46 protein-coding genes (1 of these 46 running past the window's edge) are annotated in these 57,671 nt (G+C 62.7%); 18 read left to right on the top strand and 28 right to left on the bottom strand.

What is annotated here, in order from left to right; translation table 11 throughout:
- Both QM649_RS08790 and QM649_RS08785 read right to left on the bottom strand, forming a co-directional pair.
- Nucleotides 1-223 carry the 5' portion of a 4a-hydroxytetrahydrobiopterin dehydratase gene (locus QM649_RS08790; RefSeq protein WP_415198654.1) on the bottom strand. The gene continues 53 nt to the left of window position 1, outside the view, so only the first 223 of its 276 coding nucleotides appear in the window; the start codon lies at nucleotides 221-223; the stop codon falls past the left edge of the window.
- A gap of 20 nt (nucleotides 224-243) precedes the next feature.
- Nucleotides 244-1,368 (bottom strand): HD domain-containing phosphohydrolase, encoded by a 1,125-nt coding sequence (locus QM649_RS08785; RefSeq protein ID WP_415198653.1) that lies wholly within the window; start codon nucleotides 1,366-1,368, stop codon nucleotides 244-246.
- A 335-nt stretch (nucleotides 1,369-1,703) separates the two neighbouring features.
- On the opposite strand from QM649_RS08785, the gene QM649_RS08780 reads away from it, so the two are divergent.
- Complete coding sequence (locus QM649_RS08780; RefSeq protein ID WP_415198652.1) at nucleotides 1,704-2,258, top strand: sigma-70 family RNA polymerase sigma factor; 555 nt, start codon at nucleotides 1,704-1,706, stop codon at nucleotides 2,256-2,258.
- 123 nt (nucleotides 2,259-2,381) lie between these two features.
- On the opposite strand, the gene glmU is transcribed toward QM649_RS08780, so the two are convergent.
- The 6 genes from glmU to QM649_RS08750 form a co-directional block, all read right to left on the bottom strand.
- Nucleotides 2,382-3,767: a bifunctional UDP-N-acetylglucosamine diphosphorylase/glucosamine-1-phosphate N-acetyltransferase GlmU gene (glmU, locus tag QM649_RS08775; RefSeq protein WP_415198651.1), complete on the bottom strand. Its 1,386-nt coding sequence runs from the start codon at nucleotides 3,765-3,767 to the stop codon at nucleotides 2,382-2,384.
- A 99-nt stretch (nucleotides 3,768-3,866) separates the two neighbouring features.
- Nucleotides 3,867-5,450 carry a hypothetical protein gene (locus QM649_RS08770; protein WP_415198650.1) on the bottom strand — a complete coding sequence of 528 codons (1,584 nt, stop codon included), beginning with the start codon at nucleotides 5,448-5,450 and terminating at the stop codon, nucleotides 3,867-3,869.
- 149 nt (nucleotides 5,451-5,599) lie between these two features.
- The gene (locus QM649_RS08765) at nucleotides 5,600-7,114 is read right to left on the bottom strand and encodes a M16 family metallopeptidase (RefSeq protein ID WP_415198649.1); all 1,515 of its coding nucleotides are present in this window, start codon (nucleotides 7,112-7,114) and stop codon (nucleotides 5,600-5,602) included.
- 14 nt (nucleotides 7,115-7,128) lie between these two features.
- The gene (locus QM649_RS08760; RefSeq protein WP_415198648.1) at nucleotides 7,129-8,736 is read right to left on the bottom strand and encodes a M16 family metallopeptidase; all 1,608 of its coding nucleotides are present in this window, start codon (nucleotides 8,734-8,736) and stop codon (nucleotides 7,129-7,131) included.
- A 56-nt stretch (nucleotides 8,737-8,792) separates the two neighbouring features.
- Nucleotides 8,793-9,320: a hypothetical protein gene (locus QM649_RS08755; RefSeq protein ID WP_415198647.1), complete on the bottom strand. Its 528-nt coding sequence runs from the start codon at nucleotides 9,318-9,320 to the stop codon at nucleotides 8,793-8,795.
- Nucleotides 9,321-9,430: 110 nt separating this feature from the next.
- Nucleotides 9,431-10,417 carry a hypothetical protein gene (locus tag QM649_RS08750; RefSeq protein WP_415198646.1) on the bottom strand — a complete coding sequence of 329 codons (987 nt, stop codon included), beginning with the start codon at nucleotides 10,415-10,417 and terminating at the stop codon, nucleotides 9,431-9,433.
- A gap of 202 nt (nucleotides 10,418-10,619) precedes the next feature.
- Here QM649_RS08750 and QM649_RS08745 point away from each other — a divergent pair, with 202 nt between their 5' ends.
- The 9 genes from QM649_RS08745 to QM649_RS08705 all read left to right on the top strand — a co-directional run bounded on the left by QM649_RS08745 (nucleotide 10,620) and on the right by QM649_RS08705 (nucleotide 25,995).
- Nucleotides 10,620-13,121: a 3-hydroxyacyl-CoA dehydrogenase NAD-binding domain-containing protein gene (locus QM649_RS08745; protein WP_415198645.1), complete on the top strand. Its 2,502-nt coding sequence runs from the start codon at nucleotides 10,620-10,622 to the stop codon at nucleotides 13,119-13,121.
- A gap of 24 nt (nucleotides 13,122-13,145) precedes the next feature.
- The gene (locus QM649_RS08740; RefSeq protein WP_415198644.1) at nucleotides 13,146-13,844 is read left to right on the top strand and encodes a hypothetical protein; all 699 of its coding nucleotides are present in this window, start codon (nucleotides 13,146-13,148) and stop codon (nucleotides 13,842-13,844) included.
- A gap of 6 nt (nucleotides 13,845-13,850) precedes the next feature.
- The gene (locus tag QM649_RS08735) at nucleotides 13,851-14,447 is read left to right on the top strand and encodes a hypothetical protein (RefSeq protein ID WP_415198643.1); all 597 of its coding nucleotides are present in this window, start codon (nucleotides 13,851-13,853) and stop codon (nucleotides 14,445-14,447) included.
- A gap of 54 nt (nucleotides 14,448-14,501) precedes the next feature.
- A complete protein-coding gene (locus tag QM649_RS08730; protein WP_415198642.1) occupies nucleotides 14,502-15,701 on the top strand; it encodes an acetyl-CoA C-acyltransferase in 1,200 nt (399 codons plus the stop codon).
- Between the two features lie 52 nt (nucleotides 15,702-15,753).
- Nucleotides 15,754-15,984, top strand: coding sequence for a hypothetical protein (locus QM649_RS08725; protein ID WP_415198641.1), 231 nt, complete (start codon nucleotides 15,754-15,756; stop codon nucleotides 15,982-15,984).
- Entirely contained in the window at nucleotides 15,981-16,406 is a 426-nt protein-coding gene (locus QM649_RS08720) for a type II toxin-antitoxin system VapC family toxin (protein ID WP_415198640.1), read from the top strand. Before QM649_RS08725 ends, QM649_RS08720 begins: the two co-directional genes overlap by 4 nt.
- A gap of 81 nt (nucleotides 16,407-16,487) precedes the next feature.
- The gene (locus QM649_RS08715) at nucleotides 16,488-18,299 is read left to right on the top strand and encodes an acyl-CoA dehydrogenase family protein (protein WP_415198639.1); all 1,812 of its coding nucleotides are present in this window, start codon (nucleotides 16,488-16,490) and stop codon (nucleotides 18,297-18,299) included.
- Nucleotides 18,300-18,663: 364 nt separating this feature from the next.
- Complete coding sequence (locus QM649_RS08710) at nucleotides 18,664-21,387, top strand: protease pro-enzyme activation domain-containing protein (protein WP_415198638.1); 2,724 nt, start codon at nucleotides 18,664-18,666, stop codon at nucleotides 21,385-21,387.
- A gap of 519 nt (nucleotides 21,388-21,906) precedes the next feature.
- A complete protein-coding gene (locus QM649_RS08705; RefSeq protein ID WP_415198637.1) occupies nucleotides 21,907-25,995 on the top strand; it encodes an Ig-like domain repeat protein in 4,089 nt (1,362 codons plus the stop codon).
- An 86-nt stretch (nucleotides 25,996-26,081) separates the two neighbouring features.
- Here the strand turns inward: QM649_RS08705 and QM649_RS08700 are convergent, their stop codons facing one another.
- Nucleotides 26,082-27,257 carry a BON domain-containing protein gene (locus tag QM649_RS08700; RefSeq protein WP_415198636.1) on the bottom strand — a complete coding sequence of 392 codons (1,176 nt, stop codon included), beginning with the start codon at nucleotides 27,255-27,257 and terminating at the stop codon, nucleotides 26,082-26,084.
- 337 nt (nucleotides 27,258-27,594) lie between these two features.
- Between QM649_RS08700 and QM649_RS08695 the strand changes: the two genes are divergently transcribed.
- Nucleotides 27,595-27,999, top strand: a complete 405-nt coding sequence (locus QM649_RS08695) for a YtxH domain-containing protein (RefSeq protein ID WP_415198635.1) — start codon at nucleotides 27,595-27,597, stop codon at nucleotides 27,997-27,999.
- 106 nt (nucleotides 28,000-28,105) lie between these two features.
- Complete coding sequence (locus QM649_RS08690) at nucleotides 28,106-28,693, top strand: hypothetical protein (RefSeq protein WP_415198634.1); 588 nt, start codon at nucleotides 28,106-28,108, stop codon at nucleotides 28,691-28,693.
- A 206-nt stretch (nucleotides 28,694-28,899) separates the two neighbouring features.
- Here QM649_RS08690 and mnmA read toward each other — a convergent pair whose 3' ends face one another.
- From mnmA to QM649_RS08655, 7 genes are all read right to left on the bottom strand, one after another.
- Nucleotides 28,900-30,021: a tRNA 2-thiouridine(34) synthase MnmA gene (gene mnmA, locus QM649_RS08685; protein ID WP_415198633.1), complete on the bottom strand. Its 1,122-nt coding sequence runs from the start codon at nucleotides 30,019-30,021 to the stop codon at nucleotides 28,900-28,902.
- Between the two features lie 51 nt (nucleotides 30,022-30,072).
- On the bottom strand, nucleotides 30,073-30,345 hold the full coding sequence (locus QM649_RS08680; RefSeq protein ID WP_415198632.1) for a DUF4260 family protein: 273 nt from the start codon (nucleotides 30,343-30,345) through the stop codon (nucleotides 30,073-30,075).
- Nucleotides 30,260-32,815 (bottom strand): ABC transporter permease, encoded by a 2,556-nt coding sequence (locus QM649_RS08675; protein WP_415198631.1) that lies wholly within the window; start codon nucleotides 32,813-32,815, stop codon nucleotides 30,260-30,262. Before QM649_RS08675 ends, QM649_RS08680 begins: the two co-directional genes overlap by 86 nt.
- A gap of 58 nt (nucleotides 32,816-32,873) precedes the next feature.
- The gene (locus tag QM649_RS08670) at nucleotides 32,874-34,979 is read right to left on the bottom strand and encodes a tetratricopeptide repeat protein (protein ID WP_415198630.1); all 2,106 of its coding nucleotides are present in this window, start codon (nucleotides 34,977-34,979) and stop codon (nucleotides 32,874-32,876) included.
- A gap of 128 nt (nucleotides 34,980-35,107) precedes the next feature.
- Nucleotides 35,108-36,265 carry a cysteine desulfurase family protein gene (locus QM649_RS08665; protein WP_415198629.1) on the bottom strand — a complete coding sequence of 386 codons (1,158 nt, stop codon included), beginning with the start codon at nucleotides 36,263-36,265 and terminating at the stop codon, nucleotides 35,108-35,110.
- A gap of 40 nt (nucleotides 36,266-36,305) precedes the next feature.
- On the bottom strand, nucleotides 36,306-37,808 hold the full coding sequence (locus QM649_RS08660) for a hypothetical protein (RefSeq protein WP_415198628.1): 1,503 nt from the start codon (nucleotides 37,806-37,808) through the stop codon (nucleotides 36,306-36,308).
- Nucleotides 37,808-38,119 carry a PadR family transcriptional regulator gene (locus tag QM649_RS08655; RefSeq protein ID WP_415198627.1) on the bottom strand — a complete coding sequence of 104 codons (312 nt, stop codon included), beginning with the start codon at nucleotides 38,117-38,119 and terminating at the stop codon, nucleotides 37,808-37,810. Before QM649_RS08655 ends, QM649_RS08660 begins: the two co-directional genes overlap by 1 nt.
- 67 nt (nucleotides 38,120-38,186) lie before the next feature.
- Between QM649_RS08655 and QM649_RS08650 the strand changes: the two genes are divergently transcribed.
- Both QM649_RS08650 and QM649_RS08645 read left to right on the top strand, forming a co-directional pair.
- Nucleotides 38,187-38,966, top strand: a complete 780-nt coding sequence (locus QM649_RS08650; protein ID WP_415198626.1) for an ABC transporter ATP-binding protein — start codon at nucleotides 38,187-38,189, stop codon at nucleotides 38,964-38,966.
- Nucleotides 38,967-38,977: 11 nt separating this feature from the next.
- Entirely contained in the window at nucleotides 38,978-40,690 is a 1,713-nt protein-coding gene (locus tag QM649_RS08645) for a hypothetical protein (RefSeq protein ID WP_415198625.1), read from the top strand.
- Nucleotides 40,691-40,698: 8 nt separating this feature from the next.
- Here QM649_RS08645 and QM649_RS08640 read toward each other — a convergent pair whose 3' ends face one another.
- From QM649_RS08640 to QM649_RS08620, 5 genes are read right to left on the bottom strand one after another with little or no spacing between them, the layout of a single operon-like run.
- Entirely contained in the window at nucleotides 40,699-42,150 is a 1,452-nt protein-coding gene (locus QM649_RS08640; protein WP_415198624.1) for a DUF58 domain-containing protein, read from the bottom strand.
- A gap of 22 nt (nucleotides 42,151-42,172) precedes the next feature.
- Nucleotides 42,173-43,156: an AAA family ATPase gene (locus tag QM649_RS08635; RefSeq protein WP_415198623.1), complete on the bottom strand. Its 984-nt coding sequence runs from the start codon at nucleotides 43,154-43,156 to the stop codon at nucleotides 42,173-42,175.
- Nucleotides 43,157-43,166: 10 nt separating this feature from the next.
- Nucleotides 43,167-44,387, bottom strand: a complete 1,221-nt coding sequence (locus QM649_RS08630; RefSeq protein ID WP_415198622.1) for a DUF4350 domain-containing protein — start codon at nucleotides 44,385-44,387, stop codon at nucleotides 43,167-43,169.
- Complete coding sequence (locus QM649_RS08625; RefSeq protein ID WP_415198672.1) at nucleotides 44,384-45,340, bottom strand: DUF4129 domain-containing protein; 957 nt, start codon at nucleotides 45,338-45,340, stop codon at nucleotides 44,384-44,386. The genes QM649_RS08630 and QM649_RS08625 overlap by 4 nt, the downstream gene beginning before the upstream one ends.
- Before the next feature lie 14 nt (nucleotides 45,341-45,354).
- Nucleotides 45,355-46,374 (bottom strand): hypothetical protein, encoded by a 1,020-nt coding sequence (locus tag QM649_RS08620; protein ID WP_415198621.1) that lies wholly within the window; start codon nucleotides 46,372-46,374, stop codon nucleotides 45,355-45,357.
- A gap of 298 nt (nucleotides 46,375-46,672) precedes the next feature.
- Between QM649_RS08620 and QM649_RS08615 the strand changes: the two genes are divergently transcribed.
- A complete protein-coding gene (locus tag QM649_RS08615) occupies nucleotides 46,673-47,644 on the top strand; it encodes a hypothetical protein (RefSeq protein WP_415198620.1) in 972 nt (323 codons plus the stop codon).
- Nucleotides 47,645-47,882: 238 nt separating this feature from the next.
- Nucleotides 47,883-48,317 carry a DUF6526 family protein gene (locus QM649_RS08610; RefSeq protein ID WP_415198619.1) on the top strand — a complete coding sequence of 145 codons (435 nt, stop codon included), beginning with the start codon at nucleotides 47,883-47,885 and terminating at the stop codon, nucleotides 48,315-48,317.
- Between the two features lie 78 nt (nucleotides 48,318-48,395).
- On the opposite strand, the gene QM649_RS08605 is transcribed toward QM649_RS08610, so the two are convergent.
- From QM649_RS08605 to QM649_RS08575, 7 genes are all read right to left on the bottom strand, one after another.
- On the bottom strand, nucleotides 48,396-50,204 hold the full coding sequence (locus tag QM649_RS08605) for an ABC-F family ATP-binding cassette domain-containing protein (protein ID WP_415198618.1): 1,809 nt from the start codon (nucleotides 50,202-50,204) through the stop codon (nucleotides 48,396-48,398).
- 12 nt (nucleotides 50,205-50,216) lie between these two features.
- A complete protein-coding gene (locus tag QM649_RS08600; protein ID WP_415198671.1) occupies nucleotides 50,217-50,414 on the bottom strand; it encodes a DUF3565 domain-containing protein in 198 nt (65 codons plus the stop codon).
- Nucleotides 50,415-50,488: 74 nt separating this feature from the next.
- On the bottom strand, nucleotides 50,489-51,655 hold the full coding sequence (locus QM649_RS08595; protein WP_415198617.1) for a diguanylate cyclase domain-containing protein: 1,167 nt from the start codon (nucleotides 51,653-51,655) through the stop codon (nucleotides 50,489-50,491).
- Nucleotides 51,656-51,778: 123 nt separating this feature from the next.
- On the bottom strand, nucleotides 51,779-53,386 hold the full coding sequence (locus tag QM649_RS08590) for an ABC-F family ATP-binding cassette domain-containing protein (RefSeq protein WP_415198616.1): 1,608 nt from the start codon (nucleotides 53,384-53,386) through the stop codon (nucleotides 51,779-51,781).
- Nucleotides 53,387-53,557: 171 nt separating this feature from the next.
- Nucleotides 53,558-53,746, bottom strand: coding sequence for a hypothetical protein (locus QM649_RS08585; RefSeq protein WP_415198615.1), 189 nt, complete (start codon nucleotides 53,744-53,746; stop codon nucleotides 53,558-53,560).
- Nucleotides 53,747-53,769: 23 nt separating this feature from the next.
- On the bottom strand, nucleotides 53,770-55,662 hold the full coding sequence (feoB, locus tag QM649_RS08580; RefSeq protein ID WP_415198614.1) for a ferrous iron transport protein B: 1,893 nt from the start codon (nucleotides 55,660-55,662) through the stop codon (nucleotides 53,770-53,772).
- Between the two features lie 39 nt (nucleotides 55,663-55,701).
- On the bottom strand, nucleotides 55,702-55,935 hold the full coding sequence (locus QM649_RS08575) for a FeoA family protein (protein WP_415198613.1): 234 nt from the start codon (nucleotides 55,933-55,935) through the stop codon (nucleotides 55,702-55,704).
- Between the two features lie 154 nt (nucleotides 55,936-56,089).
- Here QM649_RS08575 and QM649_RS08570 point away from each other — a divergent pair, with 154 nt between their 5' ends.
- Both QM649_RS08570 and QM649_RS08565 read left to right on the top strand, forming a co-directional pair.
- Entirely contained in the window at nucleotides 56,090-56,392 is a 303-nt protein-coding gene (locus QM649_RS08570; protein ID WP_415198612.1) for a hypothetical protein, read from the top strand.
- 254 nt (nucleotides 56,393-56,646) lie between these two features.
- A partial coding sequence (locus QM649_RS08565) for an ABC transporter permease (RefSeq protein WP_415198611.1) occupies nucleotides 56,647-57,671 on the top strand: 1,025 nt, incomplete at its 3' end.

Raw genomic sequence — 57,671 nt, 5'->3', positions numbered from 1 at the left:
CTGCATCGTGAGAGGTCAGCGCCAGGCGCACGCGGTTGTAACGGATGTCGATATCCGGATGATGCCCCGCCTGCTCCGCCTGCTCGGCGACCGCGTTCACAAAGCTGATTGCCAGGGCGAAGTCTCCGAACTCGAATTCGCGGACAATCACGCCATCTTCCAGCTTCCATTCCGGAAGAGACTTCAGGCGAGCTTGGATCTGTTCGGATGAAAAGAGGGGCATGGCAAACCTCGGCGCTTCGTTTAGGAATCGGTTCCGGTTGGAACCTGTTTATTTTGGGATGCGCTTCCGAATGAGATGGGGCTGAGGCGGTCCTGGCGGTTGATTTCAGCGCGGAGATCGATCCAGATTTTGTCCGGCAGCGAGAGATAGGCTTTGACCACGGCCGGGTCGAACTGGGTGCCGGCGCAGCGCTTGATCTCCTTACGGGCAGCCTCGAAGGAGTTGGCTCGCCGGTAAGGGCGGTCCGAGGTGATGGCGTCGAGTGTGTCGGCTACAGCGAAGATACGCGCTCCCAGTGGAATCTGGTCGCCGCGCAGGCCGCGCGGATAGCCGGAACCGTCGTAATGCTCCTGGTGGCTGTAGACGATCTCAGCGGCGCCCTGCAGGAAGGGGATTTTGCGCACGATCTGGTAACCGCGCATGCAATGCTCCCGCATCATGGCCTGTTCATGCAGATCCAGTTTGCCGGGCTTCAGCAGGATCGAGTCCGGAATCGCCATCTTGCCGATGTCGTGAAGATAAGCGCCGCGGGCAATGATGCGAATGCTGGCTGAATCCACGTTCATGGCCCGGGCCAGGGCAATGGTGTACGCGGTCACGCGCTTCGAATGGCCTTCGGTCTCGGCGTCCTTGAGATCCAGCGCATCGCCGAGTGCCTCGAGCGTGATGTCATAAGAGCGCTCGAGATCAGCCATGGCGTGATGCAGCATCTCGGTGCGCGCTTCCACCAGTTGCTCGAGATTCTGCTGGTACATGGCATTCTGCCGCACCAGGCGGCGATATTCGAGCGCCCGCTTCACCGTGGCCAGGAGCTGTTCCTTCTCGAACGGCTTCAGCAGGTAATCGTATGCGCCCTTGCGCATGGCGGAGATCGCCACGCCGATATCGTGAATGGCGGTGACCATGACCATCGGTACATCGGGCTCGAGCGTGCGCACGCGCTCGAGCAACCCGATGCCGTCCAGGCCGCTCATCATGATATCGGAGAGGATCAGATCGTACGGAGCGTCGTTTTCGATCCGCTCAATGGCCTCAAGGCCATTGGAAACCAGGACAGGTTCGTAATTACAGATTTCGAGCATGGCGCACATGACTGCGCGTACGTAGGGCTCGTCATCGACGATCAGAATGCGTTCAGCCGCCATCTGTCTCCGTTGTAACTCTACGATGATACCGTTCCGGTGTGCACTGGTGACAACAGTTGCTACGAGAGAATGAGGAAAACGACATCACAATGTCAAACGTTGTCTCATGGCAACCCATTTCCTTCAGTTTCATCTAATCAATTCAAGTAACAAGTGATTTCCTGCTTCCTGTGGCCGCGCTTCAAAGCAAGCTGGCGATTTTCATCTCATCAGGACAATAAACGTTTTCCAGTGCGAAATGGCATTAGACGCTGTCCCGCGGCGGTTTTCCCGGTACCATGGGCGAGACAGGACTGTTCCGGACGATGGCTGTCGAAAATAAGGCGGAGTAAGACTTGTTCGAGTTTGAGAAGCTGATCGAAGGGGCGGGTACGGCACGGGTTACGCTGACGCAGAGACAGGCGCAGCGGGCAGAGGATCGCAGGCGCGATATTTTCGACAGCCACCGGCACCGTATTTTTGCGCTCTCCTACTACATGACGGGCAATGAAATCGCAGCCGAGAATCTTCTCGGTGAGACCTTCATCGCCGCCTTCCGGAAAAAAGCGGAACCCGAGGCTCAGGATGTCGACGCTGCGCTGGTCGGACACCTGCAGACCATGTTTCCTCTGCGTGAAATCACCGCGCTCGCGCCGGACTCCGCAGACATCGCTCCAGGGCAGATGGGGCGCAACGTCAAGCGCACGGAGTTGGAAGAGGCGATCGCTACGTTGCCGCCGTCAGAGCGTCTGCTCTACCTTTTGCGTGATGTGGAAGGCTACACCCCGGCAGCCATCGCGAAGCTGCTCGAAATGACAGAGCCGCAGGTCAATCGCGGGCTCTTCACCGCGCGCCTGCGCCTGCGCAAGGCCCTCAGCGAGGGCCGGAACGACGCCTCGGCCGCTGCCTGATTCCACTGGAGCGGAATCTCCGCGCCGTTCCTAATCTGAACCATCGGCATAAAGTTTGAAGGCGCGCCTCTGACGGTGCGCGCCTTCCTTTGTCCTGCAATCTGCCGCAAAGGCAGTCCTCTTTTAGTGATTCAGGGACAGCTTCTTCTTCGCAACCGCGCTCTTGGTCGTAGCCCATCCAGGCTTGGTGGTCTGCCGGGAACGGGCAAGAGCCAGTGCGCCCTCCGGCACATCCTCGGTAATCGACGACCCGGCGGCGATGTACGCGCCATTGCCCACGGAGATCGGCGCAACCAGCGTTGTGTCGCTGCCTACGAAAACACCGTCGCCGATAGACGTGGTGTGCTTGTTCACGCCGTCATAATTGCAGGTGATGACGCCGGCACCGATGTTCGTTCCGTCTCCGATGATCGCGTCGCCAAGATATGTGAGGTGATTGGCCTTCGAGCCTTTGCCCAACACCACCTTCTTGGTTTCGACGAAGTTGCCTACGTGCGCATCCTCACCGACTTCGCTCTCCGGGCGGATGTGTGCATAAGGCCCGAGCAGCGCGCCTGTGCCGATCCTTGCGCCGCTGATGACGCAGCCCTGGCGCACGGTTACGCGATCGGCAATCGTGGTGTTCTCGACTACGGAGTAGGAGCGGATGCGGCAATCCTCGCCCACCTTGGTATCGCCCAGCAGCTGCACGAAGGGCTCGATCACCGTATCCGGACTGACTTCGACGCTGGCGTCGATCACGGTCGTCTCCGGCCGCAGGATCGTGACGCCCTCGCTCATCAGGCGGCGTGCGGTTTCGAGGCGTATCTCGCGGTCGAGCTCCATCATTTCGGCGATGGTGTTCGCGCCCAGAACCTCGACGGGGTTACCTGCCTGGATGGCAAGTACGCGCTCCCCGGCATGGACCAGAAGGCCCGCCATATCGGTGAGATAAAGCTCCCCGTGAGCATTTTCGTTTTTCAGCTCGCCGAGATGAGCGAAGAGTGGTTCGGTACGGAAGGCATAGATGCCCGAGTTGATCTCGCCGACCTTCGCCTGCTCCGATGTCAGAGCCTTCTGCTCGACGATCGCCGAGACATCGTTCGAGCCCGGCTCTTTGCGGATCACGCGGCCGTAACCGATGGCGTTTTCTGGCACAGCAGTAAGGATGGTCATCGCCGCGCGTTCGAAGATATGGAAATCCCGTACCTGGGCGATGGTGTTGCTCTTGAGCAGGGGCACGTCGCCGGAGAGTACGAGGATGTTCTCGTAACGGCTCACGGCGGACTGAGCCGTCTGGATCGCATGCCCGGTGCCGTGCTGCTCGTGCTGATGGATAAAGTGCACGCCGGTGTCGCGGACCGCATCTTCCACGCGTGCAGCCTGGTGGCCGACAACGACGTAGATGTCGCTGGGCGGCACAATGTGGCTGGCGGCGCGGATGACATGACGCAGCAGCGCCTGGCCGCCGATCTCGTGGAGAACCTTGGGACGCTTGGACTTGAGGCGGGTGCCTTTGCCCGCCGCCATAATGACAATTGCCAGTTGCATATAAGAAATAGGGTATAGGGGTTAGGGTTTCAGGTGTAGTCGTTGACTGTTGCTATGCAAAATTGGATGCGTCCCCGTCTATCGGGGGAATGACTCCAGAAAAACCAGCGCCGCGCTGGCAGCGGAAAGGTGAATACGAGCTGAGCTACCGCGAACCTGCACCTTCTCAATATGACGCGGCGCCCATTTCTGCTGGAGATCGAGGGATGCGCCCGCGAGCGTGATGCCGGTGGTCGCATCCAGGGCCGGACCTTCGAGCCGCCAGGCTGTGGCGCGCGGTGCCGCATCGGCAGGCAAGGCGATCGCCAGGTCCGCCGCGGTGGATTCATCCTTGTTGAAAACGGCTACCAGGTAGCCCTTCGCCGTGCGTGCGGCATAGGCCGTGATGTTGGCCTCTGTCTGCAGGCTCGTCTCGAGCATGGTCGCTCCCGCGAACTGCTGTGCGATGAGCATGCCATACGCGATCGGCATCAGCCGGACAGGCTGGTTCAGCTCCGAGTCGATCGGTGTGTAGAAGCCGCCGCTGCGTGTCTCGTGCCCCTTCGCCACATCGCGGCCCGGCGTGTGGTCTCCAAGGCTGGCCGTGAGGAAGCGGCTATCCCCGCCATGCAGATTCACGCCCGCGCAGCCAAGCGATGCCAGCTCGAGAAGATAATCACCGGCCCACAAAGAGGAGGCGAAGGCATTGCTCATGCCCGGCTTACCGCCGCGATAGCAGGAGTTGCCCTCGGTCATGCGATAGACCAGATGATGCGCCTCTGCCGCAGCCACCACGGCTTCGGTATCTTTCCTCACGGCGGGATTGCCCGCAAGCAGGCGCGTCGATGTCACGCGCGGATCGTCCGGCGGCCCCTCAGCGTAATAATGCCCGGTCACGGCGACGAGGCTGTCTCCCAGCTGCGGCGCGACCTCAGCGGCAAAGCGCGTAATCCAGTCAGAAGAAGCGCCGACATCCGGGCCGCCGAAGCGTGCGCCGGGCACGGCCGCAGCGATGGCGCGTGCGAAGGCCAGCCACTCGCGTGCATAGTCGGGGAAGTCCCATCCTGCAGGACGGGTACCGTTGTTGGAGTCACGATAGAAGTCCGGCTCGTTGCCAATCTGGAAGAAGATCAGGTGGCTGCCGAGGCGCTTCGCCGCGTATGCGGCCTCCACGGCCGCGCGCTCCGGCGAGCTGTTGCCGAAGTTTACGCCGTAGATCACCTGCCAGCCCGTCGCATCGAGAAAGCCGGCAAGGTTGTCGACAGCCTGCGGCGAGATGGCGAAGAGCCGGTGCGGCATCCAGTTGGCGGAGATGTTGCCCGTCGGCACGTGCAACTTTGGCGCGGGCGTCGATGGGGAATCCTGAAACCAGCAGAACTCGCTGCTGTTGCCGCCAAGGCGCAGCACGCCCTGCGGACTCAGTTGGTGAAAGGCCGCAATCAGGCCGTGATTCTCCTTCGAGAAGAAAGCCGGTTCGGTGAGCTGAGCCAGCTCATAGCTGAGCCCAATAAAGGAGCGCGGAACCGGTTTCGTTGCGGCGTTGCCGTTGAGTGTGATCGTAAGCGGCTGCGTAGCGCCTGGTTGTATGGCTCCTGGTTGCATGGCTCTGGCGGGCAGCGCGTGGGCCAGCGGAGCGGCAAGCGCGGATGCGGCAGCGCTGCGGAGGAAATATCGGCGGTTCATGCGTGCTCCCTGAAAACATTGAAAAAGGGACAGAGACGGAACGAGTCCATCCTACGTGATGGCGCGCCCTCGTGATGACGCGCGGGATGAGGCCTACGCGACGAAGCCTGCGGCATCCGCAGGCTTCGAAGTGGTTCGGAACTTCAGGATCAGTTGCCCGGTCCCTGTTGTTCCATCTGCTGCCGCATCGCCGCAGGCATGGGGATGGTGATGTCCACGGGATGCGGTTGTCCCATGTTCAGGTCGGAGAGCGGTGTGCCGAACTCCGTCTGGTTGCCGACGACCAGGATGGCAAGCTTCGAGGGGTCGATGTACTTCTTCGCCACCCGGGCGAGGTCGGCGGTGGTCACCGATTCGATCGCGGCGCGGTACTTCTCGAGGAAGTCCGGCGGATAGCCGTAAAACTCGAGTGTCGAGGCTTCGGTCAGCACCTTGTCCTTGCTGTCGACGCGGAAGATGAACGAGTTCAGCAACTGGTCCTTTGCGCTTACCAGCTCCGCATCGGTGAAGGGCTCGGTCTTGAGCTTGTTGATCTGGTCGAGCATCGCCTTGGTCGCGGCCACGGTGCTCTCGCTCTTGGTCAGCGCGGCGGTGTAGAACATGCCGGGATGATCGTAAGACGCGCCGTATCCGCCGCTCACCGAGTAGGCAAGGCCGAGTCGGGTGCGGACATCCTGGAAGAGGCGCGAACCGAAGCCGCCGGAGAAGATCTCGTTCATCACTGCAAGCGCGTAGTAATCCGGATTGTTGCGCTCTGTGCCGAGACCGACGATCCACACGTTGCTCTGGTTCACGTCCGGCTTGTTGATGACGTAGAGGCCAGGCTTCGGTCCGGGAAACTCGTTCGCCGGCTTGGGCCATGCTGCGCCGCGTGGCAGGCCTTCAAACGCTGCGCGAAGCTTGTGCTCCATATCCTCCGCGTTGAAGTCGCCTTCCACCGAAATGATGATGTCGTTCGGAACCACAGTCTTCTCGTGCCACGCCTTCAGATCCTCAAGCGTGATCGACATGACCGAGGCAATCTCCGGCTGGCGGGCGTATGGGCTGTCCGCGCCGAAGACGAGCTTTGTGGCCTCGCGCTGCGCAACCTCCTGCACCTCGTCATTGCGGCGAACGATGCCCGAGACGGCCTGCTGCTTGGCCAGCATGAGTTTGTCCGCCTTGAAGGCCGGGTGCTCCAGCACGTCGAGCGCGATGCCGAAGACCTCGTCTTCATCCTTGGTCAGGCACGACCAAGAGACAGAAGTCGAGTCGATGTCGCCACCGGTTTCCACCTTGGCGGCCATGGCCTCGAGCTTGTCATCGAGCTTGTCGCCATCCTGTGTTGGCGTGCCACTGGTGCGCCACGTATCTCCATAAAGACCGATGAGGCCGGTTTTTGCCGCTGGCACATCGCGCGAGCCGCCGCGGATGTCGATGTTGCCGCTGATGAAAGGTAGCTCATGGTCTTCCTGCAGAAGGATTACGAGGCCGTTCTTCAGCTCGATGCGTTTCGGCTGCTGCGGATGGAAGTCCGCAAGCTGCGGGATGGGAATCTTCGTCCACGGTTCGGGCTGGCGCGCCGCCTTAGCATCCGGCGGAACGGTGGTGGTCTTCTGCTCCTGCGCGAAGGCAGAGCCGGTAACGAGAGTGGCCGCGAGAAGCGCCGAGGCAAACCGATACATGCGATAGGAACCGATCACTGCGCACCCCCGTTCGCCGCCTGCTGCGGCGCAGCGGTTTCAACCACGGCATAGGTGCGGTTGGTGGAGACGAATACCTTGTTGGCGACGCGCCGGATATCGGCCTTCGACACGGCGTCGATCTTCTGCAGCTGGTTGAAGAGCTCGCGCCAGTCTCCGTACCTCAATTGATAGATTGCCAGCTGTTCGGCAAGTCCTTCGTTGTCGCCGAGACCCTGCAGCAGACCGGCGCGAGCGCGGGTCTTGAACATGGCAAGTTCCGCATCGGAGACGTCGGTCGTCTTCAGCTTCTCGATCTCCTTGTGGATAGAGGTGCGCAGTTCATCCGGCGTGTGGCCCTGGTTCGGCACAGCAAAGAAAGCGAAGAGTCCGGGATACTTGTCGCCGGGGAAGCCGCTGAAGCCCTCAGCCTCGGCAGCGATCTGCTGGTCGCGCACCAGCGAGCGATAGAGCCGCGAGGTGCGGCCGTTCGAGAAGATGTCCTGGATTGCGTCGTACACCGCGTCATCGGGATCGCGGTAATCCGGCCGGTGATAGCCCTCAAGATAAAGCGGCTGCGATGGGTCCTTGATAATGACCGAGCGCTCGGCGGTCTGCGGCGGTTCGACAGTCGTCATCTCCTCGGGCTTCGGCCCTGCGGGGATCGCGCCAAAATATTTCTCGAGCATCGGCATGTCGCTCGGCTTCACATCGCCGACCACGGCCACGGTGATGTTCGACGGCACGTAGTACTTCTTGTGGAAGGCCTCGGCCTCGGTCGCGGTGATCTGGTTGAGCTCGCTGGCCCAGCCCACATTCGGCCGATGATACGGATGCGCGACATACGCCGCCGCCAGGAATTGCTCCACCATGCGGCCGATGGGGTTCGAGTCGACACGCATGCGGCGCTCTTCCATTACCACGTCGCGCTCTTTGTAGAACTCGCGCGGCACGGGGTTGGCGATGCGGTCGCTCTCCATGTAAGCCCAGAGCTCGAGCCGGTTCTGAGGCATGCTCCAGAAATACTGCGTGGCATCCAGGCTGGTCTCGGCGTTCAGGCCGCTCGCGCCGTTGGCCTCGGCAATCTCCGTGAACTCGTTCGGGATCACGTACTGCTGAGCGTCCTTCTGCGCGGCGACGAAGGCTTCGTGCAACTGCTTCAACTTCGCCGGATCCTGGCCGACGCGTTTCCGATACTCGGCGTCATACGCGGCGTAAGCAGCTTCCACCTTGTCGAGCGCAACCTTCTCGGCGGCATAATCTGTGGTGCCGATGTCCTTGGTCCCCTTGAAGGCCAGGTGCTCGAACATATGCGCGAGACCGGACTGGCCGCCCGGATCGTTCGCATCACCCGCATCCACAATCGTGAAGTAGGAGAAGACCGGAGCCTCGGGCCGTTCGCAGATCATCAGCGTGAGGCCGTTCGGCAGCACTTTCACGGTCACGCGCTTCTCAAAGTCCGAGAGGAAGCGTGCAGGTGAGGTCGAAGCGTCGGCGCTGGCGGCGGTCTGCGTCTTCGTCTGGGCAAAAGCGGTGACGGGCGTCAGGCCTTCCAGCGCGATCAGCAGGCAGGAGCCGAGAGTGAGGGCGCGCGCAGCGTGGCGTGCGGCAGGGAGATATCGCATGAAACCTCGATCCCGAATGTATGGAACCGGCGCGAGGCCGGTTCTCTGGTTTGACGCTAACCGGCGGAATTCAGGGTGTCAAACGCGGCGGGTGCGGCAAAGGCAAGGCGGACAGTCCGCAGGTTGAAGTAGACCAGCCACCAGAGGCCGATCAGCGCGAAGACGCCATAGACGAACGCGAGGAACAGCAGCGTCAGCCCGATATGCACCGGCATCGCCGGGTTGGGATGGGCATCCATGCCTGCCACCAGTGGGTTCACGCGCGCCAGCAGCATCAGTCCGGAGAAGACTGCAAAGACAATCAGGTCGATGGCTCCGATCGCAATCATCGAGATTCTCGCGCCGGGGCGAAGCTGGAAGAGGCCCACGATCGTCCACGCGCACCAGAGAAGAAAGAGCAGCAGCACAAGATCGAAGCCGGCGATGGCGGTCCGCACCGCGCCGACGCGCGGCACGATGGGATTGTGAGTGAGGAAGAGCGCGAAAATGGCGCCAAGCAGGCAGACGACCCCGAAAAGGGTCATGAGGCTGAGAATGATGGCGGCGAGCGTAATGCCGCCGGGACGCTGCTGGGTGGAGGACATCCCTGGGCTCCTTGCAAGAGTGAACTGCGGAACGACGAGCGGCTCCGGCAACAGCATGCAGAGCTTGCGGGGTCAGTATGTCATGGAAGGGCGAGGAAACGTGTTCCTTATTACTTCCCGGGCTCGACGGGCTTCTGTGTCGCGGCGACATGCAGCGAACCGAAGTCCGGCATGTAGACCAGCAGCCCGAGGTTCGAGGTCAGCTGGCAATATCCGGCCTGGATCTGCTCCACATAATGATCGAGCGAAAAGTCGAAGCTGTTCGACGGCGTCTTATCGACCAGCTCGAGCTCGGCGTCGTTCATGAGGAACTTGCCGAACTTCATGCGCCCGCCCCGGAAATAAAGATAATTCGCAGCCGGAGTCGGCGGCGGGGGAAAAGTGGCCTTCGGATCGCCAAAGGTCTGCACCAGTGCATCGCCTTCGATGCGCACGCCGGTGATCCGGCCGGTCACGCGTGGCGGCGGAAAGAGCGCGTTAATGGGCAGGATGATGTCATTGCCGTCGATATAGAAGCGCGACGACTTGCGCGGCTGGGCGACTGAGGCCAGCTTGATCCCGAGTGCGTCAAGCACACCCTTCTTGATGATGCCCGCGACCTTGAGTTCGTCGAAGTGGACACGCAGATCGTCGTCATCGGCCACGGCGATCGTACCGCTCCCGGAGAAGGGGATCGGGATCACCTTTTGCAGCTCGCCCTTTACGACGATGCGGCCATTCTCGAACGTCACGTCGATGTGCTTGATCGGTGCTTTGGCGTGGGGCAGCAGATAGCTGTTCAGCAGCTCGGAGAGGTCTTTTGCCTTCAGATGCGTCTCGCCGGAGGTGATCTGCAGGATGAAAGATTTCTTGTCGTCGAGCGAGATGATCTGGTTGCCACGTGGAACCATCCAGCCATCCATGCGGGGAACGGTGACGACTACACCATCCATCACGTGAAAGAGCCCGTTGCGAACCCACAGGTGAACGCTGCCCCGGCTCTCCGGATGCGCAAGCGGCCGCAGTTCATTCGGGGGAACACGATCCTGCGCATGCGCAGCAGCGGGAATGAGAGCGGTGGCGAGGGCGAACAGACTCAGGAGACGGTGGAGGCGCAAACGGGTTTCCTTTCCGGACGAAAACGGCGGAGGAGTGGCGGAATTGTAGAAGGAGCGGATAGAAATAACTCGAAGAATCCGCCGGTTGCAGGTGAGATGCAGGAAAACCGTCATCGGCTTGACCGGTGCAAAACGGCATACGTATCCTTCCCGCGTGCCGCGGGCCTGCTCTTAAGACGCCCGCCACAGGACCAGAGTCGCTATGGCAACAGCCGAAGTGCAGCAGGACCATCGGGAGATCGACCCGACGCAGGGCACCACGCCGTTTCTCCTCGGTCGCGCGGCCGTGTTGGGCGCGGGTTCCATGGGATCGCGCATCGCCGCTCACCTGGCCAACGCTGGCGTGTCGGTAGTGTTGCTCGATGTGCCGGGGAAGGAGGGCGCACGCAGCTCCGCAGCCTCCGGCGCGGTTACAGGGCTGCTGAAGTCGAAGCCGGCCGCTTTCTATGAAGCAGCGAGCGCAGGCCGCATCACCACCGGAAACTTCGACGACGATCTGCATCGATTAAAGGATTGCGACTGGGTCATCGAGGCCGTCACCGAGAATCTCGCCATCAAGCAGGCGCTTCTCGAAAAGATCGTGCCTTATCTCAGGCCTGATGCCGTCGTCACGACCAACACCAGCGGCCTTCCCATCGCGTCCATCGCGGCAAAGATGAACGCCGGTTTCCGCCGCCGCTGGTTCGGCGTGCATTTCTTCAATCCGCCCCGCTACATGCGGCTGGTCGAGGTCATCTCCACAGCCGAAAGCGATCCGCAGCTTGTCGCATCGCTCGCGCAGATCATCGCCCGCCGCCTGGGCAAGACCGTCGTCACGGCCCGCGATACGCCCAGCTTCATTGCCAATCGTATCGGCACCTTCGCCATGTTGACCGCCGTGCGCCTGATGCAGGAGCAAGGGCTGACCATCGAAGAGGTAGACGCGCTGACCGGCTCGGTCATTGGATGGCCGCGCACCGGCACCTTCCGCCTCGCGGACCTCGTCGGTCTCGATGTGCTCGCACATGTTGCCGGCAACTTTGCCGAGGCCAAGGCCGCTGCAGGCGAGCAGGATGCCGGCGTCGTGGACCTTCCTCCCTTCGTCGTGACCATGCTCGAGCGCGGATGGCTGGGGGATAAGGCAGGTCAGGGCTTCTATAAGAAAGACCCGTCTATCGCAGATCCGAAGAAGAACAGGCTCGCGCTTGACTGGCATACGCTCGAGTACCGCGCGGTGGATAGGCCGAAGTTCGCGGCGGTCGACATGGCAAAGAATGCCGAAACGGCCGCCGAACGCCTGCGGCTGATCGTGCAGGGTGATGCAGGCCAGGGCAATCCGGAAACGGACCGTGCGGGCGTCTTCCTTTTCGCGCTGCTCACCGCCATCTGGAACTACGCTGCCGATGTGCTGCCAGAGATTGCCGATTCCGCTGCGGAGATCGATCGGGCCATGCGTGCGGGCTTCAACTGGGAGCTGGGGCCGTTCGAGATGTGGGACGCCGCAGGCCTTCCGCAGGTCATCGAAAAGATGCGCACTAAAGGTCTGCCGGTCAGTCCGCAGGCCGAAGCGCTGCTGGCCTCGGGAAATGCAAGTTGGTATCAGGACGAAGGCGCAACCCGCCTCGTCTTCAACCCTTCGAAGAAGTCCTACACTCCTATTGTTGTGCCCGATGGCGTAGCCTCGGCGGCGACCTTTCGCCGCGCGGGCAGGCTCATCCGCAGGAATCCCGGCTGCTCGCTGCTCGACATCGGCGAGGGCATTGCGCTGCTTGAGCTGCACTCGAAGAAGAACGCCATCGGAGGAGACATCCTCTCGCTTGTGGCGCAGACCCTGACCCCGGACAGCGATGCCGTGCGCAATTTCCGCGGCTTCGTCATCAGCGGCGACGCCTCGGACTTCTCCGTCGGCGCGAACCTGATGCAGCTCCTGCTCTCCTGCCAGGAGGGTGAATGGGATGAGGTCGAGGCGATGATCCGCGCCTTCCAGCGGATGACCTCCGCGATCAAGTTCTGCCCTCGGCCCGTGGTCGTCGCGCCCTTCGGGCTGACGCTCGGCGGCGGCGCGGAGATCGCCTTGCACGCGTCCCGGCGTCATCCTCATGCCGAACTCTACATGGGGCTCGTGGAAGCGGGTGTCGGCCTCGTCCCCGCAGGCGGCGGCACCAAGGAGATGGCCCTGCATGCAGCCGATGCTGCCCGCGCCGCTTCAGGGCTCGATCCGGCAGCGGCACCATTGAAGTTTGCCATCTCCGGCGAACTGCAGGCGGCGTTGCGCCAGCGCTTCGAAACCATGGCGATGGCCAAAGTCTCGACCTCGGCTGCTGAAGCCCGTACGTTGGACCTGCTGACCGCGACCGATCCGATAAGCCTGAGCCGCGAGCGCCTGCTCCTTGACGCGCGCGAAACGGCCATCTCCCTGGCCGATGCGGGCTACGCGCCTCCGCAGCCCCGCGTGCTGCCTGCGCCCGGTGAGAGCATGCTGGCCACGCTCAAACTCGGCGTCTACCTCATGCGGCAGGCCGAGTACATCAGCGACCACGACGTGACAGTTGCCAATCACATCGCCCGCATCCTCTGCGGCGGCGCAGTGACGCCTGGCGCCTTGATCACGGAGCAGCAGTTGCTCGACCTCGAGCGCGAAGCATTCCTCTCTCTATGCGGTGAACGCAAGACGCAGGAGCGGATTGCCTATACTCTGCAGAATGGGAAGCCGTTGCGGAACTGAGGCGGCATCCCGTCCGGAGGTGGAATGCCTGCATTGGAGTTAAGGATTGCCGAGACCATCGCGCCGGTCCCGGCGACCCGCTTGCGCACCCTGCTCGAAAAACCGAATGCCGTCGTGCTGCGGCGGAATCATCTGGTCGAGCCGGAGGGCACAGAGCCCTCGCTCTGCGAGCGGTTGCGCGTCACCTGCGTGCTCGCGGTCGACATTACACACCCGCCCGAGCCGAATGCGCCGAAGACAACCGGCCCCGACGATGCCGGGGAAGAGCTCTCCGGCGATACCGAACATGTGCAGGAAGAGCACGACGAGTTCGCCGAAAGCTTCGCCAAGGGAATCGAGTTCTTCATCTCGACGGAAAAAGGCCCGGTGCTTCTCTACGCCGATTTCGATGAACTCACCAGCGCGCTGACCCTCTTCGACGCCTATGAGCGCATCGCCCGCTACCAGCCCGCCTATCTGCGCCTCGATCAGCGCTCGGTCGGCATCGGCTACGGCTTCCGCGAGGGACTTGTCGTGGGCATCGCCGGTGAACTGCCCGATCTTCGTGAAGATGCGGTGTCGAGCTTCGACTCCATCTCCTCGCTGCGCGAGCTGGATGACGTGCGCGCCGGACGTATGCTGGTACGGCTGCCGCACGCCGGTATCCGCTACCTGCAGGCTCTGCTCGAGGGCGCGGGCGACTGGCTCGACCGCAACTCCTATAAGAGCATTCTGGGAGCGTAAGAGAACGTGCGCAAGACAGGAACAATACTGGCGCTGCTGCTTCTGCCCCTGTGGCGGACGGCAGCGCTGGCGCAGGAGGGCGGCGAGCAGATCGAGACCGGCCACACGCAGCTTGCCGATGGCCGCGAGGTCGCCTATCGCATCCGGCTCATGCCGCTCGATGCCTATCCGCAGCTTCCCCCTGCCGTCGTGAAAACACTCGAGCAGCGCGAATGCATGGTGCCGCAGACCTACGAGGCGCGGCAGCCGGAGAACGTCATCCAGGGCTCCTTTGAAAAGCAGGGATCGAGTGACTGGGCAGTCCTCTGCTCGGCGGGCGGAAACACAACGCTGCTGGTCTTTTTCGGATCGCATCCCGGTGTGGCCATGGCGCTGCGCCGGCAGTCCGACGCGCTGTGGCTCGGCTCGGAGTTAGTCGGGCAATATGGCTCGGCGTGGGGCATCTCTGTGGCTCCTGCCTCGCAGGTAACCGCGGCCATGGGGAAGGGATCTCCGCTCGCCGATCATTCCGGCATCACCGATGCCAACGTAGAGCGTTCGAGCACGGTGCATTACTTCCACGATGGCAAGTGGGCCGTGGCCGCGAGCGGCGCAGGCTCCTGACTTCCAGCCGGGATGGCGTGCGCGCGCGTATGATGGCGTGCGCGGAGGTGCAGGGTGCGCGAAGGCTCGGAAGAGGACGTCTACATAGCGGCAGCGGTGAGAACGGCGGTGGGAAAAGCGCCAAGGGGGACGCTGGCAACGACGCGTCCCGATGACCTCGCAGCCTTCGCGATTCGCGGCGCACTGGACCGCGTGCCGATGCTCGAAGCCCGCGATGTCGAAGATGTGATCCTCGGCTGTGCGATGCCCGAGGCGGAGCAGGGCACCAATGTCGCGCGCATCGCAAGCCTGCGTGCCGGGCTTCCGTTCGAAATCTCTGCTATGACCATCAACCGCTTCTGCTCATCGGGACTGCAGGCCATCGCCCTTGCCGCTGATACCATCCGCGCCGGGCGAGCCGATGCGGCCATCGCCGGCGGCACCGAGTCGATGAGCATGATCCCCGGCGCAGGCAATAAGTTCAGCGCCAATCCCTGGCTCATGGATCACCATGCCGAGACCTATCTCTCCATGGGACTCACTGCGGAAAATGTGGCGCGGAAGTACGGCATCACGCGCGAGCAGGCCGACGCCTTTGCCCTGCGAAGCCACGAGCGCGCCGTGGCCGCGCTGGCTGCCGGTAAGTTCGACGACGAAATTGTGCCGGTAGCGGTGACAAATACCACGCCCTCGGCAAATCCTGCCAGACCCGAAACGAAGACTTCCACTTTTTCTCGTGACGAAGGCCCGCGTGCAGATACATCGGCCGAAGCACTCGCCAAGCTGAAACCGGTCTTCCATGCGAAGGGTACGGTGACGGCAGGGAACTCCTCGCAGACTTCGGATGGCGCCGCCGCGGCTGTTGTCGTCTCCGGCAGGCTTGTAAAGGAACGCAATATCCCGGTGCTCGCGCGCTTCGTCAGCTTCGCTACTGCGGGCTGCGCCCCGGAGGAGATGGGCATCGGCCCCGTGCATGCCATCCCAAAGGCGCTGCGCCTGGCGGGGTTGAAGCTCGAAGACATCGACGTGATCGAGCTGAACGAGGCCTTTGCTGCGCAGGCCCTCGCGGTCATCGCGCAGGCTGGGCTCGACCCCGTCCGCGTGAACGTGAATGGCGGAGCCATCGCTCTCGGGCACCCGCTCGGCTGCACCGGGGCAAAGCTCACGGCATCGCTCATCTACGAGATGAAACGCCGCAACGCCCGCTACGGGCTGGTGACGATGTGTGTAGGAGGCGGCATGGGGGCTGCGGGCGTTCTCGAGAACGTCAGCTGACGCAAAGCTCGTAATCTTGACAATGTGTCACATAGCGTGACACGTTGAAGTTATGGCCTCTATGAACATGCGGGAACTGCGGGATACGCGAAAGCTTAAGGCCTGGCTGCGTGCTGGCAAAACAGTCGAGTTGCGGGATAGGGATGCCGTGATCGGCACCATTGTTCCGGAGAAGCGCGAGCCGGAGGAGTGGCCCGACTTTCATGCACGGCATCGCGAGATCTTCGGTGGCCAGGTGTTCTCCGCGCAGGACTTTGAGCGCGATCGGCACGGGCGCTATTGAACGTCTACGCCGATACGAGTTTTTTCGCGTCCGTGTATCTGCCTGACCAGCACACAGCGAATGCGCTCCGCAGGCTCGCGGCGAAACCCCGTATCTGGATGACGCCCTTTCACCGCCTGGAACTGGCGCACGCGATAAGCCAAAAGGTATATCGCGATGAAATCCCGCAGGACTCGGCAGATCGAGTGCAGGCGTTGCTGGCTCAGGATTGCGAACTCGGCGTATGGGCATGGACCGAGTTTCCCGGAGCGGCGTTTGTGCGTGGAGTTGAGCTGGCGCGGTTACATGTGCCGAAGCTGGGCTGCCGCTCGTTGGATACCCTGCACGTAGCGGCCGCGATGGAGTTTGGATCTCAGCAGTTCTGGACCTTCGATGAGCGGCAGGCAAAACTGGCCCGAGCGGTCAGGCTCAAATCCACCTGAGCGCACTGCCCGAAGCTCTATCCCGCGAGATACACTGCTCCGTGCTTCGCGCGCAACCAGACGCGAAGCCGGAGCAGAGCCATGGCCACTCTCGTAAACACTGCGCCAGTCACCGGAGGTAGCTTTCTTCTGCAGGCAACGAATCCCGGCGCGGTCTTCACGCCGGAAGACTTCACCGGCGAGCAGCGGCAGATCGGCGAGACCACGGCAGAGTTTGCATTGCGCGAGGTGTTGCCCGCAGCGGCTGAAATCGAGGCGAAGAACTTCGACGTCACACTGCGCCTGCTGCGCAAGGCCGGGGAGCTTGGGCTCATGGCGGCCGATGTGCCGGAAGCCTACGGTGGCCTCGCCATGGATAAGGTCACCTCGGCCATCATCTCTGACCGGCTCTCCGTGCTGGCCAGCTTCAGTGTCTCCTTCAGCGCGCATGTCGGTATCGGCACGCTGCCGCTGGCGTGGTACGGCACCGAGGCGCAGAAACAGAAATATCTCCCGAAGCTGGCAACCGGCGAGTGGCTTGCCTCCTATGCGCTCTCCGAGGCGACCAGCGGATCGGATGCAATGAACATCCGCACGCGTGCCGTGCGCGACGGCGATCACTACATCCTCAACGGCGAAAAGATGTGGATCAGCAACGCAGGCTTCGCGAATCTCTACACGATTTTCGCGAAGATCGTGGACGATAGCGGCGATGTGTCCAAAGCAAAGATGACAGCCTTTCTCGTCGAGCGCACAACGCCCGGGCTGAGTATCGGTCCGGAAGAGCACAAGCTGGGCATCCGTGGATCGTCCACCTGTCCGGTCATCCTGAACGACTGTCGCGTGCCCGCAGAGAACCTTCTCGGTGAGCCGGGCAAGGGCCATCACATCGCCTTCAACATCCTGAACATCGGGCGTTTCAAGCTGGGCGCGGCCTGTGTCGGCGGAGCACGTCATTCGCTGGCAAACGCTGTCAGCTATGCGAAAGAGCGGCGAGCCTTCGGCAAGGCAATCGCGGAGTTCGGCCTCGTCCAGCAGAAGATCTCCGATTCCGCCATGCGCATCTACGTCGCCGAGTCGATGGCCTATCGCACCATCGGAGCCATCGACGCTGCGCTTGAAGCGATCCCTCTGGAGCTGAAACAGGATTCGCGTGAGATCCAGAAGCGCATCGAGGAGTATGCGGTCGAATGCTCCATCCTGAAAGTGTGGGGCAGTGAGATGCTCGACACGGTTGTCGACCACACGCTGCAGATCTATGCCGGCTACGGCTACGTCGAAGAGTATCCGGTCGAGCGCGCCTATCGCGACTCGCGCATCAATCGCATCTTCGAGGGAACGAATGAGATCAACCGCCTCATCATCACCGGCTTTCTGATGAAGCGCGCCATGTCCGGGCAGCTTCCGCTCACGGCTGCGATCCAATCGCTCATGGAGGAACTGATGTCGCCTCCGACCTTCGAAGAAAGAAGCAATGGAAGCGATTCCTTAACCCGTGAATCAATCCTGCTCGCGAGTGCGAAGAAACTGGCGCTCTTTGCAGCCGGTGCAGCCAGCCAGCGTTATATGCAGGCGTTGGGTGAGCAGCAGGAGATCATGGGAGCGCTTGCCGACATGATCGCCGAAATCTACGCCTTCGATTCCGCTTTGACACGGGCTCGCAAGCTCGCCGCTTCCGGGCATGCGCATGCAAAAAAAGCTGCGGAGATGACACAACTTTTCTCCGATGTCGCATTCTTAGTTATCGAAGCAGCGGCGCGCGAGGTGATCGCCGCTGTGAGCGAAGGCGATATGCTGCGTACCCAGATGGCGATTCTGCGCAGGCTGGCGAAGCATGATCCTGTGGATCGTATCTCGCTCAGCCGTTCCATCGCGCAAACGGTCATGGAAGGTGGCCGCTATCCCATGATGTAAGCCCGTTGCGAGTGGCCGAAAGATAGTCACGACACATCGAGCGAGCAGAAGTGAAACGACGTCGTTGCTATTGAGAACGTGTCGACGAACTGCTCGCTCTTCTCGTCTAAGCTCAAACGGCGTCGTGCGTTTGCCGATGACAAGAGACGGGCAAGGTCATGAAGCTTGCAGCAATGTCGACGACGTTCAAGACGCGAAAGGCACGCGGCAGCGCGGAGCCGGCGTTCGAGAGAGGGCTATGTTCAGTCGCAGACTGTTGGCAACAGCTTGCTTTTCTTTGTGCGCGTGGATAGGGACGGGAGGGTCAGCGGAAGCGCAGTCATCGCTGAGAAACCGCATCACGCAGGACATCCAATCCAATTCGATGACAGCCCTTCAGGGCACGGTCAACCCCATGGCCAACAGCCGGAACGATCAGGGCGCGGTCAGCAGTGGCACGCAGCTTACTGGCATGACGATGTACTTCGCGCCCTCGGCCGCGCAGAAGGCGGCGCTCGACGCGCTGGTGCAGGCGCAGCAGACCAGGGGCTCGGCCTACTATCGCCAGTGGCTCACGCCGGCGGAGTATGCCGCTCGCTTCGGCATGTCGGCCGCCGATCTCGACAAGGCCAAGTCGTGGCTTGAGCAGCAGGGCTTCACCGTGAACCGCGTAACCAACAGCGGCAATGCAATCGTCTTCTCGGGAAGCGTGGGCCAGGTGGAAGCGGCCTTCAATACCTCGATTCACCACTACAAGGTGAACAACGAGATTCATACCGCCAACGCATCAGAGCTGCAGCTGCCTTCGGCGCTGGCCGGCGTGGTGAAGTCGGTACGCAACATCAGCGATTTCCGCCCGAAAGCGAATCACATTGCGCGGCCGGTCGCGGCGAGCGCGAAGGTACAGTCGCAGTTCACCTCGGCAACATCCGGAGATCACTATCTGGCGCCGGGCGATGTTGATGTGATCTATGACATCAATGCTGCCTATAACGCCGGCTACACTGGTACCGGGCAGTCCATCGCCATCATGGGGCAGTCGGCGGTCGAAGCTTCCGACATCGAGAACTTCCAGAGCGCGGCCGGGCTGACCGAGAAGGATCCCACGATGGTGCTGGTCCCTGACTCCGGCAGCTCGGAGACCGTCTCTGGCGACGAGGCCGAGTCGGACATCGATCTCGAATGGTCGGGCGCTATCGCCAAGGGCGCAACCATCTACTTCGTCTACGTCGGCAGCAACCAGAACTACGACGTATTCGACTCGATCGAATATGCAGTCGATACCAAGATCGCTCCGGTCATCAGCGTAAGCTATGGCGCCTGCGAGACTGAGATCTCGAGCACCGATCTGACGACGCTCGAAGGCATCATGGAGCAGGGCGCCTCGCAGGGGCAGTCGATCGTAGTCTCTTCTGGCGACTCCGGTTCGACGGCCTGCTACGGAACCAGCGGCCTGACCACCACGCAGCAGGAAGCGCTGTCAGTGAACTACCCCGCGAGCAGCGCCTACGCGACGGCCATCGGTGGCACGGAGTTCTCCGGCGATACGAGCGATGCTTCGGAGTACTGGGAGTCGGCGAGCGGCAGCGATGTCGTCACCTCCGCCCTCAAGTACATTCCCGAAGAAGCCTGGAACGACGACTCGAGCTCGGATGGCCTTGCTGCCACCGGTGGCGGCGTCAGCACGCTGATCACGAAGCCGAGCTGGCAGACAGGTGTGACCGGTATTCCCTCGGGAAGCTATCGCTATGTGCCCGATGTCTCACTCGATGCTTCGAACGAGCATGATCCATATCTCTACTGCTCGAGCGACACGGAGGACACCGGTATCACGGGAAGCTGCTCCAATGGCTTCCGCGATTCGTCAGACGATTATCTGACGGCTGCCGGGGGCACCAGCTTCGGCGCGCCGATCTTCGCTGCCATGCTGGCCATTACGAACCAGAAGCTGAATTCGACCGGCCAGGGCGTGGTGAATTCCACGCTCTACACCCTGGCCGCGGACAGCACCACCTACGCTTCGGCCTTCCATGACATCACCACCGGCAACAACGAGTGCTCAGCGGGGACGAAGTACTGCGATTCGACAGGCGAGTCGGAGTACACCACCAATACCGGCTATGACGAAGTCACAGGTCTCGGTACGGTTGACTTCTACAATCTGCTGACCGCCTGGCCGACGAGCGTATCGAGTGGAGCCAGCCTGACGGCAAGCACGACCACCCTGACGGCCGCCTCGGCAACGCCGACCTCGGGTGCTACCGATGCCATCACCATCACGGTGTCGGGCTCGTCCGCTACCCCAACTGGTACCCTTACCATCCTGGTTGATGGCACGACCGAGACCTCCTCGCTCGCGCTCTCCAGTGGAACGGCGACCTACTCGTTCTCCTCGACCACCAGTGGCGATCACACCATCGTGGCCACCTACTCGGGCGACTCGACCTACGCCGCCTCAACCGGCACCGTCATCGTGGACGTAGGCGGTACGACCTCTTCCTCCAGCGGCAGCTTCACCCTGACCGCGACGAACGTCACCCTGACCCAGGGCAACAGCGGAACCTCGACCGTTACCGTGACGCCGAGCAGCTATACGGGCACAGTGGACCTGGAACTCTCGACCACTTCCACCTCGCTCCAGGACTACGGCTGCTACAGTGTGGACGATGCCACCGTCACCAACGCATCGACTCCGGTCACCTCGACCCTCACCGTCTACACCTCGGAGACAGCATGCGCGTCGCTGACCTCCACGGCAAAGGCGCACCGTCACTACTTCGCGAAGTCCGGTTCGACGAACAGCGCGGCATCGCAGCCTGGATCTTCTCCGGCAGGCTCGCGCATCCCGATTGGCTCCACGATCGCCGTGGCCGGCCTGCTCTGTGCTGGCCTCGCGCGGCGTCGCAGGCGGATCGCCAGCCTTCTCGGCTGCGTTCTTCTGCTGGGAGCCATCGGCTTCGTCTCCGGTTGCGGCAGCAGCGGCAGCACCACGTCGAGCAGCACGAGCACCGATGTTGCCAAAGGTACCTATACCCTGACGCTCACCGGCACAGACTCGACCACGTCGAGCATCACCAGTTCCACGACCTTCACCCTGACGGTCGACTAACCCAGGCAGTAGGCAATGCAGAAGGCCGGGGTGGCAATCAGCCGCCTCGGCTTTTTTTATGGGAAAAGCAGAAATATTTTCCCAAATCCGAATTTTTGCGCAACAAGTGGCCACGAAGTGCGTCTATGCGGCTGCGAGTGTTCTGATTTCAGGCACTTGTCTCGTTCGTTCGCCGCTCATGGCTCCGCAGGGGAGCAGGGAGGAATCATTCGTCTTCCTGCAATTGATTGATAATAAGCCGCTTGCGATTTGGAAGCGCTTGACACTGCGGTCGCCTTAACGTACAAACGAGCCACTTGAAAGGGCTCGCAATCCAGATTCCGAAATGATCGGTCCGGTGCGAAATTTCTGCCCTTATCGCGAAAGCCTGTGTGAGCGCTCGCGCGCCGGACAGGGATTTGCGCGCATACCAGACTGCAGCGCGCCGTAAGAGCGCGCCGCTGCCAGATTCCCGAGGTCCGATTTCAGGGATCATGGCGGCGTTGCCGGACCCGTTTGCAACCGTTTCGAGGATGGCCCATGCTTGCCACATTCTGGAGTTTCTGCCGCCGCGCATCGCGTGGCGTGTCTCCGTCTCTCTCTCTTTCCCTGACGTCAGCTGCAGTGCTGGCCGGAGCCATGGCGATTCCACCCGCGCAGGCGCAGACATCGGCCGCCGTGACGGCACAGCCGGCCGTGCGGCTCACGCAGCCCATCGTCGATAGTCAGCTGGTCACGCTGAAGCACACGGTGCATCCGCTGGCCAGTGCGGCAAATGACAGGGGAGTGGTCTCCGACAGCCTGGGCCTGGATCGAATTCAGGTCGTCCTCAAGCGAAGCAGCTCGCAGGAAGCCGCCCTGAAGCAGCTCATCGCGCAGATGCACACGAAGGGTTCGGCCAGCTACCACAAGTGGCTTACGCCGGAGCAGTTCGGTGCGCAGTTCGGCGCATCCGACCAGGACATTGCGACGGTCGAGGCCTGGCTGCAGGGCAAGGGCTTCAGCGTGGAGAAGGTCAACCCCGGCAAGCTGACGCTCGAAATCTCAGGCAATGCCGGGCAGTTCCGCACCGCGTTCCACACGCAGATTCACAAGTACGTAGTGAACGGCGAGACCCACTACGCCAACGCCTCCGACCCGCAGATTCCCGCGGCGCTCGCGCCGGTCTTCGGCGGATTCGCCTCGCTGAACAACTTCCGGCCGAAGAGCCAGTCAAAGGTGCTGGGCAAGGCTGCCTACGATCCGAAGACGGACAAGGCCACGCCGCAGTGGACCATCGGCAATAGCACTTCGGGCTATAACTTTGTCGTCGCGCCGGGCGACTTCGCCGTGCAGTACGACCTGAATCCGCTATACACCGCGGGCATCAACGGCAGCGGCCAGACCATCGGCATCATTAACGACTCCAACATCAACGTTGCGCTGGTAAACCAGTTCCGCACGCTCTTCGGGCTGAGCGCGAATCCGCCGCAGGTCATCATCGACGGCAATGATCCCGGCATCGATGGCATCAACAACCCGGACGGCCCCAACTATGACTCGGTCGAAGCCTATCTCGATGTCGAGTGGTCGGGCGCGGTCGCGCCGCAGGCTACGGTCGATCTGGTCATCGCCGCGGATACGGCGCTCGAGAGCGGCCTCATTCTCGCCGCCGAGCACGCAGTCTATGGAAATGTCGCGCCGGTGCTCAGCCTCAGCTTCGGTGAGTGCGAAGCCAGCCTGGGTAGCACGAACGCGTTTCTGAGCTCACTGTGGGAGCAGGCTGCGGCTGAGGGCATTACTGTCATGGTTTCCTCCGGCGACGCCGGCTCGGCTGCCTGCGACGATGACAATACGCAGTACTATGCCGTGGAAGGCCAGGCCGTGAACGGCTTTGGTTCGACACCCTACAATGTCGCCGTAGGTGGCACGGATTTCTATTACAGCGATTACGCAACCGGCGCGGCCAGCCTGGCGAACTACTGGAGCCAGACGCCGAGCAACGGCACTCCGGCAACGTCCCTTCTCTCGACGATTCCCGAGCAGCCCTGGAACGCCAGCCAGTATGGCTTGAACGCGTACAGCTACTACAACGTCACCGGTGGTGAGACCACAATTGCCGGCGGTGGTGGCGGCGCCAGCAATGCAGCCGTCTGCGCCGCGGGATACGACGACGATAACGACTGCCTCGGAGCTGCGGTCGGTTATACCAAGCCCAGCTGGCAGAGCGGTACAGGCGTGCCTTCGGATAAGGTGCGCGATGTGCCGGACGTTGCGCTCTTTGCCTCATCGGGTTCGAACTACAGCTATTACGCCGAGTGCTACCAGGATGGCGACTGCCAGACCGGAGGTTCCTCGGTGCAGATTACCGGTATCGGCGGCACCTCGGCTTCGGCCCCGGCCTTCGCTGGCATCATGGCGCTGGTGAACCAGAAGTACGGTCGCCAGGGCCAGGCGGACTTCGTGCTCTATCCACTGGCCACGCAGTTCCCGGCCTCGTTCCACGATGTCCAGAACGGCACGAATTCTGTGCCCTGCAATATCACCAGCGTGACCGCGGGCGGATATATATATCCGCCCACCAACTGCATCGCGGTGAGCAGCCCGCTGACCGCTACCGATCCGACCTACGGATCGGCGACAGAAGGCCAGATCGGTACTGGAACCACCCCGGAATACAACGCAGGCGTGGGCTATGACCTCGCCTCCGGCCTCGGCTCGGTGGATGCGAATGCGCTGGTCACCAACTGGGGCAGCGTGAGCTTCACCGGAACGACGGTGGATCTGACTGCTCCCACGGACGGGACGAGCATCACGCACGGCACAAATGTAACGTTCACCGGCACAGTCACCCCTGCCTCGGGTTCGAGCACGCCTACCGGAGCCGTATCGATCCAGACAAGCAGCACCACGCCACTACAGGCCGCACAGACCTACACCACGCTGAGCAGCGGTGCATTCTCTGACACGATCAACTATCTCCCCGGCGGCACCTACGACGTGTGGGTGAACTACGGCGGAGATTCGACGAACGCCTCAAGCGCCTCGGCGAAGAAGAGCATCACCGTAACGCCGGAATCAAGCTCGCTTTATTACAACGTAGTCACGCCCGATGGCAATCAATATGCCGCCTTGTCGTCGGGCGCATCGCTTCCCTATGGCACTACGCTGATTCTCTCCGGACAGGCGGTGCCGACAACCTATTACAACCAGTGCATCGCTCCGTCGTCACCACCATTGACCTGCGGCTCTATGACCTATACCGTTCCCACCGGATCGGTCTCGTTCTCTGATAGTGGAACGGCGCTGGGCACCTCGGCCGTGAATGCCGAAGGCGACGCGGAGCTATATCAGCCTGCGTGGTCGGTAGGTTCTCACTCCGTGACGGCTAGCTATTCAGGAGATGCCAGCTACAACCCCTCGACCGGCGCGGCCGTTGCCTTCTCCATCGTGAAAGCAACCCCCTCGGTCTTCGTCACGGCTCTGAACTCCTCGGTCGCGCAGGGGCAGAGTCTCACGCTGCAGATTCTGGTCGAAGGCTACGGCGTCGGTGTCGCACCCACCGGTACGGTCTCGATCAGCGGTGGGCCTACGGGGACACCGACCTCGGCAACTCTGTCGGCAACGGTGGACCCGTTCTATGGAACGACGGCCGGTGTAGCGACCATCACCATCCCCACCAGCGCTCCAACCTCCGCCAGGCTGTCTGAGCCGGCAACCGGCGGCCGCTGGCTGCTGGGCGGAGAAGTCGCATTCGCCAGTGTCCTTCTGCTGGCCATTCCGGCACGCCGCCGGAGCTGGCGGAACATGCTGGGCATGATCGTCGTGGCGCTGCTCGTAGTCACCATGACGGTCGGTTGCGGTGGTTCGAGCTCCTCCAGCAGCGGTGGCAGTGGCGGTGGATCCGGAGGCGGCAGCACCGGCACAACCACCGGCTCGTACACCGTTGCGGTCAGCTACGGTGGCGATACCAACTACAACTCCGCGTCCGGCAGTCTGCCGATCACCGTGACGACGGCATCCACTCTGCAGACCTCGACGACCAGCGTAACGACGACGGCCACGACGACTTCGCCGACGGCAGCCATCGGAACGACCGTGACTGTAACGGGCACCACCGGCCATGCCGCGCCCACGGGTACCGTGAAAATCTACACGGGCTCACTCTCCTCGACGAACTACGAAGAGGGCGGTCTCGTTCTGCTGGCTGAAGGCACACTGGTGGCTGGTTCGGGGACAACCTCGACCTACACCACGAACTTCTCCAGCCAGACACTGCTGCAGGGAGCCAACCTGCTCACCGTGCAGTACAGCGGCGATACGACCTACGCTCCTTCTTCGGCGACGCTGAACCTGTCCAATCCGTTGTCGGATTTCAGCATCACTTCGGTTCCTGGAACTGGAACGCTGAATGTGACTGCAACGAATTCCTTCAGCGGCTCGGTCTCGCTCAGTTGCTCTTCTGTGACGGGCGTAACCTGCGCGATCACCCCCAACTCCATCACGCTGGGCAGCAGTGCCACCAGCGGAAGTGCATCGATCGCGCTCACCGGTGCAACCTCCGGGCAGGTCTATAACGTTCTGGTGACCGGCTCGGCCAACTCGGGAACAGTGGTGCATACGCTCAGCGTGCCCTACACGGCTCCCTAAACGGATGCCTCCGATAACCCAAACGCAGAAGGCCGTCCCGAATGGGACGGCCTTCTGCATTTCTGCTGATTTCGGATCGACTACGGTTATTGCGGGCGAGACATGAGCTGCGGCTGACTGTCATCCCTCTCTCGCGGCGCGCCAAGAGCCCGCGTCGTCGTTACCGAGATGGCCGATTGCAGGTGGAAGTTGACCAGTGATTCCGAGGGAATCTGTACCTGTTGGCCGCGTGTCACGCCGTTGACCGCTGCTCCGGCGCCGCCTCCCGCGAGTGCTCCGATGGCCGCTCCCTTTCCGCCACCAGCGAGTGCTCCGACGATTGCGCCAAAGGCCGCGCCGCCGCCGCTCTTCGCGAGGGTATTCTTGCCGCGTCCCGCGCCCTCCTTTGAGAAGGTGTCAGTGACCAGCGCAAGCGTATGGCCGTGGACCTCCACCGAAGTGAGCTCGATCGTCAGCAGAGAGCTGCCCTTGAAGTGCGCGGCATCCTTTGCGTCGGTGACGCGGCCGATGACCACCGTGCCCTGCGGCAGTGCGACCATCCCGTCGGCGATCAGGTCACCGGCCAGCGTGGCGCGGAAGCTCTGGTTCGGCTGCGCGTTTGCGGAATCGAGCGTGTCGATCATGCGTACCGGTACCACCGTGCCCTGGGGCAGGGTGACGGTCTTCGCCACCGGCTTGGGCGGGGGCGGTGGTGCTGCCGGCTGTGCGGGGGGCGGTGTTGGCGTCTGGGCGAGCGCGTTGGCCTGCTGCTGCTGAGTGATCGCGGCCTGGTTTGCTGCGGCGCGTTCCTGCGCCTCACGCTCTTTCCGCGCTTCTTCCTTCTTCTCTTCCGCTTCCTTGCGCCTTTCGGCGCGGATCTCCGCCGGAGTAGGGCCCGCTGGAGCCGGCGGCGGTGCAGGCGCAGGGGCTACCGCCTGGGCCGGAGGCGCCACGGTCAGGTTGTTCACCACGGTCTTCACGCCTGTGATGGAGCCGGCGTCATTACCGGCGAGCGACCGCGAGGCATCGTCATTCGCGGTGCCGCTCAGCGTGGCGACGCCACCATTCACGGCGACCTGGATGTTCTGTCCGTTCAATGCGCCTTCGCCGCTCAGTTTGGCCTGGATGTCGCTGGTGAGCTGCTGATCCGAAGGCGGAGCCGGAGCTGCAGCCTGGTGGCAGCCTACGGACAGGGCCAACACGCCGGTAAGCGCGAGACTCAATACCGATGCATGACGATGGCGCAGCGGAGACAACTGCCGGGCCGGAACAATTCTTTGCATAACGATCTCCTTCTCATCGGGGGAAGCAGCCGCAAATGGGACAAACCCATTCACGATACTCCCGAGCCCGATTGTAACGACACGATTCCTGACAGGCTCTTGCCAACAGATCTCTAAAGACAGACGCACGGCGCACCAAGTGAGCATCCTTATTGTGGGAAAGAACCAGAGGCAGCACGGGCTGTTTATGAAGCATCTATGAAAAAGATCAACCGCACACGGCACGCGGGCTTATTCGCAGCACTGCTCAGGTTGCCGGGCGGGGAAGCATTTGCTACCATCCGAGACTCGGGGCGGCGGTTCCGAGGCAAACTCCAGAATCCACAGGAGAAAGAGCATGTCAGAAGAAAAACAGTCGAGCGGATTCAGCTGGTTTCTGGCCGGGCTGGGCATCGGCGCACTGGTCGGTGTCCTTTATGCGCCCAAGGCGGGACGCGAAACCCGCGAAGATCTGGTAAACGGCGCCCGCGAAGGCAAGGAATATCTGCGCCAGCGTTCACAGGAGGCCGCCGACCAGGTGACCCAGATTGTGGATCGTGGCCGCGCGCAGGTGAATGACTATGTCGAGCGCGGACGCGATTACGTGGATCGCGGCAAGGCGCAGTGGGAAGACTTTCTCGCGCAGGGCCGGCAGGTCGTAAGCTCTCAGAAGGAGAAGGTCACCGCGGCCGTCGACGCGGGCGTTGAGGCCTATAAGCACACGGCGAACGATCCCGAGGTTCAGGAGACGCCGCTCGCTTAAGACGGCGCGACGCCCACACCTCATTCGCTTCGAGTTTTCCGGTCGGCGCGCCTGTCTCATGCGGGCGCGCCGGCTCGTATCAAATTAAGATTTGCCAAGAGGTTCCATGCACAGCACCCAGTTGCCGCAGATCGTCCAGATTATCTTCACCTTCATCACGGCCATCGGCGTGCTCCTGCAGGCCCTCGTGCTGCTGGGCATGTACTTCGCGGTGCGGGAGTCCTCGAAAAAGTTCCACGCGCTGAGTGAAGAGATCAAGGTTCACCTGGTGCCCACACTGATTACCGCGCGCCGTCTACTCGACGATGTGGCTCCCAAGCTGAAGATCACCACGACTAATCTGGTAGAGGTAAGCCATACCCTGCGCCACGAGTCGAACCACGTGAAGGCGACCATGGACGGCGTGCTGACCAAGACGACGGCACAGGCGGAACGCGTTAACGAGATGCTGACCGCGGTGCTCGACTCGGTGGAGCACGCGACCAGCGTCCTTCAGCACAGCGTGGCCACGCCGGTGCGCCGCTTCTCCGGTATTGTGGCTGGCATCCGCGCCGGGCTGAGCACGCTCAAGCGCAAGGAAAAGTCCCCCGTTACTCCGGTCGAGGAAGCAGTATCGGAGCCGATCGTTCCGGAGCATGTTGTCGTACTCGACGACATCGATGACCTGCCGGTTTCTCAGCACTCTGGCCGGTAAACTTCAAGTTCCGGTTACAGGAGTTCTGCTTCAGTCTTCAAGCTTTTCTTCGAGAATTTCCAATAGAAAAGGCGCCCTCGCGAGGGGCGCCTTTTTACTTTCGTCTCTTACTTTCTTTCGCAGCGGTAGAAAAAGGGTGCCCCGTCCAAGCTACGCTTGGGCGGGAGGAACGAACCCATCACAAACGCACCTGCAAAGAAGAATTCCTACGAAGAGATCCAACCGCCGCCGACCACTTCATCGCCGTCATAAAATACAGCCGCCTGGCCGGGAGTGACGGCGCGCTGCGGTTCGTCGAAGTTCGCTTCAGCCTCGCCGGGTGCAATCATCCGCAGGGTAGCGGGCGCTGGCTCGTGGCGATGCCGGATCTTCACCCGTACGCGCATCTCCCCTTCCAGCGACGGGATCGAGATCCAGTTCAGCCGCCCGGCGCGCACCGCGGTCGCCAGCGACTCGTTGTCGGAGCCGACGGTCACGCGGTGGCTGTCGTGGTCGATCTGGATGACATACAGCGGATTGGCGGAAGAGACGCCCAGCCCCTTGCGCTGGCCAATGGTGAAGTTGTGGATGCCAGAATGCTTGCCCAGCACCTTGCCCGAAGTGGAAACCAAGTCGCCCGCGGTATCAGGAATCGCTTCACCCTGTTCGTCTAAGTACGCATCGATAAAGGCCTTGTAGTCGCCGCCGGGGATGAAGCAAATCTCCTGCGAATCCGGCTTGGTGGCCAGAGCAAGTCCGTGCTGCGCGGCCAGTTCGCGTACCTCTGGCTTCTGATAGCCGCCGAGCGGGAAGAGCGTGCGCGAAAGCTGCTCTTGTGTGAGCCCGAAGAGGAAGTAAGTCTGGTCTTTCGAACGGTCCACCGGGCGACTGAGGATCCAGCGGTCGCGTGCCGGGTCATACGCGTTGCGCGCGTAGTGGCCGGTGGCGATGCGGTCGGCCCCGATCTGCCGCGCTCTCACCAGAAGCTGGTCAAACTTCAAGTGATCGTTGCAGAGTGAGCAGGGAATCGGTGTGCGCCCGGCAAGGTACTCGGAGACGAACGGGCGCACCACATCCCGCTCGAATCGCTCCTGCTCATTGATGAGGTAGTAGGGAATGCCGAGCGTCTCGGCCACGCGGCGCGCGTCGTAGACATCATCGATCGAGCAGCAGCGTCCCTGCACCTGTTCCGGCATGCCCTCATGGCCGGCAAGGCGGCGCTGGTTCCAAAGCTGCAGCGTGAGGCCGACGAGGGAGTAGCCCTCATCCTTGAGCATCGCCGCGACGGTCGAAGAGTCGACTCCGCCGGACATAGCCACTGCCACCGTGTTGTTGTAGGAAGAAGACACCACTTACCAGTATCGCGCAATCGGCTCGTGGGCGCGAGGCCGCCAGGCTAGCTACCCCGCAGTTGCCGGAGCGGCCGCGCTCTGGATGTGCGTGGACCGGAACTGCTTCGGGAACTTCAGGCCGTAGCCAAGAACGCGATCGAAGCTGATGTGGCAGCTCCAGATCAGGCTCAACTCGCCCCAGAGAGCGTGTCCAGTGAAGAGAGCCGCAATACCCAGGATGACCGGCAGCGCATAGTTATTCCGTGCGCAGCGCCCGTACCGGATCGATCGATGCGGCCCGCCTCGCCGGCAGGATGCTGGCCAACAGCGCGCACAGGCCAAGCGCCAGTGCGGAACCGCTGAGAACCAACGGGTCCCATCCCCGGACATGGAAGAGCTGCGCTGCGATGAGCCGCGAGCAGCCAATGGCGATCGGAACACCGATCGCGAGGCCGATGAGGATGTGCGTGAACGCGCCACGCAGCACCAGCCGGGTAATGTTCGCCCGGTCCGCGCCAAGGGCCATGCGCACTCCGATCTCGCTGGTGCGGCGTGCGACCGTATAGGCGGTCACGCCATAGAGACCGACCGCGGCGAGAACGAGCGCAAGGATGCCGAAGAGCCCGGTCATCTGGGCAACGACACGCTGCTGGTCGAAGTTGGAATCCACCTGATCCGCGAGGGCACGGACGCCGAGCAGCGTGAGGTTGGGATCGACCTGGGCGAGGACGCGCCTCACCTCGGCTTCCAGCCCATCGGAGCTGCCGCGCATCTCGAGCACCGCTCCCTCGATGAAATGCGTCTCATCATCGATCGACTGCATGGTCGCGTTGTCGTAATGCACGCGCTGCGTCAGGGGCACAAAGAAGATGGGGCGCGGCGGCTCGGTTCCTGCCGGATCCATGTAGGTAGCGCGAGCCACAACTCCGACGATCTTGTAAGTTCCGCCATACTGCGGCAGATCGAGGCCGAAGCGCTGCCCGATGGGGTCTTCGCCCGGCTTAAAAAAGCGATGGACGAAGGTCTCGTCGACGACAGCGACCTTCTCGGTGCTGGCGGTATCGTCGTCCGTGAGAGAGCGGCCGCGCAGGATTTTTTGCCCGAGCGTGTCGAGGTAGCCGGGTTCGACATGATCCCAGGAAGAGCCGATCTGATCGTTGAGGTTCGGCATGGGATGTCCTTCACGAATCACGATTTCGCCCCAGTTATCCGTGAGCGGTGTGTAGTGTGCCAGGGCTGCGCGGCGGACGCCGGGCAGGTGCGAAAGCTGGTCCTGCAGCTCGCGGTACATGGCATCGATGCGGGCAGGCGTATACGAGGCCCACGGCGCGGAGAGGCTGATGGTCACGCGATGATCCGTCTGGTAGCCGAAGTCCTGGTGCTGGAGGTTGGTGAGGCTGCGGGTGAGCATGCCCGCGCCGGCCAGCAGCACAATAGAGAGCGCAGCCTGCGCGATGACGAGCGCCTTCTGCGAGGCCGAGGAGCTGTCACGGGTGCTGCGATTGACGCCACGCAGAGCCTCCGCCGGATCGGCATGGGAGGTGATCCACGCCGGAGCTACGCCGAAGAGCACTCCAGTGATCAGCGAGAGCGCGAAGGCGAAGCTCAGCACGAAGAGCGAAGGCGTGGCCGAGATCGGGACGGACTGTGCGCCGCGGAAGACCAGCGCAACGATCAGATGCACGCCGCCGTAAGCGACGGCCAGACCGGCGAGTCCGCCGAAGACGGAGAGCAGCACGCTCTCGGTGAGCGTCTGGCGGATGAGACGCTTTCGCGATGCGCCGAGAGCCAGCCGGACCGAGGTCTGGGCGCGGCGAGCCGCCCCGCGGGCCAACAGCAGGTTGGCGATATTGGCGCAGGCGATCAGCAGGACCAGCGCGCAGACGGTGATGAGAATCCGCAGGCTGGCCGCGTAATTCTCCCGCATGACGCCGACGCCCGCTCCACCGGGAATGACGTGGATGACCTGCTTCGAGATGTTCGCCTGGATGCCGCTCATCCATTCGGAGGGCATATCGCTCTCATGGAGCATCCACTGGCGGAGCAGCGCGGTGTATCGATCCGGCAGTGGCGCAACGCTGGCTCCCGGTTTCAGACGCCCGATAATCCGCAGCCAGGCCTGGAAGTGCCCGTTGATCGAATTGCTTCCCCGGAAGAGCGGTTCCTGTTCGACGGGGACATAAATATCTGGCGGATCGGTGCGGATGGTCTCGCCGAAGAAACCCGGCGGGGTGATCCCGATGATCGTCACCGGATGGCTGTCGACGACGAAGGTTGAGCCGAGTACGGACGGATCGGAGCCGTACTGCTGTTGCCACGCGCGATAGCTGAGCATCGCCACGGGCGGAGCAGATTGGTGGTCGTCGCTGGGGCTCAGCACGCGGCCCGCAAAGGCACCTACCCCGAAGGTGGAGAAGTAGTTGCCGCTGACGAATTCTCCGCGCAGCGGTTTGGCGACGCGGTCGCTTTCCCCGCGACGGACGCTGAACTGCGAACCTCCGGCCTGGAAGGCGGCGAGCTCTTCGAACTCGGGCGATGTGGCCTTGAGCTTCTGATAAAGGCCGTAGGGGAACATGCCCCAGTTGTCTTGCGGGCCGCCCTCGATGCAGCAGTCCGAGCCATCTCCGACGCGGTAGAGGCTGGCAGGATCGACCACCGGCAGCGACTTCAGCATGACAGAGTCGATGAGCGAAAAAATAGCGGTGGTGGCACCGATACCGAGCGCCAGCGTGAGCAGCGCAGTGAGGGTGAAGAGCGGCGATTGGCGCATCTGCCGCAGCGCATAGGCGAGATCCTGGCGGAGGGTCTGCATCAGCGGCTCCTTTGTCAGCAATACGGAGCCGGCGAGCGGCGGGTTCCGGTTGAATCCGTTAAATCTTCAGCGTAGAGAGCGCCGCGGAGAGGGCGGCGACGGCGGGAGGCCAGTCTCCGTTGACCGGCTGACGAAAGAGCCGCGCCGTCGGATACCAGGGACTATCGTTCCGGCCGGCAAGCCAGCGCCAGTCGGAAAGATGCTGCAGCAGGATCCAGACCGGCCTGCCGAGCGCGCCTGCGAGATGGGCGAGGGAGGTATCGACCGAGATTACGAGGTCGAGTGTGGCCATGAGAGCCGCCGCGTCGGCGAGATCCCTGTCGTTCGAGCATGCGTCGATAAGAGGAAAAGCTGCGCCATCCAGCTGGCAAGCCTCTTTGCCGGCCTGGAGCGAGAAGAAGTCGATGTGGGTATGGCGGCCGAGCGGCGCGAAGAGCGCAAGGGGAAGCGAGCGCTGGTGATCGGCGCGGTGCGACGGGTTTCCGGCCCAGGTGATCCCGACCCGCAGGTGTCCTTCCCGACGTGGCCAGCGTGTCCATATTTCTTCGATGGAGCCGGACAGCGGTTTGAGATAAGGCACCGTGGAGGGGATGCTATCGACGGTGGTGCCGAAGGCCAGGGGCAGGCTCATCAGCGGGCAGTGCCAGGCAAACGGCGGAAGCTTCTCCCCGCGGGTAAGGATTTCGGCTATGCCATTCATCTCTGCGAGCAGGCGGCGTAGACGCGGCTGGACTTCGAGAATGACGCGGCCTCCCCGTGCCGTCACCAGCGGCAGGTAGCGGATGAACTGCAGGGTATCGCCCAGGCCCTGCTCGGCATGAAGCAGAATCGTCGCGCCTGCGAGTTCCTCGCCGCGCCACTGCGGCTGTGCGAAGTGACGTCGCGGCTGATGCAGTTCGCGGAACTCCCAGCGATGCTCATGCCGCTGCCAGCCTTCCGCATAAAGCCCGGCGCGCAGGCAGGAGAGCCCGAGGTTGTACTGCCCGCCGGCGTTGTCCGGTTCCAGTTCGACGCCGCGCCGGTAGTGCTCCATCATCGGTTCCTGTTCCCCCTGATAGAGCAGCGTATTGGCGAGGTTGATGTGCGCGGTGGCATAGCGGGGATGGATTTCGAGAGCGCGCAGATAGCAGGCCTGTGCGTCGGCGGTGCGCTGCTGCTGGAGAAGCGCGTTGCCGAGGCTGTTGTGATGCTCGGGCGCGGTGGGGTCGGCCTCGAGCGCATCGCGGAAGCAGGCCTCGGCGCGGGCATAATCGCGCTCATGCAAGAGCGCATTGCCTAGGTTGTGCTGGGCTGCAATGATGCCGGGCTCGAGCGAAAGCGAACGTTGGTAAGCGGCAGTCGCGGCTTTGTAGCGCTCAAGCGCCGAGAGTGCGTTGCCGAGATTGCACCATCCCTTGGAGTAGGCAGGCCGCAGCGAAACAGCGCGGGAATAGCAGCGTGCGGCGCCAAGGTAGTCGTGCCGGTCATAGAGAAGGTTCCCGAGGTTCAGCAGCGCCTCGGGAAAATCCGGCTTCAGGCGAAGTGTGCGCCGGTAGGCGGCGATGGCCTCTTCGCGCCGGCCGAGCGCAGCGCTCGAGGCGGCGAAGGCGAAGTGCAGGCGCGCGTCGCCGGGGGCATGGCGCAGTCCGCGCCGGTAAATGCGGATGGCGTCTTCATGGCGTCCTTCGCGGGCAAAGAGCAGCCCAATGGAGTAGGCGGCGCGCGCGGCTCCGCTGGGATGGCCGGCGAGCGGCAGCCGCAGTGCGCGGATCCAGGCGGAGCGTGCGGCGTCCGGCTTGCCCATGCGCCGCTCGATCACGGCGAGGCAGGACCACGCGGCTCCGTTCTTCGCATCCAGGCGCACGGATTCACGGCAGGCGCGCGCGGCCTCTTCGAGTACGCCAAGGTCGAGCCAGGACTTCGCCAGATTGAGCTGGACGTGCGCCGCTTCGGGCCTCTGCCGGGCAGCGATGGAGAGCAGCTCGACGGCCTGTCGCGGGCGTCGCGCCTGCCGGGCAAGGATGCCCAGCAGTAACAGCGCTTCGGGATCATCGGGGTGTGTATCGAGCGCCTGCTGATAGAGAACGGCGGCGTCGCCGAAGCGGCCCGCGCCGTGATGGCGCAGACCCTCCTGCAGCGGTTGCGAAAGATGAGAAACAGCGGGTTCGCGTGCGGCGGTGCTCACGCAGGAGGTCAATGCAAGTGGGTTGCCAGAAAAGCAAGAGCCGGCATAAGAGCCGGCTCAGGTTTGCCTGGTACGTATCTTCTTCACGCAAGCCAAAGTCAGGCCTGCATGGGCCATCTCAGGCGTTTCTATCCCAGGGTTCCCGCGTGGACCGGAGAGATCGCGCGCAGCCGCTCTACAGCCTCCGGCACCAGCGCCAGCGCGGTGTCGATATCCGCCTCGGTCGTGAGCTTCGAGAGCGAGAAGCGCACGCTCGAACGCGCGCGGCTGTCGGGGTAGCCCATGCCCGCGAGCACATGCGATGGCTCCGACGCGCCTGATTGGCAGGCCGAGCCGCCGGAAACCGCGACGCCCTTCATATCGAGCGCAATGACCAGCGCTTCGCCTTCAACCTCGCTGAAATAGAGGCTCGAAGTATTCGGCACGCGCGGCCCCGCCCCATTCACGGAGGTGCCCGGAATCTGGCTGAGGATGCCCTGTTCGAAGCGGTCGCGTAGCGCGGCGACCCGGTTGAGCGCACCGGAGGCAAGCGCCTGCGCGGCCAGCTCGGCGGCGCGGCCCAGGCCGACGATGCCGGCGACGTTCTCCGTCCCGGCGCGGCGCTGGCGCTCATGCGATCCACCGAAGAAGAGTGGCTCGAGCCGCGTGTTTCGGCGGATGTAGAGAATGCCGGTGCCCTGCGGCGCGTGCATCTTGTGGCCGGAAAGGCTCATCAGATCGCAGCCGATCGCGTCCACGTCAAGCGGCAGCTTGCCCCCCGCCTGCACGGCGTCGGTGTGGAACCAGACATCGGCTTCGTGCGCGATGTGGCCGATCTCTTCGACCGGTTGGATGATGCCGGTCTCATTGTTGGCCATCATGACGCTGATGAGCTTGGTATTCGGGCGCAGTGCGGCGCGGACCTCGGCCGGATCGAGCGCACCTGAGGCCGGCGTCGTGAGAAAGGTCACGTCCACGCCGCGATCGCGTAGGCGCTCGGCGGCATGCAGCACGGCATGGTGTTCGATCGCAGATGTGATGAGGTGATCGCCCGGCGCGAGCAGGCCGAAGAGAGCCATGTTGTCGCTCTCGGTGCCTCCGGAGGTAAAGACGATCTCTGCCTCGCGACAGTGGAGCAGGGCCGCTGCCTGGGCGCGCGCCTTCTCAATCGCAGCACGTGCCTGCTGGCCATAATGATGGACCGACGAGGCATTGCCGAAGCTTTCGAGCAGCCAGGGACGCATCGCGTCCAGCACCTCGGGAACCAAGGGCGTGGTGGCGTTGGCGTCCAGATATATCCGTTGCATAAACCTTATTTTACGGCGAAGTGCATGGCCCGACTGTGATTCAGGGCACCGGTGTGGCGAAGAGCGTTCGCCAGGAGGAGTCGAGCACCAGCCATCGCGGCCGCGAAAACCAGCTGGTGGGCAGCTCCGGGATATGCAGCAGGCCGTGTCCCGAGGTGCAGACCAGCTCGGTGCCGCTCCAGGCCAGGAAACTGCGCGAGGCGAGACCGACGCGCGCCGGATGGGTGAGCCGGCCGAGGCACTCCGGGCAGCGGCTGCGCTGATCCTGCCAACTCCAGCGGAAAAGACCGAGCAGAGCCAGGAATGCGACAGCAAGCTGGATGCACGGTGCGGCGGTGCTGTCGGAGGCGAGGAATCCGTAGGCCGCGCACAGCGACGCCGCATAGGCCAGCGGCACAATGAGCGCGAGCTTGGCGGCAAAGTACATCCAGGCGCGCAGACGGATACGCATGCGGCGCGTGCGCTCGGCGGTGCCGCTGATGGGGATAGGCAGCGTGGCCGGAAGCGCAAGCAGTGCGAGCAACAGGGCAAAGCGGAAGATCGAGCCGGGGCGATGCGCAAGCTCCGCCAGTGACAGGCAAGGATAGCGGTGATCGCCGTCGATCATGACGCGATGCTCCGAAGGAAAGGCCTCGGGCCGTACATGGGCGACGACATAGCCGCGAGCCAGCGGCGAAGTCTCGGCGAGGCTATGCTTGTCCTCGAGCAGCCATGCGTCGGCGTGGCCTGGAAGCTGCCACTGACTGTCAGGAAGAATTCCCGCCACGATCACGCGCCGTCCGCCAAGCTCGACGGACGTGCCGGGCTCCAGAAAGCCGGGATTGAATTTCCTGCCCTTTGCCCGATCGAAGAGGCTGCGGCTCAGGAAGAGCTGCGGCTGTCCATTCACGGCGTGGGCGGTGCTCTGTGGCGCGAGTCCGAGCAGATCGAAGAGATTGTTCGAGGCGCGGAAGACAGAGATGCTGGCTTCATCATGGGGCGCGATGCGCAGGCGATGCTGCTGCGGCTGGTAGAACGCCAGCTCGCGATAAAGCTTTTGGGTGGAGATGCGCCAGGCCTGGTAATCGGCAAAGCGAGTAGCAGGTTGGTCGAGGTGTGAGTAGCCGGAGCTGGTGATCAGAACCAGGTCGCTTGCGTCCGCGCTGTGATGTGGGAGAAGAGCATGGCGCGATCCCGGCAGCGCGAGCGCCAGTGTGAAGATGAGGCCGCAGATCGAGGCCAGTGTAAGGAGGTAGCTTCGCGGGCCGGAGTTTGTTTGGGGCGAGGCGGAAGACGTGTGCGAAACGGGGTCTTCGGTTGAGGATGAACTGGCTGAAGCTTCACGGCGAAGGTAAAGTGCGTCCGGGATCGCTCCGCAGATAAAGGCGAGTGGAGAGGTGCGATTGGCTGTTGCATCGGTGCCGAGCTTCGTGGTCCTGGAACTCGCTGCCACCTGCCACAGTTCCGCTGCCCATTCGGCGTGCCAGTCGGCGCGTTCCGGTGCGGGCACCAGCCACGACGCTGCACGCAGCAGCCAACGGGCGAACAGGCAGTGGCCGGGCATCACGCTTCGCCCGCGGGTGTCGGGATGAGCTTCTCGATCAGGGGATAACGCTTGAGCACGCTCTCGAGCGCCGCAAGTCCTTCACGGGTGAGGCGGTAATACTTGCGCGGAGGCCGCTGCTCACGGTCGGCGATCGCCTGCGCCTCCCACTTGGAAGCGATCAAGCCGTCGCGCTCCAGCCGGCGCATAGCCGGGTAGACGGTGCCGCTGGGCAGGCCGGTCTGTTCCATCACGCTGAAGCCGTAGACCTGGCCGGCGTGAATAGATTGCAGGATAAGGGCGGCGGTGTGGGAAAGCCGGGCTTCTGGCATAGCAGGAATTCTACCCTATGTAGCATTCTGTTGACTTGTCTTTAGATAGAATGCTACATAGGGTGCCATGAGTGAAACTCCGGTACTCGAACTCGACAGGGTCTCGCGCAGCTATCGCGGCATTCCCGCCATCCGCGAGGTGAGCTTTCGTGTCGGCGCGGGCGAGGTCGTCGGCTATCTCGGCGCGAATGGCTCGGGCAAATCGACAACGGTGAAGATCATCACCGGCCTGCTGCAGCCCGACGACGGCAGGGTGCTCTTTCGTGGAAGGAATATCCGTGAAGACCTCACAGCTTTTCGCGCCGCGCTCGGCTATGTGCCCGAAGAGGCGCATGTCTACACCTACCTCTCGGGGATGGAGTACCTCGAGCTGACTGGGAGGCTGCGCGGTATGTCGGAAGCGCGGATCGCCATGCGCGCAAACCAATTGCTCTCCCTGCTCGGATTGAAAGACTGGCGATATTCGCCCATCGGGCTTTATTCGAAGGGCATGAAGCAGCGCGTGCTCATTTCGGCGGCGCTGCTGCATGATCCGCAACTGCTGATCTTCGACGAGCCGCTCTCCGGGCTGGATGCGACGACGGCGCGGCTCTTCCGCAATCTGCTGCGTGAGCTCGGAGCGCAGGGCAAGGCGGTGCTTTACATCTCGCATGTGCTCGAGGTGGTGGAGCAGGTCTGCGATCGCGTAGTGGTGATCGCGAAAGGACGAGTGGTAGCCGACGCATCGCCTGCCGATGTGCGGGCCCTGACCGGCGACGTGGAATTCGAAGATGCCTTCGCCCGTCTGGTCGAAGGCGAGGATACCGTCGAAGTAGCGCGGCAGCTTGTGGCCGCGGTGCGCGATTAAGAGGATTCGTCATGAGTGAGCGCGGCGGGAAGACCAGCGTGCAGCAGCGGTTCGGAGTATTGGTCCGGCATTTTATGGATCGGCTGTGGAATAACGAGCTGGCCTCTGCGAGCGGCGATGCAAAGCTGCGCATGGTGCAGGCGGCGTGTGCAGCCGGCCTGCCGGGATTTGTGATGGCGCTCTATCTCTATCCGGTCTATCACCCGCCGCGTGGACATCATCGCGCGTATTGGTCGCAGGTAGGTGACCACTGGTTCTACGCCGTGTACTCCTTTGTGGCGATGGGGCTGATGACGCTCTTCGCGTGGGACTTCTTCTTTCCCGATCGGCTGGATGTTTATGCGCTGGGCGCGCTGCCTTTGCACGGGCGACTGCTTTTTCGTGCGCGCACCGCGGCGATTGCGGTCTTCCTCGGTGCGGCGCTCTTCGATGCGAACTTCCTCGCCCCGCTGGTGCTGCCTGCTGCGGTGGATCCGCCGCATCTTGCACGATTTCTGTTCGCGCACCTCGTATCGGTAGCGCTGAGCGGAGCCTTCGCTGCTGCGCTGGTGCTTGCTATGCAGGGATTGCTGCTCGCTTTGCTCGGTGGCCGCCTCTATGCGCGACTCGCCTTTGCAATGCAGGCGGTACTCGGGACAAGCCTCTTCACTCTGCTGCTGACGGCTCCGGCTGTGGGCGATGCAATGCGCGGTGCCCTGATCGGGCACGTGGCCTGGGTCGATTGGCTGCCGCCGATGTGGTTCCTCGGACTCTATCAGCGGTTATTGGAAGGCAGCGGCAGGGCATCTGTTTTTGGCATGCTCGCGGTGCGAGGCTGCATCGCCACTGCAATAACGGCCGTCATTGCAGCGGCGGTGTATCCGCTGGCCTATCGCCGACGGGTGCGCGAACTGGCCGAGGGGGTTGGAGTGCGAAGCGCGCGGCGCAGCGGTGGCTCGTTGCAGGGGGTGCGGCTCTTGCCGCGTCCGGAGGCGCGAGGCGTGTGGGGCTTTGTCTCGCAGACTGTGGCGCGTGTACCGCGCTATCGCACCTATCTTGCCATGTACGGCGGGCTTGGGCTTGCGCTGCTGGCAGGCTGTGCGTTGCGTTTTGCGGTGAAGGCGGAAGGTGTCCAGCTTCTCCTCTCGACAGACGGCCTGAGGGCCGCTGTGATTGTCGCGGCCTTTTGGGTCGCGGCGGGACTGCGCGCACTCTTTCTCGCCCCCGGCGACCGCCGCCCAGGGTGGGCCTTCCGCGTCCTCGGTCGTCCTCAGTGGACGATGCTGGAGTCTGCTCGGCAGTGGGCTCTCGCTGTAACGGCGCTTGCGAGCATCGTTGTAGCGATGGCATCGATTGTCCTTGGCGATGCGTTGCTGCGGTCTGTGTCCGGAATCCTCTCGCAGGCCGTGATGGCCGTCGGTCTGAGCCTGCTGCTGGTGGATGGCTTCTGGTTCGGAATAAGGACGCTGCCTTTTCAGAACGCCGAGGCTCCTCCACCGACGCGCATCGCGTGGGTCATCGCACTGTACGTAGGGCTGCTGCCCGCGGTCGTTGCTGCCTCTCTGACCGTCGAAGACTGGATGATCGCGGGATGGCTGAAGATTGTCACCGTCGCGGTTGCATTTGTTTTTACTCACGCTGCGCTGCGTTGGCTGGACAAGCGCAGGTTCGATGAGTGGATGCGCGAGCCGGAATGTGACGAGGATGCCGAGGAGTTTCCGCAGCGTTTGGGATTGCGCTATTGATCCGGAGGTTAGATCAATCCCTTCGCCTTGATCTCAAGGTATTCGTTGATGGCAGCAGTTTGCATCGAGCCTGCGGAGGTTTCGACGACGAGCACTCCCAGAGCTCGCAGCCGGGCGACCATTTCGCGCCGGCGCTCAAGGATTTCAACTGCCGCGGCGGAGTGAAACATTGCTTCGACAGAGCTGGGCTCATGCCGCGCAAGGGTATCGAGTTCCGGATGAACCAGCAGCACCAGCAGCACGAGATGGCGTCGGGCGAGGTCGGCTGCCGCGTCGACAACTTCCGGGCGACGCGCCGTGTCGGCGAGTTCGGTGATCCACAGAACGAGGCTCCGCCTGCGTTGCAGGTGCTTGAGACGTGCGGCCGCGGCGAGATGCGCGGCTTCGGCGGATTCAGGCCGGATCTGTGCGAGCGAATCGATGAATTGGCGCAGATGCGCGGGACCGGACGCAGGTGGAAGCTGTTGCTGGATGCGACGTCCGTAGACGAGCAGGGCAGCCTTATCGCCGGCTTGCATGACGGTCTGCGCAAGCGCGATGGCCGCTCCTGATGCCTGGTCGAGTTGTGTGAGCGAAAGAGTCAGAGATTCTTCCGAGGTTTGTGTTGTCTCGGTGCTTCCCGAGCGTGTGGGACGAAGCTCGAAGGCTGTACGCGAAAGCCTGCCCGCATCGAGGACGATCCACACCTGCTGGCTGCGCTCGGTAGTGAATTCGCGGGTGATGACCTTGGCTCGGCGCGCGGTCGCAGTCCAGGAGACGTTGCGCAGTTCATCTCCGCGCTGGTATTCCCGCAGGCTCTCGAACTCGCGTCCCACGCCGCGCAGGCGCAGGCGGCGTTTCTGGAGCGCGATCTGCCGGATTCGTAACAGATAGAGTGCCGAATCTTCGGGGGAGCGCTCGAGCGGAGGATAAATGCGGACATTCTGTGCGAGATCGGCCACAGCCCAGCGCTCGGCAAGATGCAGCGAGCCGCGATAGCGGAGAAAAATCCTGCCGAGCGCGACATCGCCGCGTGTATTCGGGGTGATGGTGAAACCGAGCTGCGCGGGATCGCGAGGAAAAGCCTGCAGCGTATGCGTGGCGGGCAGTGGGTCGAGATGCGGGTGTAATGCGTCGGTCAGGCGTAGCTCAAGAATGCGGTGAGCCGCGTGAGTGACGGAGAGCGTAATGCGCGTGGGCTGGCCAAGGACAGGCGATTCCTCGAAGCGTCGCCCGGCAGTGAGCGCAGCAGGTGAAGGAAGCAGCGCTGCATCGAGGATGGCGAGCGCAAGTATAAACGCATCCCAGGCAAGCATCGCCACAATCCATCGCGGATGAAAGAACGCGGGGATGGCCAACAGGCATCCTGCTGCCAGCAGTACGAGCGCACGCGGAGTGAGCGCCCAGCCCAGGCGGCCTTTGAGGGGGCCATGCGGCTGGGCGGGGGCTTCAATTGGCGGTGGGATGAGCGTCTGGATCATGGAAATCTGATTAACAGGTCAACTATCGAGGCAGGGGAATCGCAGCAAGCAGGTCAGCGATCACGCGATCGGGGTCGAAGCCCTCAAGCTCTACCTCGGGCTTGAGGATGAGACGATGGCGCAGGCAGGGGAATGCCGCTTCCTTCACGTCGTCCGGCAGCAGGTAGGTGCGGCCTTCGCGTGCGGCGCAGGCGCGGGCCACGAGCAGCAGCGCAGTGGCGGCGCGGGGACTCGCGCCGCGGGCGATCGATGGCCATTCGCGCGTGCGGCGGACGACGGCAAGCACGTAGTCGAGGACTGCGGGCTCGATGCGGATGCTTCGCACCTCGGAGCGTGCAGCGGCCAGATCCTCGGGAGCGATGGGCTCAATCGGGAGCTGATCGAGAGCGGTTGCAGCAAGATGGCGCTCGAGGATAGTGCGTTCTTCTTCGGCGGATGGATAGCCGACGCGAATTTTGAGCAGGAAGCGGTCGAGCTGTGCCTCGGGCAGTGGATACGTACCTTCGAATTCGAGCGGATTTTGTGTGGCGAAGACGGTGAAGTAAGGATCGAGTGCGTGCGTCTCGCCGTCCATCGTCACCTGCCGCTCTTCCATGCTTTCCAGCAGTGCTGCCTGCGTGCGCGGCGGCATGCGGTTGATCTCGTCGGTGAGCAGAAACTGCGTAAAGACTGGGCCGCGATGGAAGGTGAACTCGCTCGTCTTGAGTGAGAAGACGCTGGTGCCGAGAATGTCGGCGGGCATCATGTCGGGCGTGCCCTGCACGCGGCGGAAATCGAGGGCGAGGAAGCGCGCGAGCGTCTTCACCGTCAGCGTCTTGGCCACGCCGGGTACGCCTTCCAGCAGCGCATGGCCGCCGCAGAGCAGCGTAAGAATGGCCTGGTCGATCATCTCGGCCTGTCCGGCGATGATGCGGCCCAGCTCGCGGCGTCCGCGGGCGAAAAGGGCTTGCGTGGGTCGATCGTTCAGAGCTTCGTTGCCAGTGGGTTCAGAGAAGGCTTCGTTCACGGTCTTATCCTTAACGGCTATCTTTAACATGTGCAGCTGCTGGTTGCCCGGCAGTAATGCTGGCGGACAGCGCTGCGATGTGGTGATCGATGCGGCGGACGAGCGCAAGCGCGCTCTTCGGACTGAGTGCTTGAGGGCTCATGCTGGTCTGTTCTGCGCCGCGCACCGAGGCGAGATCCTGCGCGAGTCCGGCAGGCGCGGCGCGGAAGCGCTCTGCCACAGCCGCGGCGATGGCTTCCGGTGAACCCTGCAGCGTTACGCGTGGGATGCCGCCCTGTGTTTCAAGGAAGTGCATGAGCCTGCGCTCGGCAGCGGAGGTAGCGACGGTAACGGCTCCGGCCTTGCGGTAGAGATCTCCCATGGAGTGCGCGAACTCGAGCGGAGAGGTGCGCTGCACGCGGACAGGCGTGCGCCGTGGCCCGTTGCGGCGGCCAAAGCTGAGGACGAGCAGGAGACCGACGATGGCGAGTTGCCAGCCCATGGGGACAACGGGCGTTCCGGCCGCGGTGTCCCACAGATCCTCGCGCGCGCCGTGGATGTACTCGTCGAAGAGAACGGTGCTGCCCGGCTGTCCAACAGCCGCGAGCAGCAGGCGGAGGTTGGCGTCGTTCTGCAGGCCGCGATTGCTCAGTGGATACGGCGAGCTCCACCAGATCGCCTCGCCTTGTTGCACGGGATAGTGGACGACGACGGGATCGGAGCCGCAGGCCTGGTCGACGATGGTGCCCGGATCGGAGGCGTCCCAGCTCATCTCGATCGGGAGCTGGATGTGGCCTGCGCGCGCCTGCGGGCTCAGCCCCTGCGGCACGGCATCGCAAAGGCTGGTGTAGATGCGGGAGGCCGCACGCTGGCTCGCGCCCGGGAGCAGCGGGCCGCTGGTCGAACCGGCGGCAAGGATATGTCCGCCGCGATTCAGGAAGTCAGAAAAGTGGTCCTTGTCGGTACGGTAGTCGTAGGCCCCGGCCGCAGCCAGAATGAGCGTCGTATGCTCGGCAGGAAAGCGATCGAGCGCGGCGGCGGGCTCATCGAATCGTTGCACATGGTAACCAAGCTGCCCGAGCAGCGTATACGCGGCTTTCGCTCCGGCGGAGCCGCTGTTGTCGATCGACGGCGTTGCATCGCTATCGACACGCGCCGGGGCGAAGAATGCGCCGACAACGACGATGAGCAGCGCCGCGCCGGTAATGCCGAGAAGAATGCGGGCATCGCGGCCCGGGGTGCGAAGACTCATGCGGCGCGCAGCTCCTCGTGCAGATGGAGAGCCTGCTCATAGTCGCCGGGCACGGCGGCCTCGAGGCCGTACCAGATGCGCTCGAAGGCGCTGGTCTGCTGCTCGAGCAGCGTGCGGCGTGCGGAGCCGGGCTCGACCAGGCGAAGATATTCGCGCGGCGTGCGGGAGCGGCTGGGAGCCCACAGGCGGCGGCCTTCCAGCAGAACGATGCTGGCCCAGTAGAGGCAGTGGATGGCGTCGCGCCACTCATGCGCCCCGGCATGGAGAGCGGCAAGCTCGCGCCAGTTGCGGGAGGCTTCTTCGGCCGGATTGATTTCACGGCCGGCTTCCACGGCGAGACGGAGCCGCTGGCGCCGGAGGACACGCATCGCCCAGAGCGCAAGTCCCGTCAGCGCAAGGGCGACAAGCGACCACTCGATGACCGGACCGACCCACGGATCGCGGCGGCCGAAGCCGGCAACGCCTCCGAAGAGGCGGTCGAGCCAGGAATAGAGCCGTGCCGCAATCCGATCCCACACGGAGACCTGGGTGACGGTGACGTATTCGGGGCGGGCGAGGATCGCATCCCGCCTCTGGATGGCCTGCGCGGGAAGTGGCGCAGAGGTGGACGCCCCGGCATCGCGCAACTCCTCGTCCAGATGCCGGGCAGCGCGGTCCAGAAGCGCGTTGCGATCCTTGAGCGATGGGTCATGAGTTGTGCGCAGGCTTTCCCGGAGCCAGTCGTAGTGTGCGTCGAAGCTGAAACCGCCCCCGGAGACCTGCTCATCGCCCCCAACCTTATCCGGATCGCACTGCGTGGGCGACTGCCGGCAGGCATCGACGAGCGTTTTGAGCGAAGACAGGTGCGCGGTATAGGCGGGCAGGGTGGACGCCGGCAGAGCCCGGCCGGCGAGCGGCCAGCCGAGCGCAAGCGCAAAGAGAACAAGACGGACTGCGGAGCGGAAACGCGGCATCACGACAGGGTGGATCAGAGTGGCTGAATATTTTCCTGGGAAGACGGCGGGAGAGTGTCGGCAGCCTGCGGGGCAATGCGGCTCATCATCCACTCGATGTCGAAGCCCTCGCGGCGGACGCGTTCATCTATATAGAGAAGGCAAAGCGCGATAGCGCCGACTGGGCCGATAAGGGTGCTGGTGATGAAACTCAGCGTCAGGGTAATGGCATTGATGAGGAAGGCCTGGCCGCCGCGCGAGCGCAGGGCGAAGATGGCCAGAGGCGTCTGGATAGCCCCGACGACTCCATAAAGGACAGCGAGGAAGAGCAGAACGAGGAAAACGCGGACCTTGCGATCGGCCAGCAGCTTGCGGCTGCGGCGCAGGGCAGCCCCGACGCGGAGCGACTCGACCACCGAAGCGGGCACAGCCAGAGAGACGCGGATGTAAGCCCAGCAGCAGTAAATCATGGAAAAGAACGCCAGAATATAGAGCAATCCGGCGATGGCGTTCATCGTCGAGAGGGTATCCGGCGACCGGCGGCCCATGATCTGCAGAACCAGCCCGGTGCAGACGAGCGCCAGAAAGAGCCAGAAGGCCGAAAAAATCTGCCGGAGGACGATAGCTACGTACCGGAACCAGTGGACACGGGAGCGTTGCAGGGCCTCGCCGAGGGATGCCGATGCGCCGAGATAAAGCGCGGAAACCGACCAGGTGCTGGCAGCCAGCACGATGCCGTAAAGCACCAGGGACAGGATGCCGGCGAGCAGGGTGAGCCCTCCGCTGACGATCTGTACACGGTAAAGGTCGGCGCCCTGGTGGGCATGGACGCTCTGGTGGGCGTCATACCAGAGTCGAATGGCCTGCGTAATCACGCCCACGGCGGCAGGCATGGCGGAAAGTCCGGCGAAAAGGCTGAAGCGGGAACGGTAGATCTGGAAGGTGCGGTCAAGGATTTCGCCAGTGGAGAGCGGGCGAAGGTCATAGGTAAGGGCGCGAGGAGAGTGAGCGTTAAGGCTCTCCGCCGAGTGTGTCCAATCCGTGCCGCTGGCCATGGGTTCCCTTGTCGTCGGTGCTAACTGGATTTCCGGGTTCCGTGCGAGTGTTGCCTGATCGTAGCATGGGTTGCAAGCGTTCCCGGGCGAGCAGGGCAGCGTTTTCGATACACTAGGTATGGCTGACGCCGTGGGAGGCATGCGAATTTTCGCAGACCCTTTCGCGTGGCGCAAGAAATCGTCAGAATTTCACCCGGCGCTCCGGTCCCGGTGGCCTGGATCCTCGTCTATGGTGGGAGGTGATCCCACAGGGCGGTTTCCGCCCCGCTTGCCCACGCCCACGATTGAGGTACTCTGCTTGAACCATAGCTTCCGGTTGGCGGCTATTACGCTGGCGCTGTCCACGACTGTATTTCTACCCCGGGCATGGTCCCAGGCTGCCGGCGCTCCTGCCGACAGCGAAGGACACGATACTGCGGCCGCCGCATCCCTGTTTTCAGAGAACTCGCTGCCCGATAGCCCGCTCCCGGCGGGTGTAGCTGCCGATTCTTCCTGGTCTTCCTCTATCCAGACGCAAACCCAGACTCAGGCTCCAACCCAGCCGCAGGGCCAGATGACGGAAGAGCAGAAACGCCAGCAGGCGCAGGAGCAGCTCAAGATTCAGGAGCAGCAGCGCGTGATGGGTGTGATGGCGACCTTCAACACCACGACGAATCACGACGCGCTGCCTCTCACCCCGAAGCAGAAGTTTCAGCTCTTCTTCAAGAGTTCTACGGATCCGTGGCCCTTTACGCTGACCGCGTTCTCGGCACTGATCGACCAGGCGGAAGGCAGCCCCGAGGAGTACGGCGGCGGTATCGGCGGGTATGCCAAACGCTATGGCGCGAGCTACACCGACTATTTCACCGGCAATTTCTTCGGCAACGCGGTTTTCACCAGCTGGTGGCATGAGGATCCGCGCTTCTTCCAGAAGGGCACAGGCAGCAAGATGAGCCGCGTGCTCTGGGCTGCGGCCAGCGGCTTCTGGTGCCGCCGCGACAACGGCACCTGGGGCCCGAACTACGCCAACATCTTTGGCAATCTGGTCGGCTCTTCCATCTCGAACATCTACTACCCGGCGTCCGAGCGCTCCGTGGGTGATACCTTCGAGCGTGGCTTCACCGTGACCGCCGAGGGCGCGGTCGGCGCCGAAGTGATTGAGTTCTGGCCGGACTACGTTCGGCATCACCGCCGCGTGGAAGCCGAAAAGCAGGCAAGGAAGCAGGCCGAGCAGGATGCGAAGGACGCCGCAAAGGCGGGCCAGCAGTCCACGCAGAAGCCGCAGCAGTAAATTCCACCCGCCCGCATTTGCATTCGCGGATAAGAAATACTCCTGGCAAAAAGCAAAAGAAAACCCTGGTTCGCGAGAACCAGGGCCAGGAGGTGTTTACGTTTGAGACGAGTACAGAATAGAAGTTCGTATCCGCGCCGTCCTGATCCCGAGGACGGTTTTTTCTTTCCATCTTTCGGTGGAGTACGGCGTGGCCGTTGCATCGGCGGGCGATAGAATCCGGTCAGGAGCAGGGGCGATGTCCAGCAAGCCGCAGAGCTACAACCATCACAGCAAAGTTCAGCCGCCGTTTCACTATTTCCTGGTGCCTGTACTGTTCGCGAATTTCATTGTCTGCCTGGTATGGCTCATTCGCCGACCCGGTGCCGGAACCGCATGGCTGGTGGTGATGGCCGCCGCGCTGGTCGTGATGATGTCACTGCTGCGAAACAACTCGCTCAAGGTACAGGACCGCTTGATCCGCCTCGAAGAGCGCCTCCGGCTTGCAGCGCTGGCGCCCGAAACGCTGCGGGCGCGCATTCCCGAACTGAGTGTCGACCAGCTCGTCGGCCTGCGTTTTGCCTCGGATGCAGAGCTGCCCGCACTGGCGCAGCGCGCGCTCGACGAAAAGCTGAACCGCAAGCAGATCAAGCAGGCGATCCAGAACTGGCGCACCGACGACTGGCGGGTGTGACGGTCTATTCGGATGCCGGGTGCCCCACGTCTCGATTCTGAGACGTGGGATATCACTCTCTCTGAAAAGTAAAGATTCCTATCCGCGCTTCTCTTCGAGCTCACTCCACCGCGCATAGAGCTGGTCCACCTCTGCCTGTGCTTCGGCAACGGCAGTGAGCTCTGTCTGCAAACGCGTGGCATCGGTTACGACAGCCGGATCTTCGAGCGCAGCCTGGTGTGTCTGGAGCTTTGCTTCCGCCTCGGCGATGCGCTCTTCGATCGTCGACCATTCGCGCTCTTCCATGTAGGAGAGCTTTTTCTTCTTTGCCGAAGCAGCCGCGGCTTCGGCTGGGCGATCCTGCACGGGGGAAGCTTTTGTCTGCTTCTTCGCCTGCTCGCGCTCTTCGAGCCAGGCCTCCCACTGTGCGTAGTCGGCAAAGGCTCCGGCATTGCCCTCGCCATCGAGACCGATGACGACATTCGCGATGCGGTCGAGCATGTAGCGGTCGTGTGTGACCAGCACCAGCGAGCCGGGATAGTCGAGCAGCGTCTCTTCAAGGATTTCGAGCGTCGGGATGTCGAGGTCGTTTGTCGGCTCGTCGAGCACCAGGACATCGGCGGGCTGCAGCATGAGCTGCGCGATCAGCACACGCGCGCGCTCGCCGCCGGAGAGGCGCGAGACCGGCTGGTTTAATTGTTCACCTGTGAACAAAAAGCGCGCAGCCCACGACGCGACGTGAACGACACGATCCTGGTAGACGATGGCGTCGCTGTCCGGCGCAAGGGCGCGGCGCAGCGTCTGGTCGCCGTTGATGGTGCGATTCTGCTCGAAATGCGTGAAGCGCAGCTGGTTGGCGCGTTTGATTGTGCCCGATGTCGGCTCGATTTCTTCGGTCAGCAGACGAAGCAGCGTGGTTTTGCCGCTGCCGTTCGGGCCGACGAGGCCCACGCGCATGCCCGACATCAGGTGAAAATTGAGATTGCGGAAGAGGTCGCGGCCCTCATACGCATAGGTCAGGTCTTCAAGCTCGATGAGCCGCTTGGTCTGCCGCCCTGTAGAAGCGAAGTCGAAGCTGGCCGTCGCGACCTTGCTGCGATTACTGAGATCGGCCAGCTCGGCAATGAGGCGGTTCGCGTTATCGATGCGCGCCTTGGCCTTCGTCGCGCGGGCCTTGGGGCCACGGCGCAGCCATTCCTTCTCCACGCGGACGCGGTTTTCGAGGCCCTCCTGGTGACGTTGCTGCGCGTGCAGAAACTCTTCCTTCGCTTCGAGGAAGTCGCTGTAGGTGCCCTTCGCGCGCAGTATCCCGTTGGGATAGGCGCGGTTGAGCTCCGCCATCTGCGTGGCCACATTCTCCAGGAAGTAGCGGTCGTGGCTGATGACAACCGTCGCGAACGACCCCTGCGTAAGCAGCGACTCAAGCCATTCGATTCCGGCAAAGTCGAGGTGGTTCGTCGGTTCGTCGAGAAGCAGGATGTCCGGCTGTTGCACCAGCGCTTCGGCAATCGCCATGCGCTTGCGCCATCCGCCGGAAAAAGTCGCAGCGTCGTCTTCGAGATCGCTGAAGCCGGTCAGGCCGAAGATGGAGTGCAGCCGCGTGTCGTGTTCGTCGGCGGGCACGCGGGCGCGCTCCAGCGCGGCTTCGAGCACCTTGCGTACCGTCGAGCCTTCGGGGAAGTGCGAGTCCTGCGCAACGTAGGCCATGCGCATCCCTTTGCGCGTGGTGATCTCGCCCTGGTCGCTATCGACTTCACCGGCGAGCATCTTGAGCAGCGTGGATTTGCCGCTGCCGTTGGGGCCAATGAGGCCGATGCGGTCGCCGTCGTTGACGGTGAACGAGACATCGCGGAAGAGCGTGGTCGCTCCGAAGGACTTGGAGATGGATTGTGCGTTAAGAATCAGCAAGCACTTCTGATTTTACTTGCTGGCAGCCGTCTCTTCCGCCTCGAGGCAGCGCACGCAGTAGAGGATGTGCCCCAGGTGCGCGCTGCGTCCAGTTTCTGTCGCAACCCACGGGCGCAGCTCCCATGGTGGGCGATGGCGCACATGTTGCCCGTGCCCGCAGGCAAGCTCGGCGACCCAGTCTCCGTGCTCGTCCTGATGAAAGCCACGGATCGGCTGGGGCAGTGCGGGCTGTTTGCTTTGAGAGATAGGGACGGCTCCTGCCTGATTGTATGGTGTCTACCGTGTCAGGGCATGCAGCTCACAAGATTGCCGCCGTCACTCTTCACCGCATAAAGCGCTCGGTCGCAATGCTGGATCAGGTCATCCCAGTCGCCGGAGAGGCTTTGCAGCTCGGCGACGCCGAAGCTGGCTGTCACGGAGAATTCGTGCTCTCCGTAGCGCACGCACAGTTGTTCGAGGGCTATGCGCAGGCGCTCGGCCAGAGCCTGCGCCGCATCGAGATCGGTCGCACTCAGCAGCACCGCGAACTCGTCGCCCGCCCAGCGGGCCAGTGTATCCCCGGGACGGGTTTCGTGCTGCAGGCACCGTGCCACAGCAATCAGCGCGGCATCTCCTCCGAGATGGCCGAAGGAATCATTGATCTCCTTGAAATTATCGAGATCGAAGAGGATGGCCGAAATCGGGATCAGGCGGCGGCCTTTTTCGACGATGGCCTTCTCGGCCAGGGTCTCGAGCGCGCGCCGGTTCAGCAGGCCAGTGAGCGGATCGGTCGTAGCCTGCCGCACCAAATCATGATGGAGGCGTGAGGCCGTCATCCACACAAAGGAGACGATGATGCCGCCTTGCAGCACGGAAGTATTGACCACCGTCCACGCAAGGAGCGGACCGCCGCTGAGGTAGTTGCCGGGCGCGCCCGCGATCAGGACCCCTCCAAGCCGGACCAGATTCCCGATCGCAAGCAGGAGCAGGACCGTACCCATTACCCATCCGGAGGTGCGCATGTATGGCGGCGTGCTGCGGAAGACAAGCCATCCGGTGAGAAGCAACTGCAGAGCGAGGACGACGCTCAGCGCTGCAAGCCTCAGGCCGGTGTTGGGGTGCAGCATGCCGTACTGCATCATCGCCGCAGTCAACACAACTGCGAGAGCGATATGCATGCGCCAGCCATAAGACCTGCCGCCGGAAAGGCTGAATCCGAAGAACGCAATCAGGGAGCGGTAAAGAAAAACATACCCCAGCGAAAACAGGACATTTCCGAAGACGATCGAGAGCAGGTCCGGAACAACGCCGCGCAATGCGACGAGCACAGCTCCGCAGCAGATGGAGACAGCAAAGGCCGGAAACCAGTTGAGACCGGGCGCGCCACGGTGCACACGCAGATTGAGGAAGGTCAACAGCGTGTAAAGCGCAAGCAGCACCGCATGCTCGACATGGAGGGTATGGAGATCCACGTAGGAGGGCCTGGCTTTAGAGGTGCATCCATTGTGAAGACTGGCGGGGCAGGCGTCTACGGGAAAGTTACGGGCAAAGAAGAGCCACCGGCATGCCAGTGGCTCTCTTGTGTTGCAGTCCTGTTACTTTGAGGCCTTCATTGCCTGCTGGAACTCTTCGTACGGGCCCTTGAAGTCATCGATGTTGCCGCCCTCGAAGTTCCAAATGCGGGTGGCGACTTCTTCGATGAGGTCCTGATCGTGCGTGACGAGCAGGACGGTGCCCTCATAGCGCTGCAGCGAGATGTTCAGCGCGTTGATGCTCTCGAGGTCCAGGTGATTCGTCGGCTCATCGAGGATGAGGATGTTGGGCTTCTGCATCATGAGCTTGCAGAAGAGAAGACGCGCAGCCTCACCACCGGACAGAGCCTTGGTGGGCTTCAAGCCTTCCTCGCCACGGAAGAGCATCTGGCCGAGAATGCCACGAATCTCTTCGGCGGACTTCTTCATATCCCACTGGTGCAGCCAGTCGGCGACGGTCAGCCCGTGCTCGATGATGCCGGTGTGATCCTGCGGGAAGTAGCCGATCTGGGCTTCGTGTCCCCACTTGATTTCGCCTGCGGTCAGCGTGAAGTCCTTGTCCTTCAGATCCGGGTCCGCGGTCAGCAGGGACTTGATCAGCGTTGTCTTGCCCTGACCGTTACGGCCCATCAGGGCAATTTTGTCGCCACGCTGCACCATGCCGCTGAAGCCGGAGATGACCTTGAGATCGTCATAGGACTTGCTGACATTCTCGAACTCGAGCGCGGTCTTGCCCGAAGGACGATTGAGGTCAAAACGGATGTAAGGGCGTTGAATGTTTGAGCGGGCGAGCTCGGTTGTTTGCAGACGCTCGACTTCCTTCTTGCGGCTGGTCACCTGGGTCGAACGGGTACCGGCGGCAAAGCGCGCGATGAACTCGTTGAGCTGGGCGATCTTCTTTTCGCGCTGCTCGTTCTGCGATTCCAGGCGGCTGCGCACCTGCGTCTTGGCGACGACCATGTCGTCATACCCGCCGGTGTAGGTGATGATCGTCTGGTAGTCGATATCGGCGGTGTGCGTGGTGACGCTGTTCAGGAAGTGACGGTCGTGCGAGATGGTGATCAGCGTGCCGTCGTAGTTGAGCAGGAAGTCCTGCAGCCAGTGGATCGAGTCGAGATCGAGGTGGTTCGTCGGTTCGTCCAGCAGCAGGGCTTCGGGCTTGCCGAAGAGCGCCTGCGCGAGCAGAACGCGGACCTTCTGGCCGCCCTGGAGCTCGCTCATCTTGCGGTCGTGCAGCTCGTCGGGGATATCGAGGCCTTGCAGCAGGATGGCGGCATCGCTCTCGGCCGTGTAGCCGTCTTCTTCGCCGACAATGCCTTCGAGCTCGCCCAGGCGCATGCCGTCGTCATCGGTCAGCTCGGCCTTCGAATAGATGGCGTCGCGCTCTTCCAGGGCAGCCCACAGGGGCTTGTTGCCCATGATGACAGTATCGATGACGCGATAGGCGTCGAAGGCGAACTGGTCCTGGCGCAGGATGCCGAGCTTCTTGGGGCGGACGACATTGCCCTTCTGCGCATCGAGCTCGCCGGTGAGGACCTTCATAAAGGTGGACTTGCCCGCGCCATTCGGACCGGTGAGGCCATAGCGGCGGCCGGCGACAAAGGTGACGGAGACGTCCTCAAAAAGAATCTTGGCGCCGTAGCGCATGGTGACATTGCTGACTGAAATCATTCGGTTCTCAGGAGAGGAAGTGCGGAGGCGATGTGATGCGGAATCACTTCCCCCAGCCTTTATTGTAGCGGGGATTGCGCGGAGGATGAATGGGGAAGAGGTTACAGCTCGAAGAGAGTGCCTGCTTTAAGCCTGATCTCGCCGCTCAAGGTTCTCAATGCGTACGTCGTGTTACCCGAGCGTGCGATAGAACTCACGGAATTCGCGGTGGAACTCATCGCGCAGATTTGTGATATCTGTCCGGATGCCGGCGATTTCTGCCCGCATCTCGGCCCGCAACTCCCGCACTTCGCTACGATTGAGCAGAATGCCCAGGACGATGACCGACGTCGGTATGCCGATGGTGTAGGCGTCGTGCATCGCGAGCTCCCGGTGCCTGTACTTTACCGCAAAAGCAAATGCGTCACCAGCACGTTGGTAACGAGCGCCGCTACATACGCCAGCACGCTCATGTAGGCGAACTGCACAGCAGGCCACTTCCAGCCGTTGGTCTCGCGCTTCACGATCGCCAGCGTCGAGGTGCACTGCATGGCGAAGGCGAAGAAGACCACCAGCGCCATCGCGCCGCCGAGCGTCAGATCGTGGCGGAGAGCCGCCTGCAGCCCTGCGCCATCCGCGCCGTAAAGCGTGCCGAGCGTACCGACGATCACCTCGCGGGCGACTACCGAGCTGAGTAGGCCGATGCCGATCTTCCAGTTGAAGCCGAGCGGCTTGATGATCGGCTCGATCAGGTGACCGACACGGCCGATGATGCTGTCCGGCAGGTCGGAGTGGAAAGGCACGTGGCCCAGAATCCAGAGGATCAGCGTGACCGTAAGAATGATGGTGCCGGCCTGCTTCAGGAAAACCTTGCCGCGATCGAAGACGCGGAGCCCCAGCGAGCGCAGGGTGGGCAGGCGATACTGTGGCAGCTCGAGAATGAACGGCGCGGTCGAGGTCTTGAGGATCGACGACTTGAGGAGGCGAGCGGTGCCAAGCGCGGCCAGGAAGCCGAGCAGGTAAAGCGACAGCATCACCGCGGCGCGCATGCCGAAGAAGTCGCCGAGCAGCGGCTTGTTCGGGATAAAGGCCGCGATCATCAGGAGATAAATCGGCAGGCGGGCCGAGCAGGTCATGAACGGGGTGACCAGGATGGTCGCGAAACGGTCCCGCTTGTTCTCGATGGTGCGTGTGGCCATGATCGCCGGCACGGCGCAGGCATAGGCCGAGAGCAGCGGGATAAAAGCTTTGCCATTGAGGCCGATCGACCGCATCATGCGGTCGGCGATCAGCGCGGCGCGGGCGAGGTACCCCGAATCTTCAAGGACGCCGATAAACAGGAACAGCAGAAGAATCTGGGGCAGGAAGACGAGCACCGAGGCCACGCCCTTCCAGGCGCCATCGATGGCAAGCGATTCGAGCCAGCCATGGCCGAGATGTGCTCCGATGGCGTCTCCTGCGTTGTTCAGGATGTCGCCCATGCCGTCGCTGAGCGGCTGGCCGATGCTGAAGACCACCTGGAAGACGGCGATCACGACCACCAGAAAGAGGATGGGCCCGAGGACGCGGTGCAGCAGCAGGCGATCGAGCTTGCGCGTCCACTCCGAAGAGAGCGGCGCCTTGTACTTGGTGCGGGTGCTGATGCCGGTGGCCCACTGGCGATACGAGCGTGGGTTATCGACGACGGGCAATTCGAGGCGTCCGCCGGCGCCCGGGCTGGGAATGGCCGGCTCGCTCTTGCGGTTGATGTAGTGGCCGATGGCGTCGAGTCCCGTGCCGCGCGCGGCGCTGATCTTGGCGACAGGGCAGCCGATTTCGCGGGCCAGCGCCAGGGTGTCCACCTCGCCGCCGCGTGCCTCCATCAGGTCGCTCATGTTGAGCAGAACCATGGTGGGCAGCTTGAGAGCGAGGATCGGGGCGGCCAGCATCAGCTGGCGGCTCAGGTGCAGGGAATCGAGAACCAGCAGGATGGCGTCAGGCTGCGGGGTACCGGGCATGCGGCCACGCAGTACGTCGACCGAGACGCGGGCGTCTTCCGAGTAGGAATCGAGGCTGTAAATACCAGGAAGATCAATCAGGTAGAGATCGCTGCGGCCGATGCCGCTGAGCCGGCCCACATGCTGCTCGACGGTGACGCCGGGGTAGTTGGCGACCTTCTGGCGCAGGCCTGTGAGGCGATTGAAGAGCGTCGATTTGCCGGAGTTCGGCGGCCCGATGAGCGCGACGGTGCGGAGTTTGCCGGGAACCTTCTGTTCGGGCAGAATCTCAATCGTTTCAGTAGTACAGCAGTCGCTCATGGGCAGCTTTTCAGCCTTTCCTCGTGCCGGTCGGCAGCGTCATCCTTCGGCGGGACGGACCTTGATGGAGCGGGCGGTATCCCGGCGAAGCGCAACTTCGAAGCCCTCGATGCCGTAAACCGTCGGGTCCCCGGCGGGGGCGCGGCGAATGACGATCACGCGCGCGTCCGGAACGAATCCCATATGCATGAGGTGATGTCCAACCTCGTCGGGAAGCTCCAGTGCCTCCACGATCGCTGCGGTGCCGATTTCCAGTTCGCTCAGTGCTTTCAAAACCAATCCAGCCGGCGGCACAGCGTACATTTCCTTACCGCCATCTTTCGATCATAGCGCAACTCGGACCAATATGGCCGTAGTTTCGTGCCATCTCCTACGCGTCATCGGCCATCCCGTGTCTGGCTTAACCGCCAGACATAAGATAGGGGCCATGAGCGAGACGAAAAGCATCGAGGCATTGCGGGCAACATTGGGCAACGACCATCCGCCGTCGGAACTCGCACCGCTGGTCGAGGCGATGTGGTGGGAGGCGAAGGGTGACTGGAAGCGCGCACACGAGATTGCCCAGGACATCGACACCCGCGACGCTGCCTGGGTGCATGCCTACCTGCATCGCCGCGAGGGCGACGATTGGAATGCCGGCTACTGGTACCGGCAGGCGGGGCGGCCGCATGCGCAGATCCCGATGGATGAGGAATGGCGCGAGATCACTGCGGAACTGCTCACCCACTAGAGGCCATCTTTCATAATCATTATTAAACTCTGAGAGTCTATGCAGCGTTCGTTTCCGGACAGGGCGCGCACATTCGCGGACACAACGCGGCCGCAGGCAGAAAGCTAAGCCGTTTTATTTCATCAGCCTGACAGCACTCTCGAAGTGGAAGCCCAAATGCCGGAGCTAAGCCGACGGGTTTCCAGGAGGCTGGGGCTATGTTCGCGGAACTGAGATATGGGCTGAGGCGCCTGAGGCTGTCTCCGGGATTCACTTTGACTGCGGTTGTCACCCTTGCGCTGGGTGTCGGGACGAACACTGCCATCTTTTCGCTGGTGCATGCGATCCTTCTGCGGCAGCTGCCTTTCTCCCAGACGGAGAGAATCGCCGTCGCTCCCGAGGGGCTGTGCTACGCGGGCATCTGTAACCAGCACGACGAAAATGCCGCCAGCGCCTTTCATGCGCGCGAACATTCCATTCAGTCCGCGGAGGAGATCGCCGAATATACCGGGGAGTCCGCGAACTTTCGCACCGGCTCGCTTCCGGCGCAGCGCCTCAATGTCACGGAGTCCACCGCGCAGCTGTTTCATGTGCTGGGTGTCACGCCTGTTCTCGGGCGCGATTTTCTGCCGGAGGAAGACCGGCCCGGCAGGGATGCAGTCGCTCTGATCAGTTACCGCCTATGGAAGAGCGCCTTCGGCGCCGATCCGCATGTCCTGGGGCGAACGGTATGGCTGAATGCGCGCACCCTGACCGTGATCGGGGTGCTGCCGGAGGGCACGGAGTTTCCCGCTCAGAGTGACGTATGGGCGCCGACGCTGATGGACACCCGTCTCAGCATGACCGAGGGAGGAGCCATATTCACGACCGCCGTCTTGAAGTTGAAGGCGGGCGTGAGCCAGGCCCAGGCTCGGGCGGAGCTGAACACTTTGGCCAGCGCGCAAAGCCGCGGGCCAGGAGGAATTCGTCCCGAAGGGCACCTGATATCCCTCGAAGATGCGCTCGAGGCCCGTATCCGGCCGACATTGCTTCTGCTTTGCGGAGCCGTGCTGCTCGTTCTGCTCGTGGCATGCGCCAACGCCGCAGGGTTGTTGCTGACGCGCATGGCAGCCCGTCAGAAAGAGATCGCGCTGCGAGCTTCGCTCGGCGCAGATCGCCGCAGGCTCATGTGGGAGCAGATGACGGAGCCGATCCTGCTCGCCCTGGTAGGGGGCGGTTGCGGAGTATGGCTGGCGGAAGGGCTGCTGAGTCTGCTCTATCGACTGCGGGATAGCTCGCTCGCGGATTTTCCTCGTCCCTC

This window comes from Silvibacterium sp., assembly GCF_047605705.1.
Classification (GTDB): Bacteria; Acidobacteriota; Terriglobia; order Terriglobales; family Acidobacteriaceae; genus Silvibacterium.
This window is presented reverse-complemented; position numbering and strand designations above follow the sequence as displayed.

Bases quoted from the DNA above. Each gene is read 5' to 3' on its own strand.
- QM649_RS08785 (WP_415198653.1), bottom strand. From the start codon at position 1,368: ATGGCGGCTGAACGCATTCTGATCGTCGATGACGAGCCCTACGTACGC.
- glmU (WP_415198651.1), bottom strand. From the start codon at position 3,767: ATGGCGGCGGGCAAAGGCACCCGCCTCAAGTCCAAGCGTCCCAAGGTT.
- QM649_RS08770 (WP_415198650.1), bottom strand. From the start codon at position 5,450: ATGAACCGCCGATATTTCCTCCGCAGCGCTGCCGCATCCGCGCTTGCC.
- QM649_RS08765 (WP_415198649.1), bottom strand. From the start codon at position 7,114: ATGTATCGGTTTGCCTCGGCGCTTCTCGCGGCCACTCTCGTTACCGGC.
- QM649_RS08760 (WP_415198648.1), bottom strand. From the start codon at position 8,736: ATGCGATATCTCCCTGCCGCACGCCACGCTGCGCGCGCCCTCACTCTC.
- QM649_RS08755 (WP_415198647.1), bottom strand. From the start codon at position 9,320: ATGTCCTCCACCCAGCAGCGTCCCGGCGGCATTACGCTCGCCGCCATC.
- QM649_RS08745 (WP_415198645.1), top strand. From the start codon at position 10,620: ATGGCAACAGCCGAAGTGCAGCAGGACCATCGGGAGATCGACCCGACG.
- QM649_RS08740 (WP_415198644.1), top strand. From the start codon at position 13,146: ATGCCTGCATTGGAGTTAAGGATTGCCGAGACCATCGCGCCGGTCCCG.
- QM649_RS08725 (WP_415198641.1), top strand. From the start codon at position 15,754: ATGGCCTCTATGAACATGCGGGAACTGCGGGATACGCGAAAGCTTAAG.
- QM649_RS08715 (WP_415198639.1), top strand. From the start codon at position 16,488: ATGGCCACTCTCGTAAACACTGCGCCAGTCACCGGAGGTAGCTTTCTT.
- QM649_RS08710 (WP_415198638.1), top strand. From the start codon at position 18,664: ATGACAGCCCTTCAGGGCACGGTCAACCCCATGGCCAACAGCCGGAAC.
- QM649_RS08705 (WP_415198637.1), top strand. From the start codon at position 21,907: ATGCTTGCCACATTCTGGAGTTTCTGCCGCCGCGCATCGCGTGGCGTG.
- QM649_RS08700 (WP_415198636.1), bottom strand. From the start codon at position 27,257: ATGCAAAGAATTGTTCCGGCCCGGCAGTTGTCTCCGCTGCGCCATCGT.
- QM649_RS08695 (WP_415198635.1), top strand. From the start codon at position 27,595: ATGTCAGAAGAAAAACAGTCGAGCGGATTCAGCTGGTTTCTGGCCGGG.
- QM649_RS08690 (WP_415198634.1), top strand. From the start codon at position 28,106: ATGCACAGCACCCAGTTGCCGCAGATCGTCCAGATTATCTTCACCTTC.
- QM649_RS08675 (WP_415198631.1), bottom strand. From the start codon at position 32,815: ATGCAGACCCTCCGCCAGGATCTCGCCTATGCGCTGCGGCAGATGCGC.
- QM649_RS08665 (WP_415198629.1), bottom strand. From the start codon at position 36,265: ATGCAACGGATATATCTGGACGCCAACGCCACCACGCCCTTGGTTCCC.
- QM649_RS08660 (WP_415198628.1), bottom strand. From the start codon at position 37,808: ATGCCCGGCCACTGCCTGTTCGCCCGTTGGCTGCTGCGTGCAGCGTCG.
- QM649_RS08655 (WP_415198627.1), bottom strand. From the start codon at position 38,119: ATGCCAGAAGCCCGGCTTTCCCACACCGCCGCCCTTATCCTGCAATCT.
- QM649_RS08650 (WP_415198626.1), top strand. From the start codon at position 38,187: ATGAGTGAAACTCCGGTACTCGAACTCGACAGGGTCTCGCGCAGCTAT.
- QM649_RS08645 (WP_415198625.1), top strand. From the start codon at position 38,978: ATGAGTGAGCGCGGCGGGAAGACCAGCGTGCAGCAGCGGTTCGGAGTA.
- QM649_RS08640 (WP_415198624.1), bottom strand. From the start codon at position 42,150: ATGATCCAGACGCTCATCCCACCGCCAATTGAAGCCCCCGCCCAGCCG.
- QM649_RS08630 (WP_415198622.1), bottom strand. From the start codon at position 44,387: ATGAGTCTTCGCACCCCGGGCCGCGATGCCCGCATTCTTCTCGGCATT.
- QM649_RS08625 (WP_415198672.1), bottom strand. From the start codon at position 45,340: ATGCCGCGTTTCCGCTCCGCAGTCCGTCTTGTTCTCTTTGCGCTTGCG.
- QM649_RS08620 (WP_415198621.1), bottom strand. From the start codon at position 46,374: ATGGCCAGCGGCACGGATTGGACACACTCGGCGGAGAGCCTTAACGCT.
- QM649_RS08610 (WP_415198619.1), top strand. From the start codon at position 47,883: ATGTCCAGCAAGCCGCAGAGCTACAACCATCACAGCAAAGTTCAGCCG.
- QM649_RS08590 (WP_415198616.1), bottom strand. From the start codon at position 53,386: ATGATTTCAGTCAGCAATGTCACCATGCGCTACGGCGCCAAGATTCTT.
- QM649_RS08585 (WP_415198615.1), bottom strand. From the start codon at position 53,746: ATGCACGACGCCTACACCATCGGCATACCGACGTCGGTCATCGTCCTG.
- feoB (WP_415198614.1), bottom strand. From the start codon at position 55,662: ATGAGCGACTGCTGTACTACTGAAACGATTGAGATTCTGCCCGAACAG.
- QM649_RS08570 (WP_415198612.1), top strand. From the start codon at position 56,090: ATGAGCGAGACGAAAAGCATCGAGGCATTGCGGGCAACATTGGGCAAC.